Annotated in this window: 53 protein-coding genes and 1 tRNA gene (2 of these 54 only partly in view); 24 read left to right on the forward strand and 30 right to left on the reverse strand. The window is 71.7% G+C overall.

The genetic code is table 11. From position 1 onward, the window contains the following. Together pdhA and acsA are read right to left on the reverse strand one after the other, a co-directional pair. Positions 1-580: the 5' portion of a pyruvate dehydrogenase (acetyl-transferring) E1 component subunit alpha gene (pdhA, locus tag ACULK4_RS05525; protein WP_445965656.1), read on the reverse strand. Its footprint begins 458 nt before the window's first position; 580 of the gene's 1,038 nt are visible here — the first part of the coding sequence; the start codon lies at positions 578-580; its stop codon lies beyond the left edge, outside the window. After that, positions 577-2,388, reverse strand: coding sequence for an acetate--CoA ligase (gene acsA, locus ACULK4_RS05530; protein WP_445965655.1), 1,812 nt, complete (start codon positions 2,386-2,388; stop codon positions 577-579). The genes pdhA and acsA overlap by 4 nt, the downstream gene beginning before the upstream one ends. 332 nt (positions 2,389-2,720) lie before the next feature. Here acsA and ACULK4_RS05535 point away from each other — a divergent pair, with 332 nt between their 5' ends. The 3 genes from ACULK4_RS05535 to prpB all read left to right on the forward strand — a co-directional run bounded on the left by ACULK4_RS05535 (position 2,721) and on the right by prpB (position 5,921). Continuing rightward, positions 2,721-3,380: a GntR family transcriptional regulator gene (locus ACULK4_RS05535; RefSeq protein ID WP_445965654.1), complete on the forward strand. Its 660-nt coding sequence runs from the start codon at positions 2,721-2,723 to the stop codon at positions 3,378-3,380. A 94-nt stretch (positions 3,381-3,474) separates the two neighbouring features. Continuing rightward, positions 3,475-5,013: an MmgE/PrpD family protein gene (locus ACULK4_RS05540; RefSeq protein WP_445965653.1), complete on the forward strand. Its 1,539-nt coding sequence runs from the start codon at positions 3,475-3,477 to the stop codon at positions 5,011-5,013. Positions 5,014-5,021: 8 nt separating this feature from the next. Further along, positions 5,022-5,921 (forward strand): methylisocitrate lyase, encoded by a 900-nt coding sequence (gene prpB, locus ACULK4_RS05545; RefSeq protein ID WP_445965652.1) that lies wholly within the window; start codon positions 5,022-5,024, stop codon positions 5,919-5,921. A 73-nt stretch (positions 5,922-5,994) separates the two neighbouring features. Here prpB and ACULK4_RS05550 read toward each other — a convergent pair whose 3' ends face one another. Further along, a complete protein-coding gene (locus tag ACULK4_RS05550; protein WP_445965651.1) occupies positions 5,995-6,228 on the reverse strand; it encodes a hypothetical protein in 234 nt (77 codons plus the stop codon). Between the two features lie 198 nt (positions 6,229-6,426). Here ACULK4_RS05550 and topA point away from each other — a divergent pair, with 198 nt between their 5' ends. The 6 genes from topA to ACULK4_RS05580 all read left to right on the forward strand — a co-directional run bounded on the left by topA (position 6,427) and on the right by ACULK4_RS05580 (position 13,090). Further along, entirely contained in the window at positions 6,427-9,204 is a 2,778-nt protein-coding gene (topA, locus tag ACULK4_RS05555) for a type I DNA topoisomerase (protein WP_445965650.1), read from the forward strand. After that, positions 9,201-9,821 (forward strand): dTMP kinase, encoded by a 621-nt coding sequence (tmk, locus tag ACULK4_RS05560; RefSeq protein WP_445965649.1) that lies wholly within the window; start codon positions 9,201-9,203, stop codon positions 9,819-9,821. The genes topA and tmk overlap by 4 nt, the downstream gene beginning before the upstream one ends. Positions 9,822-9,859: 38 nt before the next feature. Continuing rightward, on the forward strand, positions 9,860-11,035 hold the full coding sequence (locus tag ACULK4_RS05565; RefSeq protein WP_445965648.1) for a DNA polymerase III subunit delta': 1,176 nt from the start codon (positions 9,860-9,862) through the stop codon (positions 11,033-11,035). Continuing rightward, a complete protein-coding gene (locus ACULK4_RS05570) occupies positions 11,032-12,558 on the forward strand; it encodes an alpha/beta hydrolase (protein ID WP_445965647.1) in 1,527 nt (508 codons plus the stop codon). Before ACULK4_RS05565 ends, ACULK4_RS05570 begins: the two co-directional genes overlap by 4 nt. Before the next feature lie 90 nt (positions 12,559-12,648). After that, positions 12,649-12,724: transfer RNA gene (locus tag ACULK4_RS05575), tRNA-Thr, on the forward strand. Beyond that, on the forward strand, positions 12,686-13,090 hold the full coding sequence (locus ACULK4_RS05580; RefSeq protein WP_445965932.1) for an FCD domain-containing protein: 405 nt from the start codon (positions 12,686-12,688) through the stop codon (positions 13,088-13,090). The genes ACULK4_RS05575 and ACULK4_RS05580 overlap by 39 nt, the downstream gene beginning before the upstream one ends. A gap of 55 nt (positions 13,091-13,145) precedes the next feature. Here the strand turns inward: ACULK4_RS05580 and ACULK4_RS05585 are convergent, their stop codons facing one another. After that, positions 13,146-13,832 (reverse strand): response regulator, encoded by a 687-nt coding sequence (locus ACULK4_RS05585; RefSeq protein ID WP_445965646.1) that lies wholly within the window; start codon positions 13,830-13,832, stop codon positions 13,146-13,148. Then, a complete protein-coding gene (locus ACULK4_RS05590) occupies positions 13,829-14,986 on the reverse strand; it encodes a sensor histidine kinase (protein WP_445965645.1) in 1,158 nt (385 codons plus the stop codon). The genes ACULK4_RS05585 and ACULK4_RS05590 overlap by 4 nt, the downstream gene beginning before the upstream one ends. Positions 14,987-15,153: 167 nt before the next feature. Between ACULK4_RS05590 and ACULK4_RS05595 the strand changes: the two genes are divergently transcribed. Then, positions 15,154-15,885 (forward strand): hypothetical protein, encoded by a 732-nt coding sequence (locus ACULK4_RS05595; protein ID WP_445965644.1) that lies wholly within the window; start codon positions 15,154-15,156, stop codon positions 15,883-15,885. Between the two features lie 101 nt (positions 15,886-15,986). On the opposite strand, the gene ACULK4_RS05600 is transcribed toward ACULK4_RS05595, so the two are convergent. From ACULK4_RS05600 to ACULK4_RS05610, 3 genes are all read right to left on the reverse strand, one after another. Further along, positions 15,987-16,658: an ArsR/SmtB family transcription factor gene (locus tag ACULK4_RS05600; RefSeq protein WP_445965643.1), complete on the reverse strand. Its 672-nt coding sequence runs from the start codon at positions 16,656-16,658 to the stop codon at positions 15,987-15,989. Then, complete coding sequence (locus ACULK4_RS05605) at positions 16,651-17,958, reverse strand: MFS transporter (protein ID WP_445965642.1); 1,308 nt, start codon at positions 17,956-17,958, stop codon at positions 16,651-16,653. Before ACULK4_RS05605 ends, ACULK4_RS05600 begins: the two co-directional genes overlap by 8 nt. Positions 17,959-18,243: 285 nt before the next feature. After that, positions 18,244-19,062, reverse strand: coding sequence for an SGNH/GDSL hydrolase family protein (locus ACULK4_RS05610; protein ID WP_445965641.1), 819 nt, complete (start codon positions 19,060-19,062; stop codon positions 18,244-18,246). A gap of 103 nt (positions 19,063-19,165) precedes the next feature. On the opposite strand from ACULK4_RS05610, the gene ACULK4_RS05615 reads away from it, so the two are divergent. The 6 genes from ACULK4_RS05615 (at position 19,166) to ACULK4_RS05640 (ending at position 25,043) form a co-directional block, all read left to right on the forward strand. Next, positions 19,166-20,155 carry a Gfo/Idh/MocA family protein gene (locus ACULK4_RS05615; RefSeq protein WP_445965640.1) on the forward strand — a complete coding sequence of 330 codons (990 nt, stop codon included), beginning with the start codon at positions 19,166-19,168 and terminating at the stop codon, positions 20,153-20,155. 14 nt (positions 20,156-20,169) lie between these two features. Further along, positions 20,170-21,372, forward strand: coding sequence for a M20/M25/M40 family metallo-hydrolase (locus tag ACULK4_RS05620; protein ID WP_445965639.1), 1,203 nt, complete (start codon positions 20,170-20,172; stop codon positions 21,370-21,372). 42 nt (positions 21,373-21,414) lie between these two features. Then, the gene (locus ACULK4_RS05625; RefSeq protein ID WP_445965638.1) at positions 21,415-22,932 is read left to right on the forward strand and encodes a D-alanyl-D-alanine carboxypeptidase/D-alanyl-D-alanine-endopeptidase; all 1,518 of its coding nucleotides are present in this window, start codon (positions 21,415-21,417) and stop codon (positions 22,930-22,932) included. A gap of 142 nt (positions 22,933-23,074) precedes the next feature. Then, entirely contained in the window at positions 23,075-23,692 is a 618-nt protein-coding gene (locus ACULK4_RS05630; protein ID WP_445965637.1) for an isochorismatase family protein, read from the forward strand. Next, positions 23,689-24,462: an alpha/beta fold hydrolase gene (locus tag ACULK4_RS05635; RefSeq protein WP_445965636.1), complete on the forward strand. Its 774-nt coding sequence runs from the start codon at positions 23,689-23,691 to the stop codon at positions 24,460-24,462. Before ACULK4_RS05630 ends, ACULK4_RS05635 begins: the two co-directional genes overlap by 4 nt. 26 nt (positions 24,463-24,488) lie before the next feature. Beyond that, positions 24,489-25,043, forward strand: a complete 555-nt coding sequence (locus tag ACULK4_RS05640; RefSeq protein WP_445965635.1) for a MarR family winged helix-turn-helix transcriptional regulator — start codon at positions 24,489-24,491, stop codon at positions 25,041-25,043. Between the two features lie 56 nt (positions 25,044-25,099). On the opposite strand, the gene ACULK4_RS05645 is transcribed toward ACULK4_RS05640, so the two are convergent. From ACULK4_RS05645 to ACULK4_RS05715, 15 genes are all read right to left on the reverse strand, one after another. Further along, positions 25,100-25,264 (reverse strand): hypothetical protein, encoded by a 165-nt coding sequence (locus ACULK4_RS05645; protein WP_445965634.1) that lies wholly within the window; start codon positions 25,262-25,264, stop codon positions 25,100-25,102. Between the two features lie 117 nt (positions 25,265-25,381). After that, a complete protein-coding gene (locus tag ACULK4_RS05650) occupies positions 25,382-25,633 on the reverse strand; it encodes a hypothetical protein (protein ID WP_445965633.1) in 252 nt (83 codons plus the stop codon). 199 nt (positions 25,634-25,832) lie between these two features. Next, on the reverse strand, positions 25,833-26,711 hold the full coding sequence (locus tag ACULK4_RS05655; protein WP_445965632.1) for a glycosyltransferase family 2 protein: 879 nt from the start codon (positions 26,709-26,711) through the stop codon (positions 25,833-25,835). Further along, the gene (locus tag ACULK4_RS05660; protein WP_501043361.1) at positions 26,708-27,874 is read right to left on the reverse strand and encodes an FAD-dependent oxidoreductase; all 1,167 of its coding nucleotides are present in this window, start codon (positions 27,872-27,874) and stop codon (positions 26,708-26,710) included. The genes ACULK4_RS05655 and ACULK4_RS05660 overlap by 4 nt, the downstream gene beginning before the upstream one ends. Before the next feature lie 35 nt (positions 27,875-27,909). Next, positions 27,910-28,329, reverse strand: a complete 420-nt coding sequence (locus ACULK4_RS05665) for a sugar 3,4-ketoisomerase (protein ID WP_445965630.1) — start codon at positions 28,327-28,329, stop codon at positions 27,910-27,912. Positions 28,330-28,362: 33 nt separating this feature from the next. Beyond that, positions 28,363-29,529 (reverse strand): 3,4-dihydroxyphenylacetate 2,3-dioxygenase, encoded by a 1,167-nt coding sequence (gene hpaD / locus ACULK4_RS05670; protein WP_445965629.1) that lies wholly within the window; start codon positions 29,527-29,529, stop codon positions 28,363-28,365. 46 nt (positions 29,530-29,575) lie between these two features. Next, entirely contained in the window at positions 29,576-31,111 is a 1,536-nt protein-coding gene (hpaE, locus tag ACULK4_RS05675) for a 5-carboxymethyl-2-hydroxymuconate semialdehyde dehydrogenase (RefSeq protein ID WP_445965628.1), read from the reverse strand. Further along, on the reverse strand, positions 31,108-31,869 hold the full coding sequence (locus ACULK4_RS05680; RefSeq protein ID WP_445965627.1) for a GntR family transcriptional regulator: 762 nt from the start codon (positions 31,867-31,869) through the stop codon (positions 31,108-31,110). Before ACULK4_RS05680 ends, hpaE begins: the two co-directional genes overlap by 4 nt. Continuing rightward, complete coding sequence (locus ACULK4_RS05685) at positions 31,866-33,389, reverse strand: fumarylacetoacetate hydrolase family protein (RefSeq protein ID WP_445965626.1); 1,524 nt, start codon at positions 33,387-33,389, stop codon at positions 31,866-31,868. The genes ACULK4_RS05680 and ACULK4_RS05685 overlap by 4 nt, the downstream gene beginning before the upstream one ends. A 65-nt stretch (positions 33,390-33,454) precedes the next feature. Next, positions 33,455-34,273: an HpcH/HpaI aldolase family protein gene (locus tag ACULK4_RS05690; RefSeq protein ID WP_445965625.1), complete on the reverse strand. Its 819-nt coding sequence runs from the start codon at positions 34,271-34,273 to the stop codon at positions 33,455-33,457. Further along, positions 34,258-35,043, reverse strand: a complete 786-nt coding sequence (hpaH, locus tag ACULK4_RS05695; RefSeq protein WP_445965624.1) for a 2-oxo-hept-4-ene-1,7-dioate hydratase — start codon at positions 35,041-35,043, stop codon at positions 34,258-34,260. The genes ACULK4_RS05690 and hpaH overlap by 16 nt, the downstream gene beginning before the upstream one ends. A 178-nt stretch (positions 35,044-35,221) precedes the next feature. Further along, a complete protein-coding gene (locus ACULK4_RS05700; RefSeq protein ID WP_445965623.1) occupies positions 35,222-37,219 on the reverse strand; it encodes a primary-amine oxidase in 1,998 nt (665 codons plus the stop codon). Further along, entirely contained in the window at positions 37,216-38,625 is a 1,410-nt protein-coding gene (locus tag ACULK4_RS05705) for an aldehyde dehydrogenase family protein (protein ID WP_445965622.1), read from the reverse strand. Before ACULK4_RS05705 ends, ACULK4_RS05700 begins: the two co-directional genes overlap by 4 nt. 119 nt (positions 38,626-38,744) lie before the next feature. Continuing rightward, positions 38,745-39,680, reverse strand: a complete 936-nt coding sequence (locus ACULK4_RS05710; RefSeq protein WP_445965621.1) for an AraC-like ligand-binding domain-containing protein — start codon at positions 39,678-39,680, stop codon at positions 38,745-38,747. A gap of 94 nt (positions 39,681-39,774) precedes the next feature. Next, positions 39,775-40,392 (reverse strand): TetR/AcrR family transcriptional regulator, encoded by a 618-nt coding sequence (locus tag ACULK4_RS05715; protein ID WP_445965620.1) that lies wholly within the window; start codon positions 40,390-40,392, stop codon positions 39,775-39,777. A gap of 129 nt (positions 40,393-40,521) precedes the next feature. Between ACULK4_RS05715 and ACULK4_RS05720 the strand changes: the two genes are divergently transcribed. From ACULK4_RS05720 to ACULK4_RS05745, 6 genes are all read left to right on the forward strand, one after another. Continuing rightward, the gene (locus ACULK4_RS05720; protein WP_445965619.1) at positions 40,522-42,024 is read left to right on the forward strand and encodes an APC family permease; all 1,503 of its coding nucleotides are present in this window, start codon (positions 40,522-40,524) and stop codon (positions 42,022-42,024) included. Positions 42,025-42,043: 19 nt separating this feature from the next. After that, positions 42,044-42,604 (forward strand): hypothetical protein, encoded by a 561-nt coding sequence (locus tag ACULK4_RS05725; protein WP_445965618.1) that lies wholly within the window; start codon positions 42,044-42,046, stop codon positions 42,602-42,604. A gap of 53 nt (positions 42,605-42,657) precedes the next feature. Then, positions 42,658-42,960 carry a hypothetical protein gene (locus tag ACULK4_RS05730; protein ID WP_445965617.1) on the forward strand — a complete coding sequence of 101 codons (303 nt, stop codon included), beginning with the start codon at positions 42,658-42,660 and terminating at the stop codon, positions 42,958-42,960. 199 nt (positions 42,961-43,159) lie between these two features. Further along, positions 43,160-44,665, forward strand: coding sequence for a glyceraldehyde-3-phosphate dehydrogenase (locus ACULK4_RS05735; RefSeq protein ID WP_445965616.1), 1,506 nt, complete (start codon positions 43,160-43,162; stop codon positions 44,663-44,665). Positions 44,666-44,785: 120 nt separating this feature from the next. Continuing rightward, a complete protein-coding gene (locus tag ACULK4_RS05740) occupies positions 44,786-45,961 on the forward strand; it encodes a thiolase family protein (protein ID WP_445965615.1) in 1,176 nt (391 codons plus the stop codon). 128 nt (positions 45,962-46,089) lie between these two features. Further along, positions 46,090-46,878, forward strand: coding sequence for an SDR family NAD(P)-dependent oxidoreductase (locus tag ACULK4_RS05745; RefSeq protein ID WP_445965614.1), 789 nt, complete (start codon positions 46,090-46,092; stop codon positions 46,876-46,878). A 77-nt stretch (positions 46,879-46,955) separates the two neighbouring features. Here the strand turns inward: ACULK4_RS05745 and ACULK4_RS05750 are convergent, their stop codons facing one another. The 3 genes from ACULK4_RS05750 to ACULK4_RS05760 form a co-directional block, all read right to left on the reverse strand. Further along, positions 46,956-47,948 (reverse strand): permease prefix domain 1-containing protein, encoded by a 993-nt coding sequence (locus ACULK4_RS05750; RefSeq protein ID WP_445965613.1) that lies wholly within the window; start codon positions 47,946-47,948, stop codon positions 46,956-46,958. After that, positions 47,945-48,286 (reverse strand): PadR family transcriptional regulator, encoded by a 342-nt coding sequence (locus ACULK4_RS05755; RefSeq protein WP_445965612.1) that lies wholly within the window; start codon positions 48,284-48,286, stop codon positions 47,945-47,947. The genes ACULK4_RS05750 and ACULK4_RS05755 overlap by 4 nt, the downstream gene beginning before the upstream one ends. A gap of 73 nt (positions 48,287-48,359) precedes the next feature. Next, complete coding sequence (locus ACULK4_RS05760; protein ID WP_445965611.1) at positions 48,360-49,802, reverse strand: helix-turn-helix domain-containing protein; 1,443 nt, start codon at positions 49,800-49,802, stop codon at positions 48,360-48,362. A gap of 128 nt (positions 49,803-49,930) precedes the next feature. Here ACULK4_RS05760 and ACULK4_RS05765 point away from each other — a divergent pair, with 128 nt between their 5' ends. Next, positions 49,931-51,805: a phosphoenolpyruvate carboxykinase (GTP) gene (locus ACULK4_RS05765; RefSeq protein WP_445965610.1), complete on the forward strand. Its 1,875-nt coding sequence runs from the start codon at positions 49,931-49,933 to the stop codon at positions 51,803-51,805. A 93-nt stretch (positions 51,806-51,898) separates the two neighbouring features. Here ACULK4_RS05765 and ACULK4_RS05770 read toward each other — a convergent pair whose 3' ends face one another. After that, positions 51,899-52,411, reverse strand: a complete 513-nt coding sequence (locus tag ACULK4_RS05770) for a CHRD domain-containing protein (RefSeq protein WP_445965609.1) — start codon at positions 52,409-52,411, stop codon at positions 51,899-51,901. A 198-nt stretch (positions 52,412-52,609) separates the two neighbouring features. Here ACULK4_RS05770 and ACULK4_RS05775 point away from each other — a divergent pair, with 198 nt between their 5' ends. Further along, the gene (locus ACULK4_RS05775) at positions 52,610-53,005 is read left to right on the forward strand and encodes a DUF1622 domain-containing protein (RefSeq protein ID WP_445965608.1); all 396 of its coding nucleotides are present in this window, start codon (positions 52,610-52,612) and stop codon (positions 53,003-53,005) included. Positions 53,006-53,055: 50 nt separating this feature from the next. Here ACULK4_RS05775 and ACULK4_RS05780 read toward each other — a convergent pair whose 3' ends face one another. The 3 genes from ACULK4_RS05780 to ACULK4_RS05790 form a co-directional block, all read right to left on the reverse strand. Then, positions 53,056-53,523: a 2'-5' RNA ligase family protein gene (locus ACULK4_RS05780; RefSeq protein ID WP_445965607.1), complete on the reverse strand. Its 468-nt coding sequence runs from the start codon at positions 53,521-53,523 to the stop codon at positions 53,056-53,058. A 40-nt stretch (positions 53,524-53,563) separates the two neighbouring features. After that, the gene (locus ACULK4_RS05785) at positions 53,564-54,355 is read right to left on the reverse strand and encodes a hypothetical protein (protein ID WP_445965606.1); all 792 of its coding nucleotides are present in this window, start codon (positions 54,353-54,355) and stop codon (positions 53,564-53,566) included. Between the two features lie 151 nt (positions 54,356-54,506). Next, a protein-coding gene (locus ACULK4_RS05790; RefSeq protein ID WP_445965605.1) for an ABC transporter ATP-binding protein crosses the window boundary here: on the reverse strand, positions 54,507-56,483 show its 3' portion. It continues 69 nt past the right edge of the window; the window shows 1,977 of its 2,046 coding nt (coding positions 70-2,046); its start codon lies beyond the right edge, outside the window — the gene reads right to left on this strand; its stop codon occupies positions 54,507-54,509.

Below are 56,483 nucleotides of genomic sequence, written 5' to 3' on the forward strand. Positions count from 1 at the left end.
ACCGCTCGAGCGCCGTGCCCATCGCGTACAGGTTGTTCTCGCAGCAGAACAGGATCGGCAGGTCCCAGAGCGCGGCGAGGTTGAGGCTCTCGTGGAACTCGCCCTCGGCGACGGCCCCCTCGCCGAAGAAGCATGCGGTGACGCAGTCGCGGCCCGCCATGGCATCGGCCAGCGCGAGCCCGACCGCGAGCGGCAGCCCGCCCGCGACGATCGCGTTGCCGCCGAAGAACCGCGTCGGGGCGTCGAAGAGGTGCATCGACCCGCCGCGTCCGCGGCAGCAGCCCTCGGCGCGGCCGTACATCTCCGCCATGATCGCGGTCGCGGGCACGCCGCGCAGCAGCGCGTGCCCGTGCTCGCGATACGTCGCGACGACCGCATCGTCGGCGCCGAGCGCCGACATGACCCCGGCCGCGACGGCCTCCTCGCCGATGTAGACGTGCAGGAACCCGCGGATCCTGGCCGCGCTGTACTGCTCGACGCAGCGCTCCTCGAGCCGGCGCACGCGGAGCATGTCGCGCAGCAGCCCGGTCGCCTTCCCGGGGTCGGCGTCGATGCGATGCGCACGCTCCTCGGGGATCACCGGCCGGCCTCCAGCGTCGACGTGTCGCCCTCGGGCAGGCCCAGCTCCCGGGCCTTCAGCAGGCGGCGGAGGATCTTGCCGCTCCGGGTCTTCGGCAGGGCGGCGGTGAAGTCGAGCAGGCGCGGGGCCACCGCGGGGCCGAGTCGCTTGCGTGCGAAGCCGATGAGCTCGAGGCGAAGGGCGTCGGATGCCTCGTGGCCGGGCTTGAGCTCGACGAACGCCTTCACGACCTCGCCCGCGACCGGATCGGGCACGCCGATCACGGCCGCCTCGGCGACCGCCTCGTGCTCGAGGAGCGTGCTCTCGACCTCGAAGGGGCCGATGAGGTGGCCGGACGACTTGATGACGTCGTCGCCGCGGCCGACGAACCAGAAGTAGCCGTCCGCGTCGCGCCGGGCGAGGTCGCCCGTGAGGTACCACCCGCCGACGAAGCACTTCCGGTACCGCTCCTCCTCGTCGAGGTAGCCGCGGAACATCGAGGGCCATCCGGGGCGGAGGGCGAGCTCGCCCGTGGCATCCGGATCGGTCACCAGGACGACCTCGCCGTCGCGCACGACCGGCGCGCCGTGCTCGTCGCGGGCGACGACGGCGGCCTCGATGCCCGGCAGCGGGCGCCCCATCGACCCGGGGTGGATGTCCATGGCCGGGTAGTTGGAGATCATGATGCCGCCGGTCTCGGTCTGCCACCAGTTGTCGTGCACGGGAAGGTCGAACGCCTCGAGGCCCCAGACGACGACCTCGGGGTTGAGCGGTTCGCCGACGCTCGCGATGAATCGGAGCGACGACAGGTCGTGGGCGGCGGCACGCTCGGCGCCCGCCTTCATCAGCATGCGGAGCGCGGTGGGCGCGGTGTACCAGACCGTCACCCGCTGCTCCTCGAGGATGCGGTACCAGCGTTCGGGGTCCATCTCCTCCTCGTCGACGATGCTCGTCACGCCGTGCACGAGCGGGGCGATGATGCCGTACGACATGCCGGTCACCCAGCCCGGGTCGGCGGTGCACCAGTAGACGTCGTCGGGGTGCAGGTCGAGCGCGAACCGGCCCGTGGCGTAATGCGCGGTGACCGCGTCGTGCACGTGCACGGCGCCCTTCGGGCGCCCCGTGGTGCCGCTCGTGAAGTGCAGCAAGGCCATGTCCTCGGGCCCGGTCGGCGCGGTGGGACCGTACGGAGGCGCCGCGGAGAGGAGTTCCGCGAGGTCGAGCGTGTCGGGCTCGGCCGGGCCGTCGTCGCCGTCGCCGTCGACGAGGAGCACGTGGGCGAGGTCGGGCAGGTCCTCGCGGATCTGCGCGACCTTGCGGTGGTGCAGCGTTCGCGACGTCACGAGCACGCGCCCGCTCCCGATCTCGAGGCGCTGCTCCACGGGCTCCGGGCCGAACGCCGAGAACAGCGGGCAGAACACGGCGCCGTGCTTGAGCGTGCCGAGCACGGCAGCATACAGGTCGGGCGTGCGGCCGAGGAGCGAGAACACGCGCTCGCCGCGCTGCACCCCCAGCGAGCGGAGGACGCTCGCGAACCGGTCGGCACGCTCGGCCAGCTCGGCATAGGTCAGCGAGCGAGTGGTCCCGTCGGCTCGCACGAACCGGAGCGCCTCGCGCCCGGCCTCCGGACCTGCGGCGTGCCGGTCGACCGCCTCGTAGGAGATGTTGACCCCGCCGCCAGGGAGCCCGGCCAGCGCGCGGCGCGCGTCGTCCCAGCTGAAGGCGGCCCGCTCCTCGTCGTAGTCGACGAGGTTCGGCCGCACCCGAAGGGCCGCGGGGTCCTTCGCGATGGTGGGCCGGGCGGTCGTCGACGGCGTCGTCGCGTCCATGGACAGGAGCGTAGGAGGCCTGACGCGCCGCCGGAGGGGTCGTTCGTCCCGCGGGTCCGGGCCGCGGCATCCGCACGCCGGCCCCGGTCCCGGGCCGCCCGCGCTCCCGCCGTGCGCCCGCGAGGACTTCCGGTTCACAGAAACCGCGCGATCTGCAGGAGCCGATCGCGGAATCCGTCCTGTGATTCGCCGATTCTCCTGTCGATCGATGCCGCGGATGCCACGACCGCGCGGTCGTGGTGTATACAGAAAGGGACGATTCCCGCGAGAATTGCGGCAATGGCAGCCTCCGTGTATACATGAAGCGGATGTCACGACGGGGGGAGGGCCGAATGCGAGCTGGTGATCGTGCCTACCGCACCCTCCGCACCGAGATCCTCGACGGCGCGCTCCAGCCGGGCACGGTCCTGCAGGAGGTCGAGCAGTCGAGCCGTCTCGGCGTGAGCCGCACTCCCGTTCGCGAGGCGCTGCGCCAGCTCGCCGCCGATGGACTCGTCGCGGCATCCGGCCGCGGCACCGTCGTCACCGGGGTCTCGCGCGACGACATCGTCTCGCTCTACGAGCTGCGCGAGGCGCTCGAGGCGCGGGCGGCCGCGCTGGCAGCGCAACGGCGGGCGGATGCGCCGTTCCTGGCCGTCCGCGAACGGCTCGAGCATGCACCGCGACTGCTCTCCGAGGGCGAGGAGGGGCTCGCGCAGTACTTCGCGATCGTCGACGACCTCGACACGGCCATCGAGGAGGCCGCCGCGAACCCCTTCCTCGGTGCGGCTCTCCGCAGCGTCCAGCTCCACTCCGCCCGGATCCGCCGGCTCTCGCGGCACAACCCGGAACGCCTGCGCGCCGCGGCCGCCGAGCACCTCCTCATCCTCGACGCGATCCTGGCCCGCGATGCCGAACTCGCCGCGCACGCGACCCACGTGCACCTCCACATGAGCCTCACGAACGCGCTCGCCACCGCGCCGGGGTCCGCAACCGAGGGAGCCGTCGCCTGACGGGCGGTCCGAGCGACCCGCCGACCCGTCGCATCCGACCGGCCCGACATCCCGAACCCGAACCCGAACCCGAACCCGACAGGAGAGGTCCACCGTGCAGTCCCACCACGTGCGCGTCCACCGCAGCGAGGAGAACCTCGCCCGAGAAGACCAGCTCGCCTGGAAGATCGCCGAGGTCGCCGCCGACCCGGTCGAGGTGACCGACGACGTCGCCGAGATGGTCGTGAACCGGGTCATCGACAACGCCGCCGTCGCCGCGGCATCCCTCACCCGACGCCCCGTCGTGTCGGCACGCAGCCAGGCCACTGCCCACCCGGTGTCGATCGGCGGCGAGGGCGCGACCGTGTTCGGTCTCGACGCCGCCCGCCGGACGAGCCCGGAGTGGGCGGCGTGGGCGAACGGGGTCGCGGTGCGCGAGCTCGACTACCACGACACGTTCCTCGCGGCCGACTACTCCCACCCCGGCGACAACATCCCGCCGATCGTCGCGGTCGCCCAGCACCTCGCGGCGGCGCGCGGCCTCACCGGCCGTGAGCTCGTGCGCGGCATCGCCACGGGCTACGAGGTCCAGGTCGACCTCGTGAAGGCCATCTCGCTCCACCGGCACAAAATCGACCACGTCGCCCACCTCGGCCCTGCCGCGGCCGCGGGCATCGGCACCCTGCTCGGGCTCGACGCCACGACGATCTTCCAGTCGATCGGACAGGCCCTGCACACCACGACCGCGACCCGGCAGTCGCGCAAGGGCGAGATCTCCACGTGGAAGGCGCACGCGCCGGCGTTCGCGGGCAAGATGGCCGTCGAGGCGGTCGATCGCGCGATGCGCGGCGAGACCAGCCCGACCCCCATCTACGAAGGCGAGGACGGCGTCATCGCCTGGCTGCTCGAGGGCCCGGATGCCGCGTACGACGTGCCGCTCCCCGAACGCGGCGAGGCGAAGCGCGCCATCCTCGACACCTATACGAAGGAGCACTCGGCCGAGTACCAGGCGCAGGCCTGGATCGACCTCGCCCGGAAGCTCCACCGCGAGCACCCCGAGCTGGTCGCCGAGCCGTCGAGGATCGCGAGCGTCGTGATCCACACGTCGCATCACACGCATTACGTGATCGGCTCGGGCGCGAACGACCCGCAGAAGTACGACCCGACCGCGTCGCGCGAGACGCTCGACCACTCGATCCCGTACATCTTCACGGTCGCACTGCAGGACGGCGCGTGGCACCACGTCGACTCGTACGCGCCCGAGCGTGCGAGCCGCCCCGAGACCGTCGAGCTGTGGCGCAAGGTCGCCACGGTCGAGGACCCGGAGTGGACCCGCCGGTACCACTCGCTCGACATCGCCGAGAAGGCGTTCGGCGGGCGCGTCGTCATCACGCTCGACGACGGCGAGACCGTCACCGACGAGATCGCCGTCGCCGACGCGCACCCGCTCGGCGCACGCCCGTTCGGCCGCGAGCAGTACGTGCAGAAGTTCCGCACGCTCGCCGCCGACGTGCTCGAGTCGGCAGAGATCGATCGCTTCCTCGACCTCGCCCAGCGCCTGCCCGAGCTCGCACCCGACGAGCTCGGCCGGCTCACCATCGTCGCCGCACCCGGCGTGCTCGCCCACGCCGAGGCCCCGCGCGGCATCTTCTAGGAGGACCCATGCTGTACGCCCAGACCAACCCCGCCGACAAGCGCGCGGCGTTCCGCGAGCGCCTCGCGAGCGGCGAGCTGCTGCGCTTCCCCGGCGCGTTCAATCCGCTCTCCGCGAGGCTCATCGAGCGCAAGGGCTTCGAGGGGGTCTACATCTCAGGCGCGGTGCTGTCGGCCGACCTCGGCCTGCCCGACATCGGCCTGACGACGCTCACCGAGGTCGCCGGCCGAGCGAAGCAGATCGCGCGGATGACCGAGCTGCCCGCGATCGTCGACGCCGACACCGGGTTCGGCGAGCCGATGAACGTCGCCCGCACGGTGCAGGAGATGGAGGACGCCGGCCTCGCAGGACTGCACATCGAGGACCAGGTCAACCCCAAGCGGTGCGGCCACCTCGACGGCAAGCAGGTCGTCGACGAGCACACCGCCCTCCAGCGCATCCGCGCCGCGGTCGACGCGCGCCGCGACCCGAACTTCCTGGTCATGGCCCGGACCGACATCCGCGCGGTCGACGGGCTCGACGCCGCGGTCGATCGGGCGAAGCGCCTGGTCGACGCGGGCGCCGACGCGATCTTCCCCGAGGCGATGGCCTCGCTCGAGGAGTTCGCGGCGATCCGCGCCGCGGTCGACGTGCCGCTGCTGGCGAACATGACGGAGTTCGGCAAGAGCGAGCTGTTCACGGTGCGGCAGCTCGCCGACGTGGGCATGAACCTCGTGATCTGGCCGGTCTCGCTGCTGCGCATCGCGATGGGCGCGGCGGGTCGCGGCCTCGACGAACTGGCGGATGCCGGTGCGCTCACTCGCCTGCTGCCCGAGATGCAGCACCGGGCCGACCTCTACGACCTCATCGACTACGAGGGCTACAACCGATTCGACACGTCGATCTTCGACTTCACGGTCGCGCGCTGAGGCGACGGCGGCTCCGGGACCGAACCGGGGCCGGGGCGGCAGGTGACGAGCGCGCCGCCCCGGCCCGCGGGGATCAGTCGAAGACGGTCTCGATGAAGCGGTACTCGACGGCGGTGGGGCGATCGTCGCCGGGAGCGTCGAACTCCAGACCCGCGCCGCGCGAGTACACGTAGCGCTTGTCGGCGTCACCGTGGATCTCGAGACGCGGTTGCGGATCACCTGAGTCGAGGAAGCCGGTCGAGACCGTCTTCCCCTCGAGGGGCCCGTCGATCAGCTTCGCGGTGTAGGTGCCGGATGACGTGTCCATGTCGCCATTGTCCTCCTGTCCTGCACAGCCGCAAGGGCCTTGCGTCCCGCGGGTCGCGACGGTCGCCGTGAGTGCGCTCACGGCCGGAATGTGTATGGTGTGGCTGTCGGCGGGATCCCGCCGGCTCAGTGCACACCGCTCGGGGGCGCGGCGATATTGTGCGTTTCTCGTTCTCGATTTACAAGCAAGAGGAGTCCGGTGGCAGGCGCGAAGAAGCTCGTGATCGTGGAGTCGCCGACGAAGATGAAGTCCATCGCCCAGTACCTGGGCGAGGGCTACGAGGTCCTGTCCTCCGTCGGTCACATCCGCGACCTCATCGAGCCCAAGAACCTCCCGCCCGAACTGAAGAAGGGCTCCCTCGGCAGGTTCTCCGTCGACGTCGAGAACGGCTTCGAGCCGTACTACGTCGTCTCCGACTCGAAGAAGAAGACGGTCGCCGAGCTCAAGCGCGCGCTGAAGGATGCCGACGAGCTCCTGCTCGCCACCGATGAGGACCGCGAGGGCGAGGCCATCGCGTGGCACCTCCTGCAGGAGCTGAAGCCCAAGGTGCCGGTGCGCCGCATGGTGTTCCACGAGATCACGAAGGACGCGATCCAGAAGGCCAAGGACAACACGCGCGACCTCGACACGTCGCTCGTCGACGCACAGGAGACGCGCCGCATCCTCGACCGCCTCTACGGCTACGAGGTCTCGCCGGTGCTCTGGCGCAAGGTCGGACCGGGGCTTTCGGCCGGTCGGGTCCAGTCCGCGGCGACGCGCCTCGTCGTCGACCGGGAGCGCGAGCGTCTCGCGTTCGTCACCGCCGGCTACTGGGACCTCGTCGGCCGGTTCACGAGCGACGACGCCGGGTTCGACGCCAAGCTCGTGCGCGTCGGCGGCGAACGCGTCGCCACGGGCCGCGACTTCGACGACTCCGGCCGCCTCAAGGGCTCTGCGGTCGTGCTCGACGAGCCGACGGCGCACGCGCTCGCCGAGGCGCTCCGCGACGACACCGTCGGCCGTCGCGTCTCCAAGGTGGAGTCCAAGCCCTACTCCCGCCGACCTGCCGCGCCGTTCACGACGTCGACCCTGCAGCAGGAGGCCGCGCGCAAGCTGCGGCTCTCGGCCCGCGACACGATGCGCGTCGCCCAGTCGCTGTACGAGAACGGGTACATCACCTATATGCGCACCGACTCGGTGTCGCTGTCGCAGCAGGCGGTCACGGCCGCGCGCACCCAGGCGACGAAGCTGTACGGCGCCGACAGCGTGCCCGACAAGCCCCGCGTCTACGCCGGCAAGTCGAAGAACGCCCAGGAGGCCCACGAGGCGATCCGCCCCTCGGGCGAGGTGTTCCGCACGCCCTCCGAGCTGCAGAGCGTGCTGCGCGGGAGCGAGTTCAAGCTCTACGACCTGATCTGGAAGCGCACCGTCGCGTCGCAGATGGCCGACGCGAAGGGCCAGACCGCGACGGTGACGATCGAGGTCGGGCCGACGAAGGCGGATGCCGCGGCGCCCGCCGAGCCGAGCACGCCGGTCGGAGGCACGACGGCCGAGTTCACCGCGAGCGGCACGGTCATCACCTTCCGCGGCTTCCTCGCTGCCTATGAGGAGAGCCGCGACGAGGAGCGCAACGCCGAAGAGACCCCGGGCGAGGCCAAGCTCCCGCCGCTCAAGGAAGGGCAAGCGGTCGGCCTCGCCGAGCTCGAGGCCAAGGGCCACGAGACGAGCCCGCCCCCGCGCTACACCGAGGCCAGCCTCGTCAAGCGCCTCGAAGAGCTCGGCATCGGCCGCCCGTCGACGTTCGCCTCGATCATCTCGACGATCCTCGATCGCGGCTACGTGACGCAGCGCGGTCAGGCACTGGTCCCGAGCTGGGTCGCGTTCTCGGTCGTCCGCCTGCTCGAGGAGCACTTCGGCGACCTCGTCGAGTACGACTTCACCGCCGAGATGGAGGACGACCTCGATCACATCGCCGCGGGCGAGGCCGACCGCGTCGACTGGCTCTCGAGCTTCTACTTCGGATCCGACAAGCACCGCGGGCTCCGGCAGGTCGTCGACAACCTCGGCGAGATCGACGCCCGCGAGATCAACTCGGTCGAGATCGCGCCCGGCATCACGCTGCGCATCGGCAAGTACGGCCCGTACCTCGAGGCGGTCGACGCGGATGCCGCGGCCGACGCACCGCCCCGCCGGGTCAACCTTCCCGAAGACCTCGCGCCCGACGAGCTCACCGCAGCGAAGGCGCAGGAGCTCATCGACGCGCCGGTCCAGGGGGACCGGGTGCTCGGCGAGAACCCCGAGAACGGCAAGCAGGTCGTCGTGAAGGACGGCCGGTTCGGCCCGTACGTGACCGAGGTCGAGCCGGAGCCCGAAGAGGCGGCGGCATCCGTCGACCCGGTCACCGGCGAGGTCGTCGATGCCAAGCCGAAGCGCGGCGCGAAGAAGGCCGCCGCGCCGAAGCCGCGCACGGCGTCACTGTTCAAGAGCATGCAGATCGAGGAGGTCGACCTCGCCACCGCGCTGAAGCTGCTCGACCTGCCCCGCGTCGTCGGCACCGACCCCGAGTCGGGCGATGAGATCACCGCGCAGAACGGCCGCTACGGCCCGTACCTGAAGAAGGGCGCCGAGACGCGCACCCTGCCGAGCGAGGATGCGATCTTCGAGATCGACCTCGCCGGTGCGCTGGAGCTGCTCGCCCAGCCGAAGTACGGCGCCCGCCGCGCCTCGAGCGCCCTCAAGGAGTTCGCCGAGGATCCGGTGAGCGGCAAGCCGATCAAGGTGAAGGACGGCCGATTCGGCCCTTACGTCACCGACGGCACGACGAACGCGACCATCCCGCGCGCCGAGTCCGTCGAGGAGATCACGTTCGAGCGGGCCGTCGAGCTGCTGCAGATCAAGCGCGACAAGGGCCCGGCTCCGTCGCGGGCCAAGCGGACCACCGCGAAGGCCGGCGCCAAGCGCACCACCGCATCGCGCGCCAAGAAGACGTCGTCGTGAGCGAAGGGCTCTTCGTCACCCTCGAAGGGGGCGACGGATCCGGCAAGTCGACGCAGGCGGAACTGCTCGAGCAGTGGCTCGTCGAGCGCGGCCGCACGGTCGTGCGCACGCGCGAACCCGGCGGCACCGACGTCGGGGTGGAGATCCGCGAGATCGTGCTGCATCACCGCGGCGACATCGCCCCGCGGGCCGAGGCGCTGCTGTACGCGGCCGACCGTGCTCACCATGTCGCGACGGTCGTGCGCCCGGCGCTCGCGCGTGGCGACGTCGTCGTGCAGGACCGCTACCTCGACTCGTCGGTCGCCTACCAGGGCGCGGGACGCGTGCTCGACCCCGCCGAGGTCCGCCGCCTGTCGGAGTGGGCGACCGAGCGGCTGCTGCCCGACCTCACCATCCTGCTCGACCTGCCGTCCGAGATCTCGCGAGCGCGCCTGCACGGCGCGCGCACGCGGTACGACCGGCTCGAGGCCGAGGCCGTCGACTTCCACGACCGGGTCAGGGCCTCGTACCTCCAGCTCGCCGAGGCCGAACCGGCCCGGATCGTGGTGGTCGACGCCGAGCGCTCCGTCGGCGAGATCGCCGCGGTCATCCGCGCCCGGGTGGAGCCGTTCCTGTGAGCGGGAGCGGCGTCGGCGGGCGAAGGTAGCGTGGGAACGTGACCGTGTGGAGTGACCTGACCGGGCAGGACGCCGCGATCGAGCTGCTGCGCGCGGCGGCCCTGGCCTCCCGCGACTCGCGCGACTCGGCCGACATGACGCACTCGTGGCTCATCACCGGGCCTCCCGGCTCCGGCCGGTCGAACCTCGCGTACGCGTTCGCCGAGGCGCTGCTGTCGGGCGAACCCGACGGCGACCGCACCACGCACGCGCAGGTCGAGGCACGAAGCCACCCCGACCTGCACGTGCTCACGACCGAGGGCGTGATCATCAAGGTCGCCGACGTGCGCAAGATCGTCGAGCGCTCCCACTACGCGCCGTCCGTCGGCCACCACCGTGTGATCGTGGTGGAGGACGCCGACCGCATGACCGAGCAGACCTCGAACGTACTGCTGAAAGAACTCGAGGAGCCGCCGGAGCGCACCGTGTGGATCCTGTGCGCGCCGAGCGAGGCCGACCTCATCCCGACCATCCGGTCGCGCGTGCGCTCGGTGCGCCTCCAGGTGCCGAGCGTTGCGGATGTCGCCGGCCTCCTGGTCCGGCGCGACGGCGTGGATCCCGCGCTGGCCGCGCGGGCGGCTCGCGAGGCGCAGAGCCACATCGGCATGGCGCACCGACTCGCCACGAGCCCCGACGCGCGCGACCGTCGCGCCGAGACGCTGCGCCTGGCGCTGCAGGTGCGCTCAACGCCCGGGGCGGTCATGACCGCGGCGAGACTGCTCGAGATCGCCGGCGACGACGCGAAGGCCATCGCCGAGCTCCGCGACGCCGAGGAACGCGAGCACACGCTGCGCTCGCTCGGGGTCGCCCCCGGCCAGGCCGTCCCGGCTGCGCTGAGGGCGCAGCTGCGCGCACTCGAGGAGGACCAGAAGCGGCGTGCCACGCGCAGCCTGCGCGACGGCATCGACCGGATCCTCGTCGACCTCGCCTCGCTCTTCCGCGACATCCTCGTCACCCAGCTCGACGCCGGCGTCGAGCTCGTGAACCTCGAGATCGCCGACGACATCGCCCGCGCCGCGGCATCCGCCCCGCCCGCGCGCACCCTCGCCACGCTCGACGCCATCCAGGAGGCACGCATCCGCATCGACGCCAACGTCCAACCCGCCCTCGCCCTCGAGGCCATGCTCGTCTCGGCGATCCGCCGCCCCGAGCCCGCCAGGGCGGCGCGCTCATGAGGCGCTCGCGCCGGCTCCTCGCCGCGATCGCGGCGGCGGGCGCGCTCGTGCTCACCGGCTGCACGATCCCCGGCTTCCTGCAGTCGGAGCCGGAACGGTCGGAGCCGACGGGGGAGTCGGTCGACGCCGAGCTCGAGCCGTTCTACTCGCAGGTGCTCGAGTGGCAATCCTGCGACGACTTCCAGTGCACGACCGTGACGGCGCCGCTCGATTGGGATGATCCCTCGGCGGGCGAGACCGAGCTCGCACTGATCCGCCAGACGGCGCGCGGCGGCGACCGGATCGGATCGCTGCTCGTGAATCCCGGCGGCCCCGGCGGGTCGGGCTACGACTTCATCGCCGAGTCGATCGACTTCGCGGTCGGCCCGGAGCTGCAGCAGCGATACCACGTCGTCGGCTTCGACCCCAGGGGGGTGGGGCGGTCGACCCCGGTGCAGTGCTTCGACGCCGCGCGGATGGACGAGTACCTCTTCGGCATCCCCGAGGCCGAGCGCGGCACCGACGCGTGGATCGCGGAGGTCGGCGCGGCAGCGCAGGAGTTCGGAGCGGCGTGCGCCGAGGGGACCGGCGAACTGCTCGGCAACGTCGACACGGTGAGCGCGGCGCGCGACCTCGACCTGCTCCGTGCGGTGCTCGGCGACGACGAGCTGCATTTCCTCGGGTACTCCTACGGCACGTTCCTCGGCGCGACCTACGCCGGGCTCTACCCGGATCGCGTCGGCCGACTCGTGCTCGACGGCGCCATCGACCCGTCGGCGAGCAACGACGAGGTCACGCAGGCGCAGGCGATCGGATTCGAGAAGGCCCTGCGGGCCTATCTCGCCGACTGCCTGACCGGATCCGACTGCCCCTTCTCCGGCACGGTCGACGACGCCGCCGACGAAGTCGCGCGCCTCCTCGCGTCCGTCGAGCAGAGCCCCATCCGCGGCAGCGACGGCCGGTACCTCGGCGCCGACTCGCTCGTCACAGCGATCATCTTCCCGCTCTACAGCGCCGAGTCGTGGTCGTACCTCAGCGAGATGTTCGAGTCCGTCATGTTCGGCGAGGCCGACACCGCCCTCGCGTTCGCCGACCTGTACTACGGGCGTGAATCGGGCGGCACGTACCGCGACAATTCCACCGAGGCGTTCCGTGCGGTGAACTGCCTCGACTACACGTACGATGCCGACGTCTCGTCGATGCGCGAGTCGGCCGCCGAGCTCGCCGAAGCCGCGCCGATCATCGGGCCGTACTTCGGGTACGGCGACATCGGCTGCGCTGCCTGGCCCTACCAGAGCGAGTCCGAGCGCGCGGCGATCAGCGCCGAGGGCGCTGCGCCGATCCTCGTGATCGGCACCACCGGCGACCCCGCAACCCCCTACCAGTGGGCAGTGGCGCTCGCCGAGCAGCTCGACAGCGGCGTGCTCGTCAGCTACGAGGGTGAGGGGCACACCGCCTACCGCAAGTCGAACGCCTGCATCGACGCGACGGTGGAGTCGTTCCTGCTCGACGGCACGGTGCCCGAGGCCGATCCGCAGTGCTGATCGCGCGGGCTCACCCGTGTTCATGAGCACTCGGATGATCCGCTAACATGGTCTCTCGTGCCGTCCGGTGCCCAGCGCAACGGATGCCACGCCGCCTTAGCTCAGTCGGCAGAGCGATTCACTCGTAATGAATAGGTCGTGGGTTCGATTCCCACAGGCGGCTCCACCCCCGAAGCCCCAGGTCAGAGGCCGCTCGCCTCGCCTGGGGCTTCGTCGTCTCTCGCAGACATCGCGTCAGTCGGTGTCGGTCTCGACCGGCGCCCCGGCGAGGCGCCATTCGAGTACGCCGTCTTCCGCCCGCCTGGCCTGGGAGCCCGTTCGCGCTGAGCAGCCGGAGTACTTCGTGCCGTATCCCATCGAGTTCCTCAGGCACTCGAACGACCAGCACCGCGCCCTCGTCGACGCGCTCGAACGCCGTCACCCGGTCGCGGCCGTGGACATCACCCGGCAGCACGTGGCTCGCTGCACGACGACATGTCCGTGTCACTGTCCCGGCGGCACGACGCCGGGTGGCGCGGCGTTCAGCAGGTGAAGGCGCGAACGCGCGGGAGGGGAACCATTACTCGGTCCGTGTGGGTCGGCCGACCTCATGGGACCTGATCGCCGGGCCGGACCAGGCCCGACTCGTACGCGAGCACGGCGACTTGGACGCGGTCGTGCGCGCCGAGCTTGCCGAGGAGTCGGGAGACGTAGGTCTTGACCGTCGACTCGCTGAGGAACAGGTGCTCGCCGATCTCGGCGTTGGACCTGCCGCGGGCGACGAGCTTCACGATGTCGACCTCGCGCTCGGTGAGCTCGGGGAGGCTCGCGCGGGCGGAGGAACCCGGGGCGCCCGGCGACGCGGCGAACCGATCGAGCAGGCGCGCAGTGAGCGCGGGCGCGAGCATCGACTCTCCGCGCGCCACGACGCCGACGGCGTGCACGAGGTCGGCCGGAGGCACGTCCTTCAGCATGAATCCGGACGCGCCGGCTCGCACGGCCGCATAGACGTACTCGTCGTGGTCGAACGTGGTCAGCGCGAGCACCCGCGGCGGCTCGTCGCTCGCGACGATCCGCCGCGTGGCTTCGATGCCGTCCATGACCGGCATCCGGATGTCCATGAGGACGACATCCGGTTGTGTCTCAGCCGCACGGGCGACGGCAGCCGCACCGTCCTGCGCCTCGCCGACCACCTCGAGCCCGGCGCGCTCCAGGATGAGGCGGAACCCCGCTCGCACGAGCTCCTGATCGTCGACGAGCAGGACACGGGTCGCCGGTCGCGCGCTCTCGGTCACGACGACGCTCCTGCCGGCAGCACGGCGTGGACCCGCCACCCGACCGGCGCGGGGCCCGACTCGACCGTCCCGCCGTACAGGGCGACGCGCTCGCGCATTCCCAGAAGGCCCTGGCCGACCCGGACCGGCGCCGCGACGTCAGGGGCACCGTCATCCGTCACCGTGACCTGCACGTCATCGTCGCGGCGCGCGATGGCAACCCGTACGGCTGTGGCCCGGGCGTGCCGGCGGACGTTCGTGAGCGCCTCCTGCACCACCCGGTACACGGCGAGCTGCATGCCCGCGGAGAGGTCGCCGACACCCTCGTCGACCGTGTACGTCGCGTCGAGTCCGTCGGACCGGGCTTGCGCGATGAGCTCGGGGATGCGCGCGATCCCCGGCTGGGGCGCGAGGCCGACACGCTCGTCCTCCCGGAGCAGGGACACCACCCGGCGAACCTCGGCGAGCGAATCGATGCCCGTCCTCCGGATCGCCTCGAGGGCGCGGCGCGCTTCCTCGGGATCATCGTCGAGGACCTGTGCCGCCGCTCCCGCCTGGATGACCATGACGCTCATCGAGTGACCGAGGATGTCGTGGAGTTCGCGAGCGATCCGCGCGCGCTCCTCGGCGACGGCACGGAGGGCGGCCTGCTGGGCCACGGCCTCCGCGGCAGCCGCACGCAACGCCGCGTCGACCGCGCGGTGTTCCGACGTCCGCAGCCCGATGCCGACCAGGAAGACGGTGAGCAGTGCGCCCCAGTGGAACAGCACCTCGCTCGGTCCCTGCAACTCGGGAACGAAGAAGTCGGCGAGGAGGACGCTCGCGAACACGGATCCGCAGACGACGACCGAGGTGCGCAGGTCGCCGTGTCGCGCTCCCGAGTAGAGCGCGAGCGCGAGCGGCAGGAATCCGCCGAAGAAGAGCACCTGCGCATCGCCGCCCGTCGCGACGAAGGCGGACACCCACACGAGCGGGATGCCGACGAGGAGAATGGGCCACGTGCGGCGGAGGGCGAGCAGCGCCGCGCACAGGAGGATCAGGGTCGAACTGACGACGGGCGAACCGGTGCCCTGCACGGACTCGAACGGCACCCACACCTCCGCGAGCCCGATGGCCGCCACGAGGGCGGCGAGGATCGAGTCCTGGACGAGGTGCCACCGATCGCGATGCTCCACGACCGCAGGCTAGCGGTCCGTCCGCGTCGCGGGAATCCACTTCGGTCGATCAGCGAGTCGACTTCGGGTGATCGACCCGGCACTCCCGGCCGATGACTGCGACGGTTCGCGGTTCCTAGCCTCAGTCCATCGCCGCGGATCGGCCGCGGCCTCACCGAGGAGTCGCCATGTCCACGTCCAGCGTCGCCCTGCCCGCCATCCGCCGCGTGACCGTCGCCGCATCGCTCGTCGCCGGCATCACCCTGGCGGCCATCAGCCTCCTGCTGCAGCCCGAGTTCCCCGACGATCCTGCCGAGTACCTCGACCGGCTCGCCGAGTCGAGCCTGGCGCCCATCGGACTGCAGCTGTTCGTCCTCTCGCAGGTCTTCTGGGCCGTCGGTCTGGTCGGCCTCGGCCACGCGGCGAGTCGGAGGTCCCCCGTGTTCGGCACGCTCGGCGCCGTGTTCAGCGCACTGGGCGCGTTCGGCCACGCCGTGTACGGCGGAGCGACCCTCGTCACGTTCTCGATGGCCCGATACGCCGGTGAAGGGGGCGACCCGGATGCGGCGCTGGCCGCGTTCGACTCGACGCAGGGCGGGGCGTTCATCCCGTACCTCGTCTTCGGCCTGTTCGGAACCATCCTCGGCCTGGTCCTCATCGCCGTCGCACTGCTCCGCTCCCGGATCACGCCTCGATGGGTGCCGATCGCACTGCTCGCGTGGGTCGTCATCGAGTTCCTGATCCCCAACGTCCTGCCGGGGGTATGGACGACGTACCTCTCGCTCGTGGTCGGCCTGATCGCGTTCGCGGGAGCCGCCCTCGCGATCCTGCGCGGCGGGTCCGGCCCATGGACGACGGCCGCCGAATCGGCACCCGAGCAGGGGATCGCGAACCGCGCGCCGGTGACCGAAACCGCCTGAATCGCAACGTTGGCGATCCGGCCGGGCTGTGGTCCGGCCGGATCGCCCGATCGCGGTCCGAGCGAGGACGGCGGGCGGCGCGGCGCCGCGTCATCCCATGTTCATGCGGCGCCGGCGCCCGCCGTGACCGGGATTCCGGCCGAGCGCCATTCGAGCACGCCGTCGCGCGCCCGACGGGCGTCGAGGCCGTTCGCGTCGAGCAGCCGGACGGCGTCGTGGGCCAGCACGCAGTATCGCCCGCGGCAGTAGGCGACGATCGGGCGATCGCGCGGCAGTTCCGAGAGGCGACCGGGCAGCTCCTCCAGGGCGATGTGGATCGCGCCCGGGAGGTGGCCTCCGGCGTACTCCGGTCCGGGACGGACGTCGAGGAGGACCACGTCACGGTTCTGCAGCATGCGGAGCAGCTCGTCGGTCTCGACCGAAACGGTGTCCTCGGGGCCCAGGTACGCCCGACGGGCGAGCTCGGTGTGCGGGCGATGCGCCTGGGCGACATTCCGCAGGTGCTCCCAGAGCCGAGCGACGTCGTCACCGGTGAGCGAGTAGAAGATCCGCTTGCCCTCGCGGCGGGACTCGACCAGTCCGGCCTCCCGCAGGGTGTGCAGGTGCGCCGAGCAGGTGCTCATTCCGAGCGAGGCGGCGTCGGCGAGCTCCTCGACACTGCGCGGGCCCTGGCTGAGGAGGTCGAGGAGCTCCAACCGAGCGGGATTGCCGAGCACCTTGCCGACCGCGGCGAACTCGGCGAACAGCGCCTGCTTGCTGGAACGGTCACCCACGGTGTTCTCCCTCCGGGACGGTCGGACGGTGCACGGTCTCGTACATCCGGAACGCCACGACGAGTGCCGAGGCGACGCTGATCGCCGCGGCCACCCAGACCGCGGCGCGCAGGCTCCACAGGTCGGCGACGACACCGCCCAGGAGAGCGCCCACCGCGTACCCGAGGTCGCGCCAGACGCGGTACACGCCGACGGCTCGCCCGCGCCAGCTCGGATGCGCCACATCGCCGATCGCGGCGAGGAGCGTCGGGTAGACCATCGCCGTGCCTGCGCCGAGGAGCATCGTGCCGGCGGCCCAGGGCCCGAAGCCGTCCGCGGTGGCGATCACGATCAGGGCTGCGGCCTGGGTGAACATGCCGGCGGTGATGAATCGCTTGCGGCCCCACCGGTCCGACAGGGCGCCGGTGAACAGTTGACCGACGCCCCACACCGCGGGGTAGAGGGCGAACAGCAACCCGACCTGCTCCACCGGCAGCCCGGAGCCGGCGAACAGCAGTGGGAAGAGGCCCCAGGAGAGGCCGAAGTTGAGGTTGTTGACCAGGCCGGCCTGGCTCGCCGAGGAGAGCGCCGGCTCACGGAAGCTGGTCTGCACGAACACCTCGCGGTTGCTGAGCTCGGCGTGCAGGTGGTCGTGTCTGCCGTCGCCGCGCGGGACATGAGCGGCTGCCTCGACGTCGGCATGGCCCTTGGTCTCCCTCACCGCCAGTGTGGACAGCCCGAGCGCCAGCGCCGTGTACGTCAGGCCGAGCAGGAACGGTGCCGGCCGCAGGCCGAACTCGGCGGCGAGGTATCCGGCGGCCATGGAGGTGAGGGCGACCGCACCGTACCCGGCCGCCTCGTTCAGGCCCATCGCCAGGCCGCGCTGCCTCGGCCCGACCAGGTCGATCTTCATGATCACGGTGGTCGACCAGGTCAGCCCCTGATTGATGCCCAGCAGGACGTTGGCCGCCACGACCCAGCCCCAGTCGGGCGCCCAGATGAGCATCAGCGGCACGGGCACCGCGAACAGCCACCCCGCGATGAGGACCGGCTTGCGCCCGTACCGGTCCGACCAGGTCCCGGCGAAGTAGTTCGCCACCGCCTTGCTGATGCCGAAGGCGACCACGTAGGTGAACATGAACGTGTAGCCGGTGAGCCCGAACTCGTCCTCGGCGAGCAGTGGCAGCACGGTCTGCTGCTGGCCCACCATTCCGCCGACGAGCGCGTTGATCGCAACCAGGATCGTGAACTGCGCCGCGTTCGCCCGCAGCCCCAGGGTGATCGCTCGCCGACCGCGCTCGGTTGCCCCGGTCCTGCTCATGCGTCCTCCTCCTGCACACGATCCGTCCGCCCGACGACGGAACCGGTGCAACAGAAGGATACGTCATTCCATGGAATCGTGGAATGAAAGCGAAATACCCATCTCACTCGTCCGGCGGAACGGCCCCAGGCGATCAGGCAGGCCGGATGTCAGGGCACGGCACCCGCAGCGCGGCCGCGTAGGCGGCGTAGCCGGTCGCGTTCGGGGCGGAAGCCGTCGATGCAGCGGAACAGGTTCCAGTGAGCAGTGCGAACTGCCGGGAGGCCGATGTGCTCCCGGCGGCGATCATCGGACGGCCCGGATCGCGTCGGCGTAGGCCGTGTACCCGGCGGGGTTCGGGTGGAACGCGTCGAAGTCCGGCGGGCTGGCGATCCACGGGTCGGCGCTGCCGATGCCGTGGCCCTGGAACGTCCCGACGACGTCGACGTACACGAAACCCGGGGCGGATCCGACGACACCCGCGATGACCGAGTTGAGGACATCGACCCCTGCGTTGACCTCTGCGGCGCCCGGCACGATGGGCTCGAGGAGGTGCGGGTACCCGGTGACGGCGACGGTGGCCCTCGGCGCCGCGGTGCGGACCGCGGCGAGCGTCACAGCGAGATCCCCGGGAAGCACGTTCTGGGCGATGAAGCCCGCGGCGGCGATGGCCTCAGTGCATGCCGCACTGGGGCCACCCAGGCACGCCTCGGTCACCGCGTCGAGGCCGAGGTCGTTCGCTCCGACGGTGAGGGTCACGAACCGCGTACGGTGGTCGAGGCCGCCGAGCTGGGCGAGCACGTCGTCGGTGTCGGCTCCGGTGCAGCCGCGCAGCGCGACGTGCACGTTGCCCGGGTCGCTCGCGAGCTGGGCGGCGTAGCCGTTGGGGCTCTGCGCGCACGGGTCGAACGGGTCGTAGTCGCCACCGCCGAAGCCCGCGGCGTACGAGTCGCCGAGCGCGGCGTACGCGACCTTGTCGACGGCGGGCGGCAGTCCGGGAGGGTTCGCCGGTGTCGCGAGTGCGGTCGCGGGTGCGGAGGTGCCGAAGAGGAGGGCGAGAACGGCGACCGAGGTCGCGGCGAGGGAGCCCGTGGTGCGGCTCTTCCGGATCGAATGTGCCGACATGACCGAACCGTAGCGTAGCGGTGGGGAAGCCGCAGTTCCCCGAACGGGTGTCGCCGACCGGCGCATCCGGCTCGCGGGCGGCGCCGCCGCTAGGCTGGCGCGCATGACTGACGGACTGCGCTGGGGCATTCTCGCGACGGGCGGCATCGCCCGCCTCTTCACCAACGACCTGCGGCTCAACGGCTTCGACGTGCGCGCCGCCGGCTCGCGCTCGCTCGAGTCGGCCGAGTCGTTCGCGAGCGACTTCGACATCCCGACCGCCTATGGCAGCTACGACGAACTCGTCGCCGACCCCGACGTCGACGTCGTCTACGTCGCCACGCCGCATCCGTGGCACGCCGAGACCGCGCTGCTCGCGATCGAGGCGGGCAAGCACGTGCTCGTCGAGAAGCCGTTCACCCTGACCCAGGGCGAGGCGCGCATGGTGGCGGATGCCGCGCGCGAACGGGGCGTGCTCGTGCTCGAGGCGATGTGGACGCGCTACCTGCCCCACATGGTGCGCATTCGCGAGATCATCGAGGCGGGAACGCTCGGCGACGTCCGGAGCCTCATCGCCGACCACACGCAGAAGCTCCCCGACGACCCCGCGCACCGGCTCAACGCGCTCGAGCTCGGCGGCGGCGCGCTGCTCGACCTCGGCATCTACCCGGTCTCGTTCGCGTGGGACCTCTTCGGGGACCCGACGTCGATCCAGTCGACGGCCGTGTTCCGCTCGACCGGCGCCGACGCGCAGGTCGCCGTGCAGTTCGGCTACGAGGACGGCCGCATCGCATCGACGTTCTCGGCGAGCGACGTGAAGGGCCCGAACAGCGCGACCGTGCTCGGCACCGACGCGCGCATCGACATCGACCCCGTCTGGTACTCGGCGACGTCCTTCCGCGTCGTCGCCCACGACGGTCACGTGCTCGAGGAGTTCCGCTCGGACGTCGATGGCCGGGGCATGCACTTCCAGGCCGCCGCACTCGAGCGGCTCGTCGCCGAGGGCCGGCTCGACGGCGGCGACGTGCTCTCGACCGAGGAGTCCGTCGGGATCATGGGCACGCTCGACCGGATCCGCGCGGAGATCGGACTGCGCTACCCCGGCGAGGACTGAGCAGCCAGAGCGCGATGATCCCGAAGACCCCTGACGACGTCGTCGCGCTCACCCGGCGGCTCGTCGCGATCGACGCCGCCAATCCGTCGCTCGTGTCCGGCGGCGCGGGCGAGCGCGAGATCGCCGAGTTCATCGCGGCGTGGCTCGCCGCGCACGGCATCGACGTCCGACTCGTCGGCGCGGACCCGGCGCGCCCGAGCGTGCTCGCCCGTCGGCGCGGCACCGGCGGCGGTCGCACGTTGCTCCTCGCCGGGCACCTCGACACGGTCGGCGGCCGCGGCACAATCGCAGGCGCCGGCACCGGTGACGGCGGCGAAACGGATGCCGCGGCCGACGTCGACCGCCTCGTCGGCCGCGGCGCCTACGACATGGCCGGCGGGCTGGCGGCGGCCATGGTGGCGGCGGCTGCGGCGCCGGACGACCTGGCCGGCGACCTCGTGCTCGCCTTCGCGGCCGACGAGGAGTTCGGCTCGGAGGGCATGGAGGAGCTCCTCGCCGCGATCGACGCCGACCCGGCGGTCATGGGATCCCCGCGACCCGACGGCGCGATCGTGCTCGAGCCGACCGACCTCGAGGTGACGCTCGCGCATCGCGGCTTCGCCTGGTATCGCGTCGAATACGAGGGCGTCGCGGCGCACGGGTCGCAGCCCGAGCTGGGCGTCGACGCGATCGACCGGGCCCTCGACGGGATGATCGCCCTGCGGGCGCTCGCCGCGGAGATCGGCGCCCGTCCGCGGCATCCGCTGCTCGGTACCGGGAGCGTGCGCGTCGCGACGATCGAGGGCGGAACGGATGCCGCCACCGTGGCGGACCGGTGCGTGCTGGTCGTCGAACGGCGCACGCTGCCGGGAGAGCCGGACCCGCGCCCCGAGCTCGAGCGCGTGCTCGCGGCATCGCGGCCCGCCCGCGTCGTGTCGCTCGTCGCACGTCCCGCGATGGAGGCCGCCCCCGACGCGCCGATCGTCCGCGCCGTGCTCGACGCCGTCGAACGGGTCACCGCGGCTCCGGCCGTCCGGCGAGGCGACCCGTGGTGGACCGACGCCGGACTCATCGCGAGCGCCGGCATCCCCGCCGTGCTCGTCGGCCCCGTCGGCGGCGGCGCCCACGCCGACGAGGAATGGGTGTCGGCGGCGTCGCTCGACACGCTCGTCCGCATCGTCGGGGACTCCGTCCCGGCGTTCTGCGGTCGGGCCGGGCATCCGCGCGCCGCAGGCTGAGGCCGGGGCGCTCCCGGTCCCCGCCCGGGTGGCATCCGTACAATGCCGCGGGTGAGTGACGAGACGGATGCCGCGCGGCCGGCCGGCACGGCGGGTGAACCCGCCCCCGCGACGGGGCGGCCGTCCGCCGGTGACGCCGGACCCCGTGGCATCCGCGGCCTGATCGCCCGGAACCGCGCCCTCGCCGCGGCAGCCGCTCTCGTGGCGGTCGCGCTCGCCGGAGGAGGCGCCGTCGCCCTCGGCACCGCACTCAGCGGCCCTCCCGCCCCCGCCCCCGCAGCGATGCCGACCGAGAGCGCGACGCCGAGGCCCACGCCGACCCCCACTCCCGTGACGGCGCCGCCCACCACCGAGCCGCCCGCGCGCGTGCGCACCTGCTCGGTCGCCGACCTCGCCGCCGACCCCAGGCTCGCCAACCTGCAGGCCCAGGTCATGAACGCCGGGACGGGCGAGGTGCTGTACGACCGCGGCGGCCTCACCGCATCGCGCACCGCGAGCGTCATGAAGGTCGTCACGGCCGCCGCCGCGCTCGCGGTGTTCTCGCCCGACGACCGATTCGCGACCCGCGTCGTCCGCGGCGCCGAGCCCGGCTCGGTCGTGCTCGTCGGCGGCGGCGACGTCACGCTGTCGCGCACTCCGAGCGGCAACGAGACCGCCTACCCGGGGGCGGCGCACCTCGACGAACTCGCACGCCAGGTGCGCGAGGCGTGGGCCGCCGACCCGTCGAACCCGCCGCTGACGAAGCTCGTGCTCGACAGCTCGCTCTTCGGCGGCGAGACCTGGCACGCCAGCTGGGACCCCGTGGTGCGCGGCGAGGGCTTCATGCCGCACATGACCGCGCTCATGGTCGACGGCGACCGCGACGACCCGTACGCGAACGTCTCGGCGCGCGGCACCGACCCCGTGGGTCGGGTCGGCGAGGCGTTCGCCGCGGCGCTCGGCGGCGTCGCGATCGTCGAACGCGGCACGGCGCCCGCCGGAGCCGTCGAGCTCGGCCGCGTCTGGTCGCCGACCGTCGCGCAGCTCGTCGACAAGTCGCTCGTCGTCTCCGACAACACGGTCGCCGAGATGCTCGCGCGCCTCGTCGCGATCGAGCTCGGCACCGGCAACGACTTCGCCGCGATCGACCCGGCGGTCCGGCAGGCGATCGCCGGGTACGGCATCGCGCGGGGCGGTATCCGCGTCGTCGACGGGTCGGGACTCTCACCCGAGAACACCGTGCCGCCGGCGTACTTCACCCGGCTGTTCGCGAAGGTCGACGCGCGCGAGGGCAACCTCGGCGTCATCCTCGACGGGCTGCCGGTCTCCGGAAGGACGGGTTCGTTGTCGTACGCCGACCGGTTCGCGGGCGACAACGCCGTCGCGCACGGCGCGGTGCTCGCGAAGACCGGCTGGATCACGACCGGCTACACGCTCTCCGGCATCATCCGCGCACAGGACGGCACCACGCTCACCTTCGCGATCTACGCGCTCGGCGACGTCACCGCCGCCGCCAAGCAGGCGATCGACACGCTCGCCACCGGGTTCTACCGGTGCGGCGACGAGCTCGCGGACGACTGAGGCGCCCGCGGCCGCGAATCCGGGACGATCCACGCGGTCGGACGGGATCCATGTGACGGACGGCCCGAGCGCGGCATCCGTCGACCCGACAGAATGGAAGCGGCGAACACGCCACCAGACCCGAGGAGCGAAGGAGCCGGTCATGAGTCGGGCCCTGTTCATCATCGACGTGCAGAACGACTTCACCGAGGGGGGCGCACTCGGCGTCGACGGGGGTGCCGCGGTGGCCGCGGGCATCACCGAGTACCTCGCCGATCACCGCGACGACTATTCGCTCGTCGTGGCCTCCCGCGACTGGCACGACCCCGACAACGACAACGGCGGCCACTTCGCCACGGACGCCGAACCCGACTTCGCGACGACGTGGCCGAAGCACTGCATGGCCGGTACCCCGGGCGCCGAGTACCACCCCGCGCTCGATACCTCGCCGGTCGACGTGCACATCCGCAAGGGCCAGGGTGTGCCCGCGTACTCGATCTTCGAGGGCACGGATGACACCGGCGCGTCGATCACCGAGCTCCTCACCCGACACGGCATCACCGACGTCGACGTCGTCGGCATCGCGACCGACCACTGCGTGCGGGCCTCGGCGCTCGACGCGCTCGAGCACGGCCAGCACGTGCGCGTCCTCAGCGATCTCATCGCGGGCGTCGCGGCCGAGACGTCGGAGGCCGCGCTGGCCGAGCTCGGCCACGCGGGCGCCGCGATCATCGCGTCCGGCGAGGCGTCCGGTGCCGACGAGGCGGGAGACGGCGCGTGAGCCCGGCCGACTCGCCAGTGCCAGCGCTGCACGCCGAGGCGCCCGACGGCGTGCTCGTCGCGTACCGGGTGCACGGCGACGTCGGAGCGGATGCGGCCGGGCCGCCGGTGCTGCTCGTGCACGGCTTCGCGTCCGACTCGGTCGTCACGTGGGAGGGCACCGGCTGGGTGGGCGCGCTGCGCGACGCCGGCCGCGCGGTCGTCACCACGGATCTCCGAGGCCACGGCGAGAGCGACAAGCCCGCCGACGCCGACTCGTACGCACCCGATCGGCTGGGCGCCGACCTCGTCGCCGTGCTCGACTCGGCCGGCGTGCGACAGGCCGACGTGGTCGCCTACTCGATGGGCAACCGCGTGGTCTCGGCCCTGTGCGAGCTGGCTCCCGAGCGGGTGCGCAGGGTCGTCGTCGGCGGTGCGGGGCCGTCGGAGCTCTTCGCGACGTGGGACCTCGACGAGGTGCGGGCCTACCTGATGGACGGCGTCCCGCCGCGCAACCCGGTCATCGCCCAGGTGCTCGCGCCGGCGATCCGCGCCGGCGCCGACCGGGAGGCGCTGCTCGCATGCACGGCGGGCGTCGCGGGTGCGCCGCTGGCGATCCCGGGCGGCATCCCCGTACTGTTCGTCGCCGGCGAGGACGACCCGGTGCCGGCGGGGGTCCAGCAGCTCGCCCTGGACTGGGGCAGCGACCTGGTCACGATCCCCGGGCGCGACCACGTGTCGACGCTCACGGCGCGCGCGTTCAAGGACGCCGCCGTTGCGTTCCTCGCCTGAGGCGTCAATCTGACTAGGGTGTCAGGGTGTCCAGCTCTTCCACCGGCTTCGAATCGAGCGGCTACTGGTACCGGCCCGACGCGACACGCATCGGCAGCGTCGACGTGCTGAACCTGCTGCGGCGCTACCGTTCCGCGGACCAGGAGATGCGACGCCGGACCCGCGACTCGATGGGCATGGGGGAGACCGACCTCCTGGCGTTGCGGTACGTCCTGCGCGCCGAGCGCGAGGGCGAGGTGTTCACGCCGGGCATGCTCGCCAAGCGGATCGGGATCTCCACCGCTTCGACCACGGTGCTGATCGACCGGCTCGAGCGCAGCGGACATCTCGCCCGCCGTCCGCATCCGAGCGACCGGCGCTCGGTCGTCGTCGTGAGCACGACCGGGAGCGACGCCGAGGTCCGCAAGACCCTCGGCCGGATGCACCGGAAGATGATCGACGTGGCCGATGCCCTGGAACCGCAGGAACTGGTCGCCGTCGCACGTTTCCTCGGCGGCATGATCGAGGCCGTCGAGGTCTCCGACGCCGGCGAGCACGTCGCGGCGCGTGAGACCGGCGACGTCCCTCGACGCACCGCCTAGGCAGGCGAACGGGCCGCCGCGTCGTCGCGACGGCCCGCAGGCGAGGTGGGTCCGTGTCAGACGCTCTTCCTGCCGGTCAGCATCCTGACGAGCCAGACGATCACGGCCAGCACGAGCAGGACGATGCCGACCCAGAGCAGGAACTGGAGCGACTCCACCAGCCCGCCCGTGAAGAGCAGGATGACGGCGATGATGGCGACGATGATGAGGAGGATGTTCACGGTAGTGCCTTTCGTTCGGCGATGATGCCGCTCGCATGCGGCGATCTGGGGGATGGGGATGTCGCTGGGTGGGCGACCCTGCCCGTTCGCGTCGGCGGCCGGCGTGGAAGCCCGGCGTCATGCAGCAGTGGTGGGTTCCTCGGTGGCTTCGCGGCTCGATTCGAGGGCCTCGACGAGGCCGTCTTCGAGTTCGGCGGGGACGGCGTAGAGTGCGCCACCCGTGATCGCATCGTGCTCGATCATCGCGGCCGTGTGGATCTCGACGCGCGAGAGGTGCGGGAAGCGTACGAGCATGCGATCGAGCAGGTGCTCGAAGTCGATGAGTTCGCGGCCTCCGGCGATGCCGATCACGCCGTCCGTGCTGTCCATTGCTGCTCACTGTAGCCGACGGCGCTGCGGAGACCCGGAGGGCCGCGGCCCCCCGGGGTCATCCCCCCATGCGTGATCGCCCGCAGTGCGGTCGTTCCCTTGTCCGCGATCACAGGAATACAAGACCACACATGTAGTTAGATCGTCTAGCCATTCCGGGGTGCGTCGCGATGCGGTACCCTTCGGGCCCGCCGCCGGTTCACAGGCCGAGTCGTCGCAGCATCCGCTTCACGCCGCCCGGCAGACGCCGGCCGAGGACCCGCCGGCGCAGGTGACCGGACAGGAGCGCCTTCCGCACTGGAGTGAGACGACTCCGGGCGATCTCGGCGATGCCCGCCCGCTGCAGGGCGAGCCGCTGCACCGCGTCGTGGGGCCAGCGCTTCGACAGGCTGCCCTTCGTGTAGTACTTCGTGCACAGCACCTCGGGGACGCGGACGAATTCACCGACGAGCGCGAGCCCGAGGAGCCAGGTCCAGTCGGCCGAGTACTCTCCCTGCTCGTTCGGGTGGATGCCGCCGACCTCCGCGAAGCTCGTCGCACGGAAGAGGCCCCGGTTGGGCACCCACCAGAAGCTCGGGCGGCGCACCATGACGCGGCCCCGCTCCATCGCCGAGGCGAGTCCCTCGAGCTCGTCGAAGACGTGCAGCTCAACGCTGCCGTCGAGTTCGTGGACCTCCATGTCGCTGAACGCCAGTACGGCCCGATCGTTGCCTCGAAGCGCGCCGACGAGCCGCTCCACGTAGGTCGGCGCGACGACGTCGTCGTGGAAGGCGAAGAACATCAGTTCGCCTCGCGCGTTGGCCATGAGGTCGTTGGAGTTGCGCAGCCACCCGAGGTTGGCGTCGCGCTCCAGGATCCGGGTGTTCGGATGTCGCTCGGCGAAGCGGCGCACGACTGCGAGCGTGTCGTCGGTCGAACAGTCGTCGCCGATGAGGATCTCGAGATGGGGCCACGTCTGCGCGGCCAGGCTGTCGAGGGTGCGCAGGATGAACTCGGCGCCGTTGTAGGTGGGCACCATGGCGGTGACGAGCGGGGTCCACGCCGTGGCATCCGACTGTGCGCGGTCAGCCCCCGTCATCCGGCGATCTCGTTCGCGAGTTCGTGCGCGAGCCACGGCGCAGTCGAGTACTTCCCAGTGTCGACGGAGTGGTACGAGCCCCGGCGCTCAACGCCGTAGCGGTCGCGGCGGTGCAGGCCCGAGCGGGGGTCGTCGAGCGCGCCTGCGCCGCGGGCGAACACGAAGCCGCCGTGCACGACGACCGATTCGGCGTCGTCGAACACGGCGCCGAGTCCCGGCATGATCGGCTCGAGTGCGGCGCGCACGCGGGCGACGAACGCGTCGGCGTCGGGTCCGGTCGGGGTCGCGGGGGCGTCGAGCTCGAGCTCGCCGCCCTCGGCCACGAGCCCGACCGGGTACCACGAGACGTAGAAGTCGCGGCGGTTGTAGTTCTTGACGTCGCCGAACGGACCGACGGCGACCAGCGCGCTCGGCAGGCGCTGCTCGGACCGGGTGCGGACGAAGACGCAGTGGCGGTACCGGTGCGTCCACGGCGGCTCGGGCGCGAGCCCGGCCGTCACGTCGATGGCCAGCCGGCCGTTCCACAGGGCGTTCACGACGAGGTCGAACTCCTCGCCGTCGCCCTCGGTGGTGCGCACCCTCCACCGGTCGGCCCGCGACTCGCTCGGCTGCACGGCCGCGACCGTCGCGCCCATCCGGAGCGCCACGCCCGTCGTCGCGGCGAGGGCCGCTGCGAGTCGATCCGCGACCCACCGGGTCTCCACCGACCGCTCCGGAACCCGGAATCCCGCCACGATGCCGGCTCCGCCGAGCTCCCGCAGTTCGGAGGGGGCGATCTCGTCGGTGCGCGCGTCCGAGACGTCGACGAGGTAGCGTGCCGCGTCCGGATGCTCCCGGATGAGTTCGCCGACCTGATCGAACCGCGCACGGAGCGCTTCAGGGCCGACCACCGATCTCCGGTGCACGAGGTAGATGTCGTCCTCGGTCGTCACGTGGCCGGCGAGGTCCTCGTCGATGAGGTCCCGCAGTCGATCGGCGAACTGCAGTCCGCCGGTCAGCAGGTGCCGGGCGGTCGCGAGCGTGGGATCGGCGCCGTAGATGTAGCCGAGGTGGATCTTGCCCTCGTTCCAGCGACTGGCGGCCATCATCGGCGCAGGCTCGCGGTCGTACACGGTCACGTCGACGCCACGCCGGGCGAGGTGGATCGCCGTGGCGGCGCCCATGATGCCGGCTCCGAGGACCGCGGCCCGACGTCGGCTCACGACGTCCGTCCGGCGACGTCCGGACGCTCGTGCGCGTACTCGCTCGCCTCGTACGGGCCGTCGGCGAAGACCACGAGCGTCGCGTGGCCCTCCGGATAGGTCTGCTGCGCCCATACCCCCGGCTCGATCAGGATGGCCGGGCACGACTCGTCGAGCGTGACATGGGCGCGATCGCCGCCGTGGAGCACCTCGACCTCGATGGTCCCGCTCGCGCGGAAGAGCACCTGGCGCACGCGGCGATGGGCGTGGCCGCCGCGGACGGCGCCGCGCGGCGCGTTCACCACGAACGCTCGTGCGGCGCTGAACCCGACGTCGTCGAAGCTCAGCGGAACGAGCGAACCCCGCTCGTCATCGAAGCGGTCGAGTTCGAGGATGCGGACCATCCCGTTGAGCAGGGCGGTTCGTTCGGCCGGCATGCACCGACTGTAGCCGGTGCATGCCGTCGAAGGTCAGAGCTGGTTGCCGAGCTTGTACTCGCCCTGCTTCCACTCGGGCATCGAGGCGTCGCCCTCGTCGGGGCGCGTGTACGAGAAGCCGTCGGCGCCGATCGTCACGGCCATCTCGCTCGCGTCGGTGCGGGCGACGACCTCCTTCGGGTTCCCGTCGAGGTCCAGGACCAGCGAGGCATCCGTGTACCAGCTCGGCACGACCGGGTTGCCCCACCAGTCGCGGCGCTGGTTGTCGTGCACGTCCCAAGTCACGACGGGGTTGTCGGGGTCGCCCGTGTAGTAGTCCTGCGTGTAGATCTCGACGCGGTGGCCGTCGGGGTCGCGCAGGTAGAGGTAGAACGCGTTCGAGACGCCGTGGCGTCCGGGTCCGCGCTCGATCGCGTCCGACATCCGCAGCGCGCCGAGCTTGTCGCAGATCGCGAGGATGTTGTGCTTCTCGTGCGTCGAGAACGCGACGTGGTGCATGCGGGGGCCGTCGCCGCCGGTCATGGCGGTGTCGTGCACGGTGGGCTTGCGTCGCATCCACGCGGCGTACACCGTGCCCTCGTCGTCCTGGATGTCCTCGGTCACGCGGAACCCGAGGTCCTGCATGAACGCCACCGCGCGCGGCACGTCGGGCGTGACCTGGTTGAAGTGGTCGAGGCGCACCAGCGCGCCGGGCGTGTAGAGGTCGTACCGCCAGGCGAGGCGCTCGACGTGCTCGACGTCGTGGAAGAACTCGTACGGGAATCCGAGCGGGTCCTCGACGCGCACCGAGTCGCCGATGCCCTTGGTGAAGCCCTCGGAGCGACGCTCGACGCGGCAGCCGAGCTCGGTGTAGAAGGCCACGGCCCTGTCGAGGTCCTCGGGGGTGCGCACGCGGTACGAGAACGCGGCGACCGCGGCGACCGGACCCTTGCGCAGTACGAGGTTGTGGTGGATGAACTCCTCGAGCGAGCGCAGGTAGACCGTGTCCTCGGTCTCCTCGGTGACGACGAGGTCGAGCACGTCGACGTAGAACCTCCGGCTCGCCTCGAGGTCGGTGACCACGAGCTCCATGTAGGCGCAGCGCAGGATGTCGGGGGCCGGCGCCGACGGCGTCGGGATCGGGTCGTCGGTGTGGATCGGGGCCTCCTGGCTCACGTAGAAGCCGGAGGAGGTGAGGGTCTTGTCGTCGTGGTTGGTCATGTCAGCGTCCTTGCTCGCAAATCAACGGTGGTGAACGGATGCCGCGTCAGCGCGGGTCCGGGTCGTCGAGGTCGGTCTCGTCGTGGTGCTCCTGCTTGCCGAACGTCGGGTTGTGCACCGCGCCGAGCGTGATGTGCACCGCCTGCTGGTCGGTGTAGAAGTCGATCGAGCGGTAGCCGCCCTCGTGGCCGAGGCCCGAGGCCTTCACGCCGCCGAACGGCGTGCGCAGGTCTCGCACGTTGTTCGAGTTCAGCCAGACCATGCCGGCCTCGACCGCCTGCGAGAAGTTGTGCGCGCGCTTGAGGTCGTTGGTCCAGATGTAGGCGGCGAGGCCGTACTTCACGCCGTTGGCGAGCTCGAGCGCCTCCTCGTCGGAGTCGAAGGGCGTGATCGCGACCACGGGCCCGAAGATCTCCTCCTGGAAGATCCGGGCGTCCCTCGGCACGTCGGCGAAGACCGTCGGGGCGACGTAGTTGCCCGTGGGGAAGCCGTCCGGGCGGCCGCCGCCGGCGACGAGGCGGCCCTCGGTCCTGCCGATCTCGACGTAGCTCATGACCTTCTCGTAGTGCTCGGGGTGCACGAGCGCGCCGACCTCGGTCTTCGGGTCGTGCGGGTCGCCGACCACGACGCGCTTCGCCTGCGCAGCGTACTTCTCGACGAACTCGTCGTAGATCGCGCGCTCGACGAGGATGCGGCTGCCGGCGGTGCAGCGCTCGCCGTTCAGCGAGAACACGCCGAAGATCGTCGCGTCGACGGCCGCATCGAGGTCGGCGTCGGCGAAGACGACGGCCGGGCTCTTGCCGCCGAGCTCCATCGAAAGGCCCTTGAGGAAGGGCGCCGCGTTGCCGAAGATGATCTGCCCCGTGCGGCTCTCGCCCGTGAACGAGATGAGCGGCACGTCGGGGTGCTTGACGAGCGCGTCGCCCGCCTCCTCGCCGAGGCCGTTGACGAGGTTGAAGACGCCCTTCGGCAGTCCTGCCTCCTCGAAGATGCCCGCCCAGAGGGAGGCCGACAGCGGCGTGAATTCGGCGGGCTTCAGCACGACCGTGTTGCCGGTCGCGAGCGCCGGACCGAGCTTCCACGACTCGAGCATGAACGGCGTGTTCCACGGCGTGATGAGGCCCGCGACGCCGATCGGCTTGCGGTTGACGTAGTTGATCTGGCGACCGGGCACCTTGTACGTGTCGTCGGCCTGCGCGACGATCAGGTCGGCGAAGAACCGGAAGTTCTCGGCCGCGCGACGCGCCTGGCCGAGCGCCTGGGTGATCGGGAGGCCCGAGTCGAACGATTCGAGCTCGGCGAGCTGCGCGTCGCGCGACTCGACGAGGTCGGCGATGCGGTGCAGCACGCGCGAGCGCTCGCGCGGCAGCATCCGCGGCCACGGGCCCTCGCGGAACGCGCGCGCGGCGGCCTCGACGGCGCGTTCGATGTCGGCCTTCTGACCGGCCGCCGCCTGCACGTAGGTCTCGTTCGAGACCGGGTCGAGCACGTCGAACGTCTCGCCGCCGATCGAGTCGACGAACTCGCCGTCGATGTAGTGGCGGATGCGGTCGGGCAGCCCCTCGGGGATGTGGTGGTTCATGCGGTCCTGGCCTCCAGGTTCGAAGCGGATGCCGCGGCGTCGGCGCCGGGCTGGGAAACGGGTGTGTTCGTGGCGGGCGCGGATGCGGCATCCGTCGCCGGGTTCGCGTGCTCGGACTGGTAGGCGAGCACCGCGTCGAGCGTCGCCGTGCGGTGACGCCGGGCCGCGAGCTCGACGTCGAGCGGGTCGGCGCCCTGCTCGATGAGCTCGATGATGCGCTCGTGCTCCTCGACCGACTCGCGGGCGCGGCCGGGCACGAAGCTGAACGACGAGTCGCGCAGGACCTTCATGCGATTCCAGCCGCGGTGCACGAGGTCGAGGACGTGCGGGTTCGGGCAGGTCTCGAACAGGATCGAGTGGAACTCGCGGTTGAGCTCGGTGAATCGGTGGGGTTCGAAGTCGTCGAGCGTTCGACGCATCCGTTCGTTGACCTCGCGCGCGCGCCGCAGCTGCTCGGGGGTCGTCGACCCCGCCGACAGGCCCGTCGCGTAGCCCTCGACCAGGGCGAGCGTCTGCATCGTGTGGAGGTACTCGGTCGGCTTGAGGAGCGCGACCTGGGCTCCCACGTTGCGCTCGAACGTCACGAGGCCCTCGGCCTCGAGACGGCGGACGGCCTCGCGCACGGGCACGACCGACATGTCGAGCTCGGAGGCGATCTGCGCGAGCACGAGCCGATAGCCCGGCACGTAGCGGCCGTCGTCGATGCGCTCCCTGAGGAAGCGGTAGGCGCGCTGCGACTTGCCCTCGGCGGCGCTCATCGGTCGCCCGCCTCTCGCTCGTATCGCGACCGCCACTCGCGGTCCATCGGGAAGAGGCCGTCGACGGGTTCGCCCTCGGCCACGCGCTCGGCCACCCATGCGTCCGCGGCGTCCTGCGCTGCAGCCTCCTCGGCGACCTCGGCGACGAGGTGCGGCGGGATCACGATGACGCCGTCGCCGTCACCCACGATCACGTCGCCCGGCTGCACGGCGGCGCCGCCGCACGCGATCGTGACGTCGGTCTCCCACGGCACGTGGCGGCGGCCGAGCACGCTCGGGTGCGGCCCTTGCGAGAAGACCGGGATGCCGATCTCGGCGACCGCGTCGAAGTCGCGCACGCCGCCGTCGGTCACGATGCCGGCCGCGCCGCGCACCTTCGCCCGCAGTGCGAGCACGTCGCCGACCGTGCCGGTGCCGCGCTCGCCGCGGGCGTCGACGACGAGCACCTCGCCCGCGCCGACCGTGTCGAACGCGCGCTTCTGGGCGTTGTAGCCGCCGCCGCGCTCGGCGAACAGGTCGGGGCGGGCGGGGATGAAGCGGAGCGTGCGGGCGCGCCCGACGAGGCGGTCGCCAGGGTGGTTCGCGCGCACGCCCTCGATGAAGACGTCGTGGTAGCCGCGCTTGCGGAGCGCGACGGAGAGCGTGGCGACGGCGACCGAGGAGAGCTGCGCGCGCAGCTCGTCGGTGAGCTCGAACGCGTCTGCGGGTCGGGAAGGCGCGTCAGCGCCGTCTCGGGACCCGGCGTCGAGCGCCGTCGCGCGCCCGGCCGCGACCGCGGCGGAGTGCTCGGCCTCGGAGCCCCACGCCTCGACTCGCTGCAGGTCGTCGACGGCGGGCTTCGTGCCGAAGTCGCCGAACGGGACGGTGCCCTCGGTGATGCGCGTGACGAGCCGTCCCGTGGTGGGGGAGCCCGCGGCATCCGGCGCGTCGACCTCGACCTCGACCACGTCGCCCGGCAGCACGACCGACGAGCCGGCGGGCGTGCCCGTGAGGATCACGTCACCCGTCTCGAGGGTCATCAGCTGCGATAGGTCGGCGACGAGCTGCCCGAAGGGGAACAGGAGCGTGTCGCTCGTGTCCTCCTGCACGAGCTCGCCGTTGACCCAGGTGCGCACGCGCAGGCCGTCGGGTGCGACGTCGGCGGCCGGGATGAGCGCGGGGCCGAGCGGCGTGAACCCGTCGCCGCCCTTCGAGCGCACGTTCGACCCCTTGTCGGCGGCGCGCAGGTCGTAGACGCCGAAGTCGTTCGCGGCCGTGACGGATGCCACGTGCCGCCAGCCGTCGGCGGGGGAGACCCGCCGGGCGGGCTCGCCGATGACGAGCGCGACCTCGCCCTCGAACGCCAGCAACTCGGTGCCGGCGGGCCGCTCGAGCGCACTGCCGCTCGCAGCGAGCGAACTCGCGGGCTTCAGGAAGTAGCTCGGCGTCGCCGGCGTGCGACCGCGCTGTGCCGCGCGGGAGGCGTAGTTGAGGTGCACGGCGATGATCTTGCCGGGGGTGGCGATGCCGTCGATGTGCATGTGAGCGTCCTCGTCTCGTGATATCTGAAATCATATACGATCAGGCCGATGCGGGCAAGCGGCGGTCAGTACGACGCGCGCGGCGCGGCATCCGTCGGCCTCGGCCCGCCGACGAACCGGTCGGCCAGCGACTCGGACGCGCGGGCGACGATCGCGACGTCGGCGCCGACGGCGACGAACGAGGCGCCCGCCTCGAGGTAGCGCTCGGCCTCCTCGGGCACGAACGCGTTGACGCCGGCGGGCTTGCCCGCCGCGCTCGCAGCGCGGAGTGCGGTGAGCACCGCCTCGACGACCTCCGGGTGCGAGGGCTCGCCGAGGCGGCCCATCGACGCGGCGAGGTCGGCCGGGCCGACGAAGATCGCGTCGACGCCGTCGACCGCCAGGATCTCGTCGACCGCGTCGACCGCGGCCGCCGACTCGACCTGCACCGTGAGGCTGATCGTCGACGAGGCGTCCTTCAGGTACGCGGGCACGCGGTTCCAGCGCGATGAGCGGGCGAGCGACGCGCCGACGCCGCGCACGCCGCCCGACGGGTAGCGGATGGCGCGCACGAGCTCCGCGGCCTGCTCCGCCGAGTCGACCATGGGAACGAGGAGGTTCTGCGCGCCGAGGTCGAGCACCTGCTTGATGACCACGGTGTCGCCGATCGGCACGCGCACGACCGGTGCGACGGGGTAGGCCGAGACGGCGTAGAGCTGCGCGAGGATCGACTCGAGCCCGTTGGGGGAGTGCTCGGCGTCGATGAGCACCCAGTCGACCCCGCTGCCCGCCGTGATCTCGGCCATGATCGGGCTGCCCGAGCAGACCCAGAGGCCCACCTGCGGGCGGTCGGCGCCGGCCAGGCGCGCGGCGAAGGTCTCGGGCAGGTTCATGCGAATCGGCACGTGATCGCCCCCAGGGGTCCGTAGTCGGCATGGACGGTGTCGCCGCGTTCGACCCACATCGGGCGGGTGAACGAGCCGGCGAGGATCATCTCGCCGGCCTCGAGCGACTGGCCGTGCTGGGCGAGCTTGTCGGCGAGCCACGCGACGCCCATGGCGGGGTGGCCGAGCACGGCTCCGGCGACACCCGACTCCTCGATCGTCTCGTTGCGGTAGAGGAGTGCGGACACCCACCGGAGGTCGACCGCGTCGACCTTCACGGGCGTGCCCCCGACGACCATGGCGCCCATCGCGGCGTTGTCGGAGATCGTGTCGACGATGGTCCGGCCCTGCAGCTCGATGTGCGAGTTCAGGATCTCGAGCGCGGGGACGACGTAGGCGGTCGCGTCGAGCACGTCGAAGATCGTGGTGCCGGGGCCCCGCAGCGGCCGGGCCAGCACGAACGCGAGCTCGACCTCGATGCGCACGTTCGAGAAGCGGTCGTACTCGATGACGGAGCCGGACTCATGGACCATGTCATCGAGGATCACGCCGTAGTCGGGCTCGGTGATGCCGGTGGCGACCTGCATGACCTTCGAGGTGAGGCCGATCTTGCGGCCGACCAGGCGCCTGCCGCCCGCGACCGCGCGTTCGGCCCAGAGGCGCTGGACGGCGTAGGCGTCCTCGACGGTCATCTCGGGGTTGCGGGCGGTGAGGAGCGGGACGATCGTCCGGTCCCGGTCGGCTGCAGCCAGTTCGTCGGCGATCTCCGCGATGCGCGCTGGGTCGAGCATGTCTCTCCACTTCGTCGTCGAGGGTCTGTGGCGATGCTACACGACCGTGATCACATCTGGTATCCGAAATCGTATATGATACTGCAGCTTGCGCACGGGGCGGCGTCGCGACGCAGCACGTTCCGAAGACGGGCGGATGCCGCGTGCCCGGGGTGGCACGCGGCATCCGGTTTCGTGGTCAGTGCTCGCAGCGGCAGGCCGAGCCAGTGCCGCAGCAGCCGGCGGCATCCGTCGACCGGCTCGCGTCGGGCAGGTCGAGCGCGGGATTGCGGTCGAGGAACCCGTAGGGCTTGAACAGGAACCCCGAGTAGTCGACGGGCATGACGGGCCAGTCCTCGGGCCGCGGGATGTGCGTCGGACCGAACACGTGCCAGAGCACGAGGTCGGTGCCGTCGAGGTCGCGGTCGGCCTGCTGCCAGGTCGGCAGCCCTGCCCAGCCCTCGTGCGCGTTCGGGTACGGCCCCGCCGGGTAGAGCTCGTCGGGAGCGTACGCGGTCGCCCACAGGTGCTTCGTCGCGAAGTTCGCGCGGGCCCACACCGTGGAGTCGGGCTGTGCGAGCAGCGTCGACTTCCCCTCGGGGATGAGGTGGAAGGACGTCGGCCGGCCGACCGCGTTGCGGCGGCTCGCGCTCGCGACCTCCCACACGCGCGACGTCGCGCCGTTCGCGAGGCGGCCGGCGTCGGACTCCCGGGTGATCGGGGTCACCTGCCAGGTGAACGCGTTGCCGTACGGGTTGTCGGGCCCGGTGGGCACGCCGACCACGTCGACCTCGGCGAGCGTGTTGTCCTCGCCGTCGATCGCGACGTCGAGTCGCGCGCAGAACAGGTGCTGGTGCACGGGTGCGAACAGGCCGGGGGCGATCTCGGACGCATGGGGGTCGGGCGCGCCCGGCGTGCCGGCGCCCGCGAACACGATGCCGGTCGCCTTGGCCTCCATCTGGACGGTTCCGTCGAGGTAGAGGTACCAGAAGAAGCCGTAGTCGTAGTTGCCGATCGTGGCGAAGTAGCTGATCACGAGCCGGCGCGACCGGCGCACCTCGGCACGCTCGCCCCACTCGTTGTGCTTCCAGAGGATCCCGTAGTCCTCCTCGTGCATGCACACGACGTTCGGCATGCGCACGGCGTGTCCATCGTCGCCCGCGACGTGCGCGTCGAAGTAGTGGATGACGCCGAGGCAGTCGCACCCGAGCTGCAGCGCGTTCGCGTTCTTGCCGAGCAGGTACTCGCCGGCGTCGAAGTAGCTGATCCAGAAGCGGGTCGGCGTGGTGTCGCCGTACGGCACGACCATCTCCGGCACGCTCGCCCGCGACAGCACCGAGCGGTGCTCGTCGCCGTCGCGGAACGACACCTGCTGCAGGACGAGCCCCTCACGGGCGTTGAACCCCACCCGGAATCGCCAGTTCTCCCACTCGACCAGGTTGCCGTCGACGGCGAAGCTCGGCCCCTCGGGCTGGGTGATCTCGATGGGCTTCAGGCTCGTGCGCGCCGGACCCACGGTCTCGGGGTCGTACCGGCCGTCGACCGACGGCACCGGCACGTCGCCCTCGTCCTCGACCCGGATGACCCGCCGCTCGGTGAGGTCGATGTGCACGATGAGCCCCTCGACGGGATGCGACCAGTGGTTGTCGCCGGGGGCGTCCCTGAGGAACGTGAGCGAGCGGATGACGCGGCGTCCGACCTCGTCGGCGCGTCCGAAGAAGCCCGGGGCGAGCGGTCCGCAGAACGCGAGGTCGATCTTCGCGCCGAGCCCGCGCCGTTCCATCGCGGCGCACCACTCGGGCGAGTCCTTCACCAGCTGCTCGGCGAGCTCGTACTCCTCGAAGAGGTACTGCGGCTGGCCGTACGGCGCACGGGTCGTGTCGAGCTCCGTCCATTCCTCGACCGCCTCGGTCGCGAGGTTCACGACGGCCTCGGCCGCACGCCCGGTGTCGAGTTCGAGCAGGGTGTAGCGCAGCCGGCGCTCGACCGGGTCGCCGTCGGCGAAGCCGGCGACGATCGCCTTGTCGGGCTCGACGGGCATGACGTTCGGGAAGCGGGTGCGCTCGCCGACCTTCCCGGCGCGGACGAGGACCTCGCGGCCGAGTTCGAGCTCGTCGGCGGTCGTGAGGTCGAGCGGATGCCGCACGTCGGCGGGTGCGTCGGCGACGGCGTGGTCGTGGTGGTGCATGAGCGTCATCCGTTGATCACCTGGGGCACGGCGACGGCCTTCAGGCCCTCGGCGCCGAACTCGAGTCCGAAGCCGGACTGCTTGACGCCGCCGAACGGGATGCCCGGGTGGACGCCGCCGTGCGAGTTGATCCAGACCGTGCCGGCCTCGAGTCGCGCCGCGATCTCGCGGGCGCGTTCGCGGTCACCCGACCAGACGGAGGCCCCGAGGCCGACGTCCACGGCGTTCGCCATGCGGACGGCGTCCTCGACGTCGGAGTACCGGATGATCGGCAGGGCCGGGCCGAACTGCTCCTCCTGCACGAGGGGATGCGCGTCGTCGATGTCCGCCACGAGCGTGGTGGGGTAGAAGTGGCCGGATGCCTCGGGGTCGGGCGTCCCGCCGAGCAGCACCCGCGCGCCGGAGGTCTTCGCGGCGTCGACGAGCCGGTGCACGACCTCCCACTGCATGCGGTTCTGGAGCGGACCGAGCACGTTCTGCTCGTCGAGCCCCGGACCCATCGGCATCTGCGACGCGACCTCCGTCAGGGCGTCGCAGACGGCGTCGTAGACGTCGTCGTGCACGTACAGGCGCTTCATGGCGGCGCAGGTCTGGCCGGTGTTGATGAACGCGCCCCAGAACAGTCCCTCGGCGATCGCCGAGGCGTCGACGTCGGGCAGCACGATGCCGGCGTCGTTCCCGCCGAGTTCGAGGGTGAGCCGCTTGAGGTTGCCGGCCGAGGCCTCCATGATCCGGCGGCCCGTCGCGGTGGAGCCGGTGAACATGATCTTGCCGATGCCGGGGTGCACCACGAGCTCGGCGCCGAGGCCGCCGTCGCCGGCGACGACCTCGAGGACGCCCTCGGGGAGCTCCTGGTTCATGACGGCGGCGAGCGCGAGCCCCGACAGGGTCGTGTACTCCGACGGCTTGGCGACGACGGTGTTGCCCATGCGGAGCGCCGGGGCGATCTGCCAGATCGCGATCATCATGGGCCAGTTCCACGGCGTGATCACGCCGACGGTGCCGATCGGGCGGTAGTGCAGCTCGGCGTAGGTCTCGCCGTCGTCGACGACGACCTCGACGGGCTGCGGCGTCGCCGCGGTCGCCCGGAGCCAGTTCGCGCAGGCACCGACTTCGAAGCGCGCGTTCGGGCCGTTGAGGGGCTTGCCCTGCTCGCGAGAGAGCAGTTCGGCGAGCGCCTCACCCGATCGCTCGATGGCGTCGGCGACGCGGTTCAGCGTCGCGACGCGCTCCTCGTCGCCGAGCTCGGCCCAGGCCGGCTGCGCGGCACGGGCGCGGCCGATCGCCCGCTCGAGCTCGGCGGTGCCGTCGACGCGCGCCGCGCCGATGCGCTCACCGGTCGCGGGGTCGAGGACGTCGCGCGTCGGTCCGGTTGCCGGGGTGATGGCCGCGAGCAGGCGCTCGTAGGTCTCCATTGCTCCTCCAAGGTTCGTGCCCACCAGTCTCGGCGGATGCGGCGCACGGGTCTTGTCTCGGAGCGAGCGGGTGTTGACCGCGAGCGAAGACCCGCCGACGGTGCGTGGGGTGCCGCGGTTCAGCGGCTGCCGCGCACGTCGCGCGGGGAGCAGTCGAACTCGGCGCGGAACGCCCGGCTGAAGTGCGCGGCGTCGGCGAAGCCCCAGTCTGCGGCGACGCTCGAGATCGACCGGTCGTCGAATGCCGGATCGGCCAGGCGGCGGCGGCACTCCTCGAGGCGCCGGCGTCGTACCCAGGTCGACACGGTCGTGTCGTGCTCGTGGAAGAGCGCGTGGAGGTATCGCGGCGAGATGAAGTGCGCCGCGGCGATCGTGGCCGGGTCGAGGTCGGGGGCGCAGAGGTTCGCGTCGATGAAGCGCGTGATCTCGGTGAACAGGCGCTCCCGCGGACTCAACTCGACGGATCCGACGGCGAGCTCGTTCGAGAGCATCGCGGCCGCCATGTCGACGGCATTGCGCGCGAGCCGCTCGCCGCTGGGTCCGGCGAGCAGGTCGAGGCGATCGGCGAGGCTCGTGAGGTAGGTCCCGACCAGGTCGCCCATTCCGCCCGCAGCGCCGAGCGGCGTCGCGGTGAGCTCGCCGATCGCGCGGTGCGGGAGGTCGAGCAGCCGGCTCGGGAACATCATCACGAACGTGCGCGACGAACCGTCGAACATGAGCGAATACGGGCGATCGGTCGCGTAGATCGAGATCGAACCCGGCTCGAGCAGCGTCTCGCGGTGCTCCTGCACGAGGAGGCCCGTGCCCGCCAGCTGCACGCCGAGCTTGTAGAACCTGCGGTCGTCGCTCGCGACGAGCTGCGGCGTTCGTTCGACGGCGTGCTCGGTCGCCGAGACGATCGAGAAGTGCACGTCCTCCGCCGCGACGTGGCGGATCGAGCCCGCGAACGGATCCGGCCGGTCGCTCGTGACCTTCAGCGGCACGAACGACTCGCTCACGGCGGTTCGGAATGCGGGGAAGTCGAGCGTTCCCGCCTTCGTCGTGGGGTGCGTCATCGCGGTCCTCCCTGCCTCGTCGCACGGTTGGGTCGACGGTAGCCCTATCCAAATGGATAGGCAAGGGGAGCGGGACGAATGGCCGAGAGGGCGGTCAGTCCGAGGGTCGGGCGGCGGATGCCACGAGCCGGCGGATGCGCTCGAGCACCCGCTCGCTCTCCGCCGCCGAACCCAGCACGAGGTGCTTGAACACGAGGCCGTCGAGCGCGAACCAGATCACCTCGATGAACTCCTCGTCCTCGATGCCGAGCGCCCGGAGTTGCGCGGTGGTCGCGCGCCGGTACGTCTCGTAGTACCGCTCGACGTGTTCGCGCAGTTCCGGCCGGCGGCGCGCCTCGAGCAGCAGCTCGTACTGGAACGCCTGCATGTCGGTGCTGCGGTCGGCGAGCGATTCGATGCCCGCCGCGAACCGGGCCGGATCCGCGGCGGCCGGCCGCCCCGCGGCATCCGTCATGCTCGTCTCGCGCAGGCTCTCGGCCACGGCGAACTCGAGCGCCGCCGCGATCAGCTGGTCACGCGTGCCGAAGTGATGGCGCACGAGCCCGTGCGACACCCCGGCCTCGGCGGCCACCGCACGGTAGGTCAGGGCGCGCAGCCCCGACCGTGCCACGACCGTGATCGTGGCCTGCAGCAGCGCGCGCCGTCCCGCCGACCCGTTCCGACCCGGCGCGGGAGCGGTGGACGCGTCATCCGTTTCGGAACTGGACCCCACAGGAGCACCCTATGAGGCGAGGGCGCCTCGGTTCGCGAAGCGACAACGATCGTGCCGGATCGGACAAGACCCGCCGGGCCGGTCGGAGGAGCATTCGGAGCGACCCCCACCATCGACACAGGAGTCCCGATGTCCACGACCACCGACCCCATGACCGCCGAGACGGCGACGCGGCAGCGACGCCGCCTCGGCGTGCCCGCGATCACCGTCCTCATCATCGCCGCATCCGCGCCGCTCACCGTCATCGCCGGCGGCGCCACCACCGCCTACTCGGTCACCGGCTCGATCGCCGTTCCGATCGGCTACCTCGTCCTCGCCGCGGTCCTCGCCGTCTTCTCGATCGGCTACGCGGCGATGAGCCGGTTCATCACGAACGCCGGCGCCTTCTCCGCCTACGCGGCGCAGGGCCTCGGACGGCCCGTCGGCGTGGGTGTCGCGCTCATCGCGCTCGTCGCCTACAACTGCATGCAGATCGGCATCTGGGGCATCTTCGGATTCCAGGTCTCACTCCTGCTGGGCGAGAAGTTCGGGATCGACGTGCCGTGGTGGGCGAGCGTCCTCGTCTTCATCGTCGTCGTCGGCATCCTCGGCGTGAACCGCGTCGACCTCTCGGCGAAGGTGCTCGGCGTGATCGTCGCGCTCGAGTTCCTCGCCGTGCTGGTCTTCGACCTCGCGGCGTTCGCGAACCCGGCCGAGGGCTTCTCCGCCGACCCGATCTCGCCGTCGGCGCTCCTGCTGCCCGGACTCGGCGCCGTGCTCGTGTTCGGCATCGCCGCGTTCATGGGATTCGAGTCGGCCGCCATCTACGGCGAGGAGGCCGTCGACCCGAAGCGGACCGTCGCGCGGGCCACGTTCACCGCGGTCGTCATCATCGGCCTCTTCTACGCGTTCTCGTCGTGGGCGCTCGCCCTGGCGATCGGCCCGGAGAAGATCTCCTCCGGCGGGATCGCGCCCGAGGAGGCCGGACCGCCCCTCTTCTTCGGCTTCGTCGGCGAGCGGTTCGGGTCGATCATGGTCGACTTCATGTCGATCCTGTTCATCACGAGCCTCTTCGCCGCGCTGGTGAGCTTCCACAACGCCGTCGCGCGATACCTGTTCTCGCTCGGCCGCGACGGCGTGCTCCCCGCGGGCCTCGCGAGCGTTCGCGACCGAACCGGCGCACCATGGGCGGGCTCGATCACGCAGAGCCTGCTCGCCGTCGTGGTGGTCGTCGCATTCGCCATCGCCGGCGCCGGCTCCGAACTCGGCATCCTCTTCCCGGTCGTCACGCTGTTCTCGTGGCTCACGAACACCGGGGCGCTCGGGCTGGTGCTCCTCATGGCGGTCGTCTCGCTCGCCGTGATCGGGTACTTCCGCCGCGACCCACGCGACGTCGGGGCCGGATCGCGGCTCGTCGCGCCGGTCCTCGCGTTCCTCGCACTGACGACCGTGCTCGTGCTCATCGTGGCGAACTTCAACGTGCTGCTCGGGCAGGTCGAGAGCGACGCCACGACGTTCGTGCTCCCCGGCCTCATCGTGGTCGCGGGCATCGCGGGCATCGCCTGGGCGCTCGTGCTGCGCAACCGGCGGCCCGACGTCTACCGGCGGATCGGGCACGGCGCCGAGGACCTGACCGCAGAGCACCTCGGCTGAGCCGGGACCGCCGAGCGCGATGCACGCCGCCATCATGGTCGCCGCGCTCGCGCCGACCCTGGCTTCGGTCGCCTGCACCGTCGTGCCGGTCCGGCGCGGCGGCGCGGCGGTGCCGCGCGAGCGCGGCACCGCCGTGCTCATGGGCGTCTCAGCCCTCGACATGGTCGTTCCGGGGCTCGATCTCGCACACGCGACCGGGTGGGGAGCACTGCTCGTGGTCGCGTCACTGATGGCGCTCGTCCCCGTGCCGGGACGAGCCCGCCGGACCGGCGGCCCATCCGGCGGGGACGCCTCCCGCCGGGCGGAGCTGGCCCGGAACTCCGGCTCGCTCCTCGTCATGGCGGCGATGTGGTGGGCGATGGCGGCACCGCCGGGATCCGACGCGGGCGCGCACTCCGCCCATGCCGCCGGCGTCCCGCTCGGCTGGGCGGTGGTCGCTGTGGCGGCCGCGATCGCGGCGACGGCACTCGCGTCACCGCTGCGCCGGGTAGCGGCCGAGCGCACCGGGCCGTCCGCGTGGCGGCATCCGCTCATGGCCGTCGGCATGCTCGCCATGGCCGTCACGATGCCACTCGGCTGAGGCGGCATCCGTGTCGTCGTCACGCGCCACGCGCGCACGGCAGAATGGCTCAGGTGAAGACGATCCAGCTGCGCCGGTACACGCTCGTCGACGGGGAATACGACGCCTTCCTGGCGTGGTTCCGGGAGTGGATGCCGCGGGTGCGGTCCGAGGCCGGGTTCACGATCGAGTTCGCCTACGGCATCCGCGAGCGGAACCAGTTCGTCTGGGCGGTGAGCGCACCGGGCGACCACGAGGCGTTCCTCGCGCGCGAGCAGGAGTACCTCGCCTCGGCGGCACGTGCGGCGGCGTTCGACGGCGTGCCGCAGCGGATCGCGGTCTACGACATCGAGCTCGTCGACGACGTCGCAGCCTGACCGCGACCCCACGGCGTCGGGGCTCGACGCCGCGGCATCCGCTCGCAGGGTCACCTGCCGCCATGTACAGCGGATGCCGCGTCGCGCGCCGGTATCATCGAGGCATCCCCTTCGGAAACCCCGTGGTCGACGCTGCCACCCCGGCGCCGACCCGCACGATGGCCGACGACGCCGACGCTCGCGGCCGAGAGGACACGCCGTGAGCCACGAGTTCGACGCCCGCCGTGAGGAATGGATCGCCCGAGAGGAACAGGCCGAGCGGATGATCCCGCTCATCGGCGGCCTGTACCGCCGTCACGGAGTCGTGACCTCCATCCACGGGCGTCGCCTGATCAACCGCTCCGCGGTCGAGCTGCTCAAGGCGCACCGCTTCGCCCGGCAGGCCGGCGACGTCGAGCTCGATCTCGACGACACGATGCGCGTGCTCGAGGCGCTCGCCGAGATCGGCCCCGGCCCCGCATCCGTCGACGTCGCCCGCCTCGTCTCGCGGTTCCACGCGGCCGCGCCCGGCACCGACCTCGTCGACTTCCTCCGCGCGGAGCTCGCACCGGTGCTCGTCGACGCCGGGGAGCCCGCGGCATCCGGCACCGACGTCGTGCTGTACGGCTTCGGCCGCATCGGCCGGCTGCTCGCCCGCATCCTGATCGCGCACGCCGGCGGTGGCCAGAACCTGCGCCTGCGCGCGATCGTCGTCCGCAAGGGCGCCGAGAACGACCTGCAGAAGCGCGCCAGCCTGCTGCGCCGCGACTCGGTGCACGGTCCCTTCCAGGGCACCATCACGGTCGACGAGGAGGCGAACACCATCCTCGCGAACGGCACCCTCATCCAGGTGATCTACTCCGACGACCCCGGCGCGATCGACTACACCGCGTACGGCATCTCCGACGCGATCGTCGTCGACAACACGGGCCGCTGGCGCGACGAGCCCGGGCTCAGCCGCCACCTCGAGTCGAAGGGCGTCGCCCGCGTGCTGCTCACCGCGCCGGGCAAGGGCGCGATCAAGAACATCGTGCACGGCATCAACCACGACGCGATCGAGTCGGGCGACCGCATCCTCTCGGCGGCGTCCTGCACCACCAACGCGATCACCCCGGTGCTCGCCGCGATCGACGACGCGTACGGCATCGCGCGCGGCCACGTCGAGACCGTGCACTCGTTCACGAACGACCAGAACCTCATCGACAACTTCCACAAGGGCGACCGTCGCGGCCGCTCGGCGGTGCTGAACATGGTCATCGCCGAGACCGGCGCCGCGAAGGCCGTCGCGAAGGCGCTGCCCGCGCTCGAGGGCAAGCTGACCGGCTCGGCGATCCGCGTGCCCACGCCCGACGTGTCGCTCGCGATCCTCAACCTGCAGCTCGAGAACCCGACCGACAAGGCCACGCTGAACGCCTACCTCCGGACGGTCTCGCTCACGTCGCCGCTGCGCCAGCAGGTCGACTACATCGAGTCGCCCGAGGTCGTCTCGACCGACTTCGTCGGCTCGAACCGGGCCGGAATCGTCGACGGGCTCGCGACCATCGCCGACGGCACCGACGTCGTGCTCTACGTCTGGTACGACAACGAGTACGGCTACTCGTGCCAGGTCGTCCGCGTCATCGAGGCGATGGCCGGCACGCACCCCATGGTGCTGCCCGAGCGCCAGCCGGTGCGCGTCGAGCAGGTCGTCGCGGCATCCGTCCCCGAGGTCGCCGAGGTCGGCTGAGCCCCGTGCGGGTCGAGGAGCTCGCGAAGCGGGCGTCTCGAGACCCCGTGCCGACGGTGCCGGTCCCGAGACGCGCCTTCGGCGCTCCTCGACCCGCAGACGCGGTCGTAGGCTGAGGGCATGAGCACCGAAGCCGTCATCGTCGACGTCATCCGGACCCCCGTCGGGCGCGGCAAGCCCGGTGGACTGCTGAGCGGCGTCCACCCGGTCGACCTGCTCGCCGGCGTGCTCACCGCACTCGTCGACCGGAACGACCTCGACCCCGCCCTCGTCGACGACGTGATCGGCGGGTGCGTGAGCCAGATCGGCGAGCAGTCGTACAACATCGTGCGCAACGCCGTGCTCGCGGCCGGATTCCCCGAGACCGTGCCCGGCACGACCATCGACCGGCAGTGCGGGTCGAGCCAGCAGGCGGCCGCGTTCGCAGCACAGGCGGTCATGGCCGGCCAGGCCGACATCGTGATCGCGTGCGGCGTCGAGTCGATGAGCCGGGTGCCGCTCGGTTCGAGCGCCGCGGGCGCCGACCCGTACGGATCCCGCATCCGCGCGCGGTACCCCGACGGGCTCGTGAACCAGGGCGTCTCGGCCGAGCTGATCGCCGAGAGGTGGGGGTTCTCGCGCGAGCGACTCGACGAGTTCGCAGCCCGATCGCACCGGTCGGCGGCCGCAGCGGGGGAGTCCGGCGCCTTCGCGACCGAGGTCGTGCCGGTTCCCGGCGTCGAGTCGCTGGCCGACGAGACGGTGCGGCCCGCGACTACGGTCGAGTCGCTGGCCGGCCTGAATCCGGCGTTCCGCACCGACCGCCTCGCCGAGCGATTCCCCGACGTCGAGTGGCGCATCACCCCGGGCAACTCATCGCCGCTCACCGACGGCGCCTCGGCGGCGCTCATCATGAGCGCGGACGCCGCCGATCGGCTCGGCGTCGAGCCGCGCGCCCGCTTCCGCGCGTTCTCGGTCGTCGGCAGCGACCCGCTGTACATGCTCACGGGCGTGATCCCCGCGACCGCGAAGGTGCTCGAGCGCGCCGGCCTCACCCACGACGACATCGACGTGTACGAGGTCAACGAGGCGTTCGCGTCGGTGCCGCTCGCGTGGCTCGCCGACACGGGCGCGGATGCCGCGAAGCTCAACCCGCGCGGCGGCGCCATCGCGCTCGGGCACGCGCTCGGCTCGAGCGGCACGCGCCTGCTCACGACGCTCGTGAACCAGCTCGAGGCCACGGGCGGCCGCTACGGCCTGCAGACGATGTGCGAGGGCGGCGGCATGGCCAACGCCACCGTCATCGAGCGCGTCTGATCCCGCGCCATCCACCCACCGTCCCACACCACCCGCCGAGTGATGCAGTTCCCGCCGAGTGATACCGCCGCAGCGGCATCACTCGGCGACAGGGGTATCACGCGGCGACACACTCGAAGGGGAGACACATGGAACTGAGCGGAGCATCCGCGATCGTCACGGGCGGCGCGTCGGGACTCGGGCGTGCGACGGCGCAGGCCCTCGTCGACGGCGGCGCGCACGTCGTCATCGTCGACCTGCCCGGCCCGCGCGGCGAACAGGCCGCGGCCGAGCTCGGCGAGCACGCCCGGTTCGTGCCCGCCGACGTCGCCGACGAGGCCCAGGTCGCCGAGGCGGTCGCCGCGGCATCCGCCATGGGGCCCCTGCGCGTCGCGGTGAACTGCGCCGGTATCGTCACCGCGAATCGCACCGTGGGCCGCGACGGCCCGGCGCCCCTCGACGCGTTCGAGCGCACCATCCGGGTGAACCTGATCGGCACGTTCAACGTGCTGCGGCTCGCCGCCGCCGCGATGGCCGGGAACGAGCCCGTGCCGGCGGGCGTGCCGGGCGGCCCGGCGACGCTCCAACGCGGCGTGATCGTGAACACCGCGTCCGTCGCCGCGTTCGACGGCCAGGTCGGCCAGGCCGCCTACTCGGCGTCGAAGGCGGGCGTGGCCGGGATGACGCTGCCGATCGCGCGGGACCTCTCGAGGCTGCTCATCCGCGTCGTCACGATCGCGCCGGGCATCTTCGAGACGCCGATGATGGCAGGCATGCCCGACGACGTCCGCGCGTCGCTCGAGCAGCAGGTGCCGCACCCCTCGCGCCTCGGGCACCCCGCCGAGTACGCCGCGCTCGTGCGCTCCATCGTCGCGAACCCCATGCTGAACGGCGAGACGATCCGCCTCGACGGAGCGATCCGCATGGGCCCGAAGTAGCGGGCGCCACGAAATCGGGCGAGCGGATGCCGCGGGGTCGTTCGCCCCGCGGCATCCGCTCGTCGTCGCGCCGTTCGTCAGGTGCGACCGAGTGCGAGCGCCGAGCCGCCCCGACCGCGGACGGTCTTCACGATGCCGTCGATCACGTCCCAGACGGCGACGCCGATGAACACGAAGACCAGGACCGTCGTGGTCACGCCGGCCGCCTCGCCCCACGGCCAGCCGACCGCGTCGAGGAAGTCGGGGTTGAACAGCTGCCCGGTCGTGAAGAGCCACAGCGCGGGAACCGTGAATGCCACGTTGAGCACCAGGTTCGCGGCGGCGAGCCCCCAGTTCCATCCCCAGGCGTAGATCGCGACCGCGAACAGCATCTCGAGCACGATCAGGACGAGGAAGTACGGCAGCCAGAACGACCACAGCGCCGGATCGAGCACCGGGATCGACTCGTCGGGACGGTCGAAGAACGGCGGCGACACCTGCTGCCAGATGATGAGGACCGCGAAGAGGGTGAGGAACACCAGGGATGCGATGAGATCGCCCAGCCGACCCGCTCGGCCGGTGTCCGGCACCTCGGGCAGCTGCTCGGGAGTCCAGGTCGTGGCGGCCTGCGCATTCGGGGATCGCTCGAGGATCGCGAAGACGAGCGTCACCCAGAATGCGAGGTGCACCGCGAGGGCGAGGGTCGTCGAGACGACGCTCGCGAGGCCCTCGCCGATCGAGGCGCCGGCGAGCAGCTGCGCGAGGACCATCGCCCCCGCGGAGATCGGCAGGACGATGGCGTACAGGAGCGTCAGCAGCCGCTTCCAGGTCAGGAAGTAGCGCGGCCCGATGAGCTGCAGCGGGCGGTCGACGTAGCTCGCGGCGAGCGCGGAGGGGTCGCCGAGTTCGCGGAGCACCGCGTCTTCGGCGTCGCCGGGAGAGTTCGCGTCGCCGGAGGCGAGCCGGGCGTCGACCTCGTCGCCGATGCGCTCGCGGAGTTCGCGGCCGAATTCGGCGCGCTGGGCCTCGGGGAGGTTGCGCGCGGCTGCCCAGACGTAGCGGTCGGTCAGGGTGGTGGACGGGGTGGTCATCGTTCGTCTCCCGAGGTGAGCCGGGTCAGCGCCCGGTCGATGTTCTTCCAATCGGCGGTGAGGACGCCCGCGAGCTGTTCGCCCGCGGGACTCGTGCGGTAGAACTTGCGGGGCCGTGCCTCGTCGGTGTTCCACTCGCTCGTGAGGAGGCCCTGCTTCTCGAGCCGTCGCAGCAGCGGGTACAGCGTATTGGCGTCGACGGTGATGCCGAGGCCGTTGAGCGACTCGAGCAGCGCGTACCCGTAGTCGGGCTCGCGCAGCCGCACCAAGCAGCCCAGCACGACCGTGCCGCGCCGCAGCTCCTGCAGGTGCCCGGCAGTCGTGTCATCAGTGTTCATGTGATGCACTGTACCGTGCGACACACACTATCGCAACAGGCGCAATGAAGGATGTCTCGCCGGGACGTACGTCCTACTCGTTGGCGTGCGCCTCGAGGAAGGCGTAGACCTCGGCGTCGTCGACGCCGGGGAAGGTGCCGGACGGCAACGGCGACAGCACGTGCGCATGCAGGCGCGCGCTCGGCCACGCCTGCCCGGCCCACCGCTCGGCGAGCCCGTCGGGCGCACGGCGGCAGCACGACTCGTCGGGGCACGTCGAGGTGGCGCGCACGGTGGTCTCGCGCCCGCGGAACCACTTCGCCTGGTTGAACGGCACCCCGACCGTGATCGAGAACTCCCCGGCATCCGTCCGTCCCGTCTGGGTCGCGTCCCAGAACGTGCCCGCCGGGGTGTCGGTGTACTGGTAGTTCTCGGTCGTGCGGTTGGTGTGCTCGAACGCCCGGCGGGCGCTCCAGTGCTTGCACACCCACTGGCCCTCGATCGACCCCGTGACATCCGTCGGCAGCGGCAGGCCGTCGTTCTCGTAGCCCTTCAGCAGCGCGCCGTCGCCGTTCACGCGGAGGAAGTGCACGGTCATGTCGAGCCGGCTCGTCGCGAGGTTCGTGAAGCGCAGTGCCGCCGCCTCGTGGGTCACGCCGAACGCGTCGCGGAAGTCCTCGATCGCGAGCCGCTTCTCCTTCTTCGCCTCCTGCAGGAACGCCACCGACGCGTCCTGCGGCATCAGGCATGCGGCCGCGAAGTAGTTGATCTCGAGGCGCTGCCAGAGGAACTCGTCGTAGCTGGCCGGCGGCTCGTGCCCGAGCAGGCGGTGCGCCATCGCCTGCAGGGCCATCGAGCGCAGTCCGTGCCCGCCGGGGATCGACGCCGGCGGCAGGTAGATGCGCCCGTTGGCGAGGTCGGTGATCGAGCGGGTCGAGTCGGGCAGGTCGTTGACGTAGATGAGCTGGAATCCCAGCTGCTCGGCCATGACGCTCACCTCGCGGTGCGTGAGCGCGCCCGAGCGGTGGCCCGACGCGCGCACGCGCTCCTCGGCGAGTTCCTCGATGTCGGGCAGGTGGTTGGCGCGCTCGCGCATGCGTTCCCGCAGGACGGTGTTGGCGCGCCGCGCCTCCTCGGGCGTCGCGATCGCCTCGATGGCCCGGCGCTCGAGCTCCCGATGGAGGCCCACGATCGCCTCGAGCGATTCGTCGCTCATGCCTCGCGAGGGCTTCACGTGCGGCAGGCCGAGCGCCGCGTACAACGGGCTCGACTGCGCGCGCGAGAGCTCGAGTTCGAGGGCGGCGCGCCGGCTCGGCGCTTCGCGCGAGAGCAGGTCGGCGAGGTCGACCTGCAGGGCCGACGCGAGCGCGTCGAGCGTGGACAGCTTCGGCTCGCGCTTGCCGTTCTCGATGAGCGAGAGCTGACTGCCGGCGAGCCCCACCGCCGCGCCGAGCTGGTCGAGCGTGAGGCCGCGCTCGCCGCGGTAGTGGCGGATGCGGTGGCCGAGCGTGGCCAGGTCTGGACTCCCGAGCTTCATGCCTTCAGAATATAGAAAGAACCTGGATTCTTAACGCCGGATTTCGTCGAACGGATTCCGCTTCTGCAATCAGACTGGAATGACATCACCGATCCCGGTGCTTCCCGAACTTCCACGAAGGGACGACGATGACCATCTCCGACTTCACCGTCAACGGCCCCGGCCACGCCGCCGACGAGCAGGCGCACCGGCGGGGCACGACCGACCCGGCGCTCAAGGCGTGGGTCGCCGAGATCGCCGCCCTGACCAAGCCCGACGAGATCGTCTGGTGCGACGGCTCGAAGCGCGAGGCCGACGATCTCACGCGCGAACTCGTCGCCGAGGGCAAGTTGATCAAGCTCAACCCCGAGTGGCGCCCCAACAGCTACCTGGCCCGGACCGACCCGTCGGACGTCGCGCGCGTGGAGGACCGCACGTTCATCTGCTCCACCTACGAGGAGGACGCGGGCCCGACCAACAACTGGCGCGACCCGCACGCGATGCGCGAGGAGCTCACCGAGGTCTTCGACGGCTCCATGAAGGGCCGCACGATGTACGTCGTGCCGTTCTCGATGGGCCCGCTCGGCGGCCCCATCAGCCAACTCGGCGTCGAGATCACCGACTCGCCCTACGTCGTGCTGTCGATGGGCATCATGACGCGCATGGGCGAGCAGGTGTACCGCATGATCGAGGCGGGCGAACCGTGGGTGCGCACCATCCACTCGCTCGGCTACCCGCTCGTCGACGGCGTCGGCCACCGCCGCGACGACGTCGAGTGGCCCTGCAACGACACCAAGTACATCGTGCAGTTCCCCGACTCGCGCGAGATCTGGTCGTACGGCTCGGGCTACGGCGGCAACGCGCTCCTGGCGAAGAAGGCGTTCGCGCTGCGCATCGCCTCCGTGATGGCGCGCGACGAGGGCTGGCTCGCCGAGCACATGCTGCTCATCAAGATCACCTCGCCCGAGGGCAAGGCCTACCACGTGGCCGCCGCGTTCCCGTCGGCCTGCGGCAAGACCAATCTGGCCATGCTGCAGCCCACGATCCCCGGTTGGAAGGTCGAGACCATCGGCGACGACATCGCCTGGATGCGCCCCGGCGAGGACGGACGCCTCTACGCGATCAACCCCGAGGCGGGCTTCTTCGGCGTCGCACCGGGCACCGGCGAGTCGACGAACCCGACCGCGGTCGCGACGCTGTGGGGCAACACGATCTTCACGAACGTCGCGCTGCGCCCCGACGGCGACGTCTGGTGGGAGGGTCTCACCGACCAGCCGCCGGCCGAGCTCACCGACTGGGAGGGCAACCCCTGGACTCCCGCGTCCGGCCGCCCCGCTGCGCACCCGAATTCACGGTTCACGGTCGCCGCGGCGCAGTGCCCGCAGATCTCCGACGACTGGGACGCCCATGACGGCGTGCCGATCGACGCGATCCTCTTCGGCGGCCGTCGCGCCACGAACGTGCCCCTCGTCGCCGAGGCGCGCAGCTGGAAGCACGGCGTGTTCATGGGCGCGACGATCTCGTCCGAGCAGACGGCCGCGGCCGAGGGCACGGTCGGCGAGCTCCGCCGCGACCCGTTCGCGATGCTCCCGTTCTGCGGCTACAACATGGCCGACTACTGGGGTCACTGGGTCAAGATGGGCCGCATCCTCGACGTGAACGCGCCGAAGATCTTCCAGGTCAACTGGTTCCGCAAGGGCCACGACGGCAAGTTCCTCTGGCCGGGCTTCGGCGAGAACTCGCGCGTGCTCGAGTGGATCGTCGGCCGCGTCGAGGGCACCGCCGAGGCGCGCGAGACGCCGATCGGCCTCGTGCCCGCCGAGGGGTCGCTCGACCTCGACGGCCTGGACATCTCGCAGGACACGGTCGACCACCTCTTCGAGGTCGACCCGAAGACCTGGCTCGACGAGTGCGACCTCACCGAGGAGTACTTCGCGCAGTTCGGCGACCGCGTCCCGGCCGCCCTGCGCGCAGAGCTGTCCAGCCTGCGGTACCACCTGCAGCAGCAGGCGCACCAGGGCTGACGACCCGGCGGCGACGGATGCCGCGGGCGGGGCGTGCACGGGAAGGCGCGCCACGCCCGCGGCATCCGTCGTCTCGTCTCACGTCGGGCGTGATCAGTCGATCTGGCCGCGGATCTCGCCGCCCGGTATATCGCCCGGCTCGTTCGTCACGGGAGCCACTCCGTCGTTGGTGTGCACGTTGACGTACGCGTCGCCTGCGTCGATCGCGTCGACCAGTTCGCTCAACGGCTCGCCGGCGAGCGGTCCGACGAGGTCGTCGGCGGTGATCGTTCCGGTGGCCAGCACTCCGCTGGTCCGCCCGGACCCGGGCACGGCCGGACCGTAGAGGAACGTCACGACGGCGCCGTTCACGCCGGCCGGTGCGAGATGGATGTGCGCCGCGACCGGGTTCTCGAGGTTCGCCACGATGAGGCGGTAGTCGAGCTCGGTGCCGTCGGAGGAGAGCTTGAAGACGGCCTGGCCCTGGGCGAGCGACGCGTTCGTCGGCACCTCCTCCGCCGCGCTGAGGTGTGCCGTCCAGTTCGTGTCGTCCGCCTGGGCGGCGATGGGCGTCATCGAGGCGGCCACGGCCAGGGTGGCGGCGAGCAGGAACTTGGTGACTCTCATGATCGGACCCCTGTCAACTGGCATCGCCCGACCTCGGCGTCGGCCGATGCCTGCATTGTGGACCCGGTCGGCGCGCGCGTAAAGGGCAGGGCGCCGGGCGTCCCGGCTGCGATGCGGTCCGCGGCGACGTTCGCGCCACGCGCGCGGCATCCGTCGTCTCGCCGTGCGCCGGGGCTACCGTGAGCCCCGGGAGGGCGCATGGAGTTCGGGACGGCCATCACCCGCGTCGGCGAGGTCATCGACATCATCGGCGTCATCGCGATCGTCGTCGGCGTGCTCTACGCGCTGGCGGATGCCGCGGTGCGCCGCCTCCGGCGGACCGGCCCCGTCTACGCGCGCTTCCGCCGCGTGCTCGGGCGCGGCATCCTGATCGGCCTCGAACTGCTCGTCGCCGCGGACATCATCCGCACGGTCGCCGTCACGCCGACGATCGAGTCCGTGAGCGTGCTCGCGCTCATCGTGCTCATCAGGACGTTCCTCAGCTGGTCGCTCGAGGTCGAGATCTCCGGCCGTTGGCCGTGGCAGAAGGCGCGCGCCGGCGCCGTCGAGCCGGAGGAGGCCGCGCCGGGTGCCCCCTCCGCCGAGCGCGTCTAGCAACGTGCCCGCGCGGCGTGCCGGCCGCTTCGGTACGGTCCGGGCGCGAGTCACTCCAACGGCCAGACGGCGACGACCGTCCGCATCGCCCGTCCCTCGGGAGGGCGGAGATCGACGAGCGCGACCTGGGTCAACCGGATGGTGCGGCCGGGCGCGATCGAGCCGTGGGCGGTGTCGGTCACGTGCGGGCGGTAGTCGAGCCGGGCACGGGCGACGTCGACGTCGGCGTCGCGCAGGGCCGCGAGGAGGCGCACGCGCATCGCGCCGAGTGGGCCGGGGTCGCGGATGAGGGTGACGGGCACGTCGCGCTTGGGGCCGAACATCGCCCGATCGAACGCGTCGGCGACGATCGCCCGGCGTCCGTGCAGCACGGGGCCGAGGAGCTCGACGACCCAGGCGGCATCGTGGCGGGTCTCGAACGGCTCGAGGACCGTGACGTGGAGCGGCCACGCGGCGACCGCGAACGCCTCGCCCACGGCGGACGGCTCGAGCGGCAGGACGACGGCGAAGCGGCCCATGCGCCCAGCGTACGCGGGGCCATGGGCCGCTTCGGTCGTGTCAGATGCCTGCCTCGCCGAACAGGTCGAGCAGCGCGTCCGGCGCGAAGCGGATCTCGATCGAGCCGGTGGGACCGCCGCCCGCGGCGCCGACCCAGAGCCCCGAACCCTCGTGCACGCGCATCCATCCGTCGCGGAACACGACGTCGGCGCCGAACACGATGCCGATCACGGGCGACTGGCCGGCGCGCACCGCGATGGACCCCTCGAGGTCGTGCTCGGCACGGGCGTCCACGTCCTCACGGGCCTCGACGCCCACGAGCGGGCGCACTGCCGGGGTCGCGAAGCCGGGTGCATCGAAGGGGCTCGCGGATGCCGCGTCCGGCACGACGCCGACCCGCACGCTCGTCGAGGCCAGCGCCGTCTCCGCGCGGCCGTCGAGGACGAGCCGGCTGCCGACGCGGAAGCGGTAGAACACGCGGCCGTCCGCCGGGGCGGCGGGGAGCACGACCGCGGTCGCCCAGTTGCGCGACCACGCGAGCGCTCCGCCCTGCCGGTTCGGCGGGTCGTAGAGGCTCGCGGTGATGCGCACGGCGCCGTCGGTGCGCGTGGGCGCCGAGCGGAGCGAGCTGTGACGTTCTCCGTCGGGCGCGATCGTGCGAGCCTGCTCGAAGGCCGGCAGGCGCTGGGTGTCCCATTCGCGCAGCCAGGTCTGCAGGCGCGCGCGGAGGGTGTCGAAGGCGGGGCCGGGGTCGTCTGCGGCCGTTTCGGTGGGCGCGGCGTCGAGCACGGCCGCGAGGTCGCGAGCGGGCAGGCCGCGGTCGGCGGTGCGAGGGGCGTCGAGCATGGTCATGGTGGTCCTCCGTCGGTGCGGCGCGGTCGCGCCGGGTGACTCGAATGGAGGACACGCTACGAACGCGACGCAGCGGCGGCATCCGCGTACGCCCCGGGATCGGGTGGGGGTCAGCCCTGAGCGGGAGGTGGCGGCCCGCCTCGGGCCGACCTCAGACGAGCAGCTGGTGCTCGGCGAGCTCGCGGTAGAGCGGCACGGTCTCGACGAGCTGCTCGTGCGTGCCCTCGCCGATCACCCGGCCCTCGTCGAGGACGATGATGCGGTCGGAGTCGACCACGGTCGACAGCCGGTGCGCGATCACGATGAGCGTGCGGCCGGCCGACACGGCATCGATCGCCTCGCGCATCATGCGCTCGTTGACGCCGTCGAGCGAAGAGGTCGACTCGTCGAGCAGCAGGATCGGCGGCGCCGCGAGCAGGGCCCGCGCGATGGCGAGACGCTGGCGCTCGCCGCCGGAGAGCATGATGCCGTTCTCGCCGACCTGCGCGTCGAGCCCGGCCGGGTCGCGCTCCAGCACGCCGCCGAGGTTCACGGCCTGGAGGACGTGCACGCACTCCTCGTCGGTCGCGTCGGGACTGCCGAGCCTGAGGTTGTCGCGGATGGTGCCGGCGAGCACGGGTGCGTCCTGCTCGACGTAGCCGATCTGCGCCCGCAGCTCGGTGCGGTCGATCGAGCGCAGGTCGAGTCCGCCCATCCGGACCGTGCCGACGCTCGGGTCGTAGAACCGCTCGATGAGCGAGAGGATGGTCGACTTGCCCGCACCGGACGGCCCGACGAGCGCGATCCGCCGGCCGCGCGGCACGCGGAACGACACGCCGCGGAGCACGGGCTGCCGGTCGGTGACGTCGGGCTCGGGGAGGTGCTCGTCGGGGGAGTCGTTGCCGGGATCGGCCGGATCGGACGGACGGGTGAGCGCGTACGCGAAGTGCACGTCGTCGAACTCGACGGCCGCGGCATCCGGCAGCAGGCCCTCGTTGGCTGGGCCGACCATGACGGCGCGTGCGGCGATGCGGCGGTCGTGCTCGTCCTCGTCGGGAAGGTCGAGGATCTCCTGGATGCGCCCGAGCGCGCCGAGCGCCTGGTTCACCGAGGTGATCGCGCCGAACGCCTGCCCGAGCGGCAGGATCATCATGAACAGGAACAGGATGAACGCGACGAGCTCGGCGATCGTGATGGCGCCGGATGCCACGCGGAAGCCGCCGACGCCGAGCACGACCAGGAACGACACCTGCATCGCGATGCCCGCGATCGGCACGATGAGCGCCGAGATCTTCGCGACCTGCACGCCCATGCGCCACGCGCCCTCGGCCTGCACGCCGACGTCGGCGATCTCGCGCTCGGTGGCGCCGGCGGCGCGGATGGTGCGCACCGACGTGATCGCACGCTCGACGGATGCGGCGACGTCGCCGACCTTCTCCTGCGCCGCGCGCGACGCCTCGCGCACGCGCGCCGACAGCAGCGTGACGGTGGTGACCGCGATCGCGACGACGAGCACGGTGAGCCCCAGCAGCACCGGGTCGATGATGAGCATCGCGATGATCGCGCCCACGAATGTCACCGCGCCGCCGATCGCCTCGACGAGGCCCTGCGTGAGCACCGCGCGCAGCATGGTGGTGTCGCTGCCGACCCGCGAGACGAGGTCGCCGGTGCGGCGCGTGTCGAACTCCGCGATGGGCAGGTGGAGGATCTTCGCGACGAGCTGCTTGCGGCTCGAGAGCACGACGCCCTCGCCGGTGCGCTGCAGCAGGTAGTGCTGGTAGCCGGTGATGATCGCGCTCAGCACCACGAGGCCGACGAGCGCCCACACGAGGCCGTCGAGGGGGTCGCCGGCCTCGACGATCGTGATGACGCGGCCGACGAGCAGCGGCTGCGCCAGGCTCGCGACGGCGCCGACGATCGAGAGCACGGCGACGACGATGAGCACCGGCCGGTGTTCGAAGATGAACGGCAGCAGCTGCCGGAACGTCGCCCGAGGACCGGGCGGGGTCTCGCCGCGTCGGCCGAACGGGTTGCGTCGTGAGCCGCCCCCGGAGCGGCCGCCCGTGGCGGGCTTCGGGGCTGAGCCGCCGTCGGGCCCGGTCTCGGCGGTGCGCCGGCCGGGCAGGGGGATCCCGCCGGTGCGCGCGGA

The organism is Agromyces selenitireducens (assembly GCF_052748465.2).

Bases quoted from the DNA above. Each gene is read 5' to 3' on its own strand.
- ACULK4_RS05765 (WP_445965610.1), top strand. From the start codon at position 49,931: ATGACCATCTCCGACTTCACCGTCAACGGCCCCGGCCACGCCGCCGAC.
- ACULK4_RS05705 (WP_445965622.1), bottom strand. From the start codon at position 38,625: ATGGAGACCTACGAGCGCCTGCTCGCGGCCATCACCCCGGCAACCGGA.
- ACULK4_RS05620 (WP_445965639.1), top strand. From the start codon at position 20,170: ATGATCCCGAAGACCCCTGACGACGTCGTCGCGCTCACCCGGCGGCTC.
- prpB (WP_445965652.1), top strand. From the start codon at position 5,022: ATGCTGTACGCCCAGACCAACCCCGCCGACAAGCGCGCGGCGTTCCGC.
- ACULK4_RS05625 (WP_445965638.1), top strand. From the start codon at position 21,415: ATGCCGCGGGTGAGTGACGAGACGGATGCCGCGCGGCCGGCCGGCACG.
- ACULK4_RS05610 (WP_445965641.1), bottom strand. From the start codon at position 19,062: ATGTCGGCACATTCGATCCGGAAGAGCCGCACCACGGGCTCCCTCGCC.
- ACULK4_RS05580 (WP_445965932.1), top strand. From the start codon at position 12,686: ATGAATAGGTCGTGGGTTCGATTCCCACAGGCGGCTCCACCCCCGAAG.
- ACULK4_RS05630 (WP_445965637.1), top strand. From the start codon at position 23,075: ATGAGTCGGGCCCTGTTCATCATCGACGTGCAGAACGACTTCACCGAG.
- ACULK4_RS05775 (WP_445965608.1), top strand. From the start codon at position 52,610: ATGGAGTTCGGGACGGCCATCACCCGCGTCGGCGAGGTCATCGACATC.
- ACULK4_RS05755 (WP_445965612.1), bottom strand. From the start codon at position 48,286: ATGAACACTGATGACACGACTGCCGGGCACCTGCAGGAGCTGCGGCGC.
- ACULK4_RS05750 (WP_445965613.1), bottom strand. From the start codon at position 47,948: ATGACCACCCCGTCCACCACCCTGACCGACCGCTACGTCTGGGCAGCC.
- ACULK4_RS05720 (WP_445965619.1), top strand. From the start codon at position 40,522: ATGTCCACGACCACCGACCCCATGACCGCCGAGACGGCGACGCGGCAG.
- ACULK4_RS05745 (WP_445965614.1), top strand. From the start codon at position 46,090: ATGGAACTGAGCGGAGCATCCGCGATCGTCACGGGCGGCGCGTCGGGA.
- ACULK4_RS05650 (WP_445965633.1), bottom strand. From the start codon at position 25,633: ATGGACAGCACGGACGGCGTGATCGGCATCGCCGGAGGCCGCGAACTC.
- ACULK4_RS05710 (WP_445965621.1), bottom strand. From the start codon at position 39,680: ATGACGCACCCCACGACGAAGGCGGGAACGCTCGACTTCCCCGCATTC.
- ACULK4_RS05655 (WP_445965632.1), bottom strand. From the start codon at position 26,711: ATGACGGGGGCTGACCGCGCACAGTCGGATGCCACGGCGTGGACCCCG.
- ACULK4_RS05785 (WP_445965606.1), bottom strand. From the start codon at position 54,355: ATGACCATGCTCGACGCCCCTCGCACCGCCGACCGCGGCCTGCCCGCT.
- hpaH (WP_445965624.1), bottom strand. From the start codon at position 35,043: ATGCTCGACCCAGCGCGCATCGCGGAGATCGCCGACGAACTGGCTGCA.
- ACULK4_RS05595 (WP_445965644.1), top strand. From the start codon at position 15,154: ATGTCCACGTCCAGCGTCGCCCTGCCCGCCATCCGCCGCGTGACCGTC.
- ACULK4_RS05740 (WP_445965615.1), top strand. From the start codon at position 44,786: ATGAGCACCGAAGCCGTCATCGTCGACGTCATCCGGACCCCCGTCGGG.
- ACULK4_RS05570 (WP_445965647.1), top strand. From the start codon at position 11,032: ATGAGGCGCTCGCGCCGGCTCCTCGCCGCGATCGCGGCGGCGGGCGCG.
- ACULK4_RS05725 (WP_445965618.1), top strand. From the start codon at position 42,044: ATGCACGCCGCCATCATGGTCGCCGCGCTCGCGCCGACCCTGGCTTCG.
- ACULK4_RS05535 (WP_445965654.1), top strand. From the start codon at position 2,721: ATGCGAGCTGGTGATCGTGCCTACCGCACCCTCCGCACCGAGATCCTC.
- acsA (WP_445965655.1), bottom strand. From the start codon at position 2,388: ATGGACGCGACGACGCCGTCGACGACCGCCCGGCCCACCATCGCGAAG.
- ACULK4_RS05665 (WP_445965630.1), bottom strand. From the start codon at position 28,329: ATGCCGGCCGAACGAACCGCCCTGCTCAACGGGATGGTCCGCATCCTC.
- ACULK4_RS05770 (WP_445965609.1), bottom strand. From the start codon at position 52,411: ATGAGAGTCACCAAGTTCCTGCTCGCCGCCACCCTGGCCGTGGCCGCC.
- hpaE (WP_445965628.1), bottom strand. From the start codon at position 31,111: ATGAACCACCACATCCCCGAGGGGCTGCCCGACCGCATCCGCCACTAC.
- ACULK4_RS05685 (WP_445965626.1), bottom strand. From the start codon at position 33,389: ATGCACATCGACGGCATCGCCACCCCCGGCAAGATCATCGCCGTGCAC.
- ACULK4_RS05700 (WP_445965623.1), bottom strand. From the start codon at position 37,219: ATGACGCTCATGCACCACCACGACCACGCCGTCGCCGACGCACCCGCC.
- ACULK4_RS05680 (WP_445965627.1), bottom strand. From the start codon at position 31,869: ATGAGCGCCGCCGAGGGCAAGTCGCAGCGCGCCTACCGCTTCCTCAGG.
- hpaD (WP_445965629.1), bottom strand. From the start codon at position 29,529: ATGACCAACCACGACGACAAGACCCTCACCTCCTCCGGCTTCTACGTG.
- ACULK4_RS05605 (WP_445965642.1), bottom strand. From the start codon at position 17,958: ATGAGCAGGACCGGGGCAACCGAGCGCGGTCGGCGAGCGATCACCCTG.
- ACULK4_RS05760 (WP_445965611.1), bottom strand. From the start codon at position 49,802: ATGAAGCTCGGGAGTCCAGACCTGGCCACGCTCGGCCACCGCATCCGC.
- ACULK4_RS05615 (WP_445965640.1), top strand. From the start codon at position 19,166: ATGACTGACGGACTGCGCTGGGGCATTCTCGCGACGGGCGGCATCGCC.
- ACULK4_RS05550 (WP_445965651.1), bottom strand. From the start codon at position 6,228: ATGGACACGTCATCCGGCACCTACACCGCGAAGCTGATCGACGGGCCC.
- ACULK4_RS05660 (WP_501043361.1), bottom strand. From the start codon at position 27,874: ATGGGCGCCGCCACGGCGATCCACCTCGCCCGGCGTGGCGTCGACGTG.
- ACULK4_RS05780 (WP_445965607.1), bottom strand. From the start codon at position 53,523: ATGGGCCGCTTCGCCGTCGTCCTGCCGCTCGAGCCGTCCGCCGTGGGC.